This is a genomic window from Bradyrhizobium sp. UFLA06-24 (genome assembly GCF_054967145.1).
The window spans coordinates 1-55972 of sequence record NZ_JADFUE010000009.1 but is presented as its reverse complement, the minus strand read 5'-3'; the positions used below and the strand labels follow the sequence as shown (position 1 = coordinate 55972).

At 63.6% G+C, this 55972-nt stretch carries 56 protein-coding genes; 25 read left to right on the top strand and 31 right to left on the bottom strand.

The genetic code is table 11. The features are described 5' to 3' along the window. Nucleotides 1-306: 306 nt before the first annotated feature. Nucleotides 307-804 (bottom strand): single-stranded DNA-binding protein, encoded by a 498-nt coding sequence (locus IF809_RS10265; RefSeq protein WP_128966369.1) that lies wholly within the window; start codon nt 802-804, stop codon nt 307-309. Nucleotides 805-1229: 425 nt separating this feature from the next. Between IF809_RS10265 and IF809_RS10260 the strand changes: the two genes are divergently transcribed. The 8 genes from IF809_RS10260 (at nt 1230) to IF809_RS10225 (ending at nt 9358) form a co-directional block, all read left to right on the top strand. Beyond that, nucleotides 1230-2009 carry an outer membrane protein gene (locus tag IF809_RS10260; protein ID WP_462837504.1) on the top strand — a complete coding sequence of 260 codons (780 nt, stop codon included), beginning with the start codon at nt 1230-1232 and terminating at the stop codon, nt 2007-2009. A 237-nt stretch (nt 2010-2246) separates the two neighbouring features. Then, the gene (locus IF809_RS10255; RefSeq protein ID WP_128966371.1) at nt 2247-2930 is read left to right on the top strand and encodes an outer membrane protein; all 684 of its coding nucleotides are present in this window, start codon (nt 2247-2249) and stop codon (nt 2928-2930) included. Between the two features lie 280 nt (nt 2931-3210). Then, nucleotides 3211-6189 (top strand): excinuclease ABC subunit UvrA, encoded by a 2979-nt coding sequence (gene uvrA / locus IF809_RS10250; RefSeq protein WP_462837503.1) that lies wholly within the window; start codon nt 3211-3213, stop codon nt 6187-6189. Nucleotides 6190-6269: 80 nt separating this feature from the next. Beyond that, nucleotides 6270-6833 carry a DinB family protein gene (locus tag IF809_RS10245; RefSeq protein WP_462837502.1) on the top strand — a complete coding sequence of 188 codons (564 nt, stop codon included), beginning with the start codon at nt 6270-6272 and terminating at the stop codon, nt 6831-6833. Between the two features lie 224 nt (nt 6834-7057). Then, nucleotides 7058-7201, top strand: a complete 144-nt coding sequence (locus IF809_RS10240) for a hypothetical protein (RefSeq protein ID WP_462837501.1) — start codon at nt 7058-7060, stop codon at nt 7199-7201. Continuing rightward, complete coding sequence (locus tag IF809_RS10235; RefSeq protein ID WP_462837500.1) at nt 7198-7710, top strand: type II toxin-antitoxin system VapC family toxin; 513 nt, start codon at nt 7198-7200, stop codon at nt 7708-7710. The genes IF809_RS10240 and IF809_RS10235 overlap by 4 nt, the downstream gene beginning before the upstream one ends. 301 nt (nt 7711-8011) lie before the next feature. After that, nucleotides 8012-8647 carry an HAD-IA family hydrolase gene (locus IF809_RS10230; protein WP_462837499.1) on the top strand — a complete coding sequence of 212 codons (636 nt, stop codon included), beginning with the start codon at nt 8012-8014 and terminating at the stop codon, nt 8645-8647. Between the two features lie 147 nt (nt 8648-8794). Beyond that, on the top strand, nt 8795-9358 hold the full coding sequence (locus tag IF809_RS10225) for a hemerythrin domain-containing protein (RefSeq protein ID WP_453978803.1): 564 nt from the start codon (nt 8795-8797) through the stop codon (nt 9356-9358). Between the two features lie 52 nt (nt 9359-9410). Here IF809_RS10225 and IF809_RS10220 read toward each other — a convergent pair whose 3' ends face one another. Beyond that, nucleotides 9411-10361 (bottom strand): YVTN family beta-propeller repeat protein, encoded by a 951-nt coding sequence (locus IF809_RS10220; protein WP_462837498.1) that lies wholly within the window; start codon nt 10359-10361, stop codon nt 9411-9413. A gap of 2 nt (nt 10362-10363) precedes the next feature. Then, on the bottom strand, nt 10364-10930 hold the full coding sequence (locus IF809_RS10215; RefSeq protein WP_462837497.1) for an SRPBCC family protein: 567 nt from the start codon (nt 10928-10930) through the stop codon (nt 10364-10366). A 968-nt stretch (nt 10931-11898) separates the two neighbouring features. On the opposite strand from IF809_RS10215, the gene IF809_RS10210 reads away from it, so the two are divergent. Continuing rightward, entirely contained in the window at nt 11899-13965 is a 2067-nt protein-coding gene (locus IF809_RS10210) for a DUF1217 domain-containing protein (RefSeq protein ID WP_462837572.1), read from the top strand. A 160-nt stretch (nt 13966-14125) separates the two neighbouring features. On the opposite strand, the gene IF809_RS10205 is transcribed toward IF809_RS10210, so the two are convergent. The 4 genes from IF809_RS10205 to IF809_RS10190 all read right to left on the bottom strand — a co-directional run bounded on the left by IF809_RS10205 (nt 14126) and on the right by IF809_RS10190 (nt 18059). Then, nucleotides 14126-14914 (bottom strand): AAA family ATPase, encoded by a 789-nt coding sequence (locus IF809_RS10205; RefSeq protein ID WP_462837496.1) that lies wholly within the window; start codon nt 14912-14914, stop codon nt 14126-14128. Nucleotides 14915-14975: 61 nt separating this feature from the next. Beyond that, entirely contained in the window at nt 14976-15836 is an 861-nt protein-coding gene (locus tag IF809_RS10200; RefSeq protein WP_462837495.1) for a PCC domain-containing protein, read from the bottom strand. A gap of 9 nt (nt 15837-15845) precedes the next feature. Then, nucleotides 15846-17453 carry an acyl-CoA synthetase gene (locus IF809_RS10195; RefSeq protein ID WP_453978799.1) on the bottom strand — a complete coding sequence of 536 codons (1608 nt, stop codon included), beginning with the start codon at nt 17451-17453 and terminating at the stop codon, nt 15846-15848. Between the two features lie 105 nt (nt 17454-17558). After that, the gene (locus IF809_RS10190) at nt 17559-18059 is read right to left on the bottom strand and encodes a hypothetical protein (RefSeq protein WP_462837494.1); all 501 of its coding nucleotides are present in this window, start codon (nt 18057-18059) and stop codon (nt 17559-17561) included. Nucleotides 18060-18153: 94 nt separating this feature from the next. Between IF809_RS10190 and IF809_RS10185 the strand changes: the two genes are divergently transcribed. Both IF809_RS10185 and IF809_RS10180 read left to right on the top strand, forming a co-directional pair. Then, nucleotides 18154-18522 (top strand): hypothetical protein, encoded by a 369-nt coding sequence (locus tag IF809_RS10185; protein WP_453978797.1) that lies wholly within the window; start codon nt 18154-18156, stop codon nt 18520-18522. Nucleotides 18523-18610: 88 nt separating this feature from the next. After that, nucleotides 18611-19126: a DUF3828 domain-containing protein gene (locus IF809_RS10180; protein WP_462837493.1), complete on the top strand. Its 516-nt coding sequence runs from the start codon at nt 18611-18613 to the stop codon at nt 19124-19126. 106 nt (nt 19127-19232) lie between these two features. On the opposite strand, the gene IF809_RS10175 is transcribed toward IF809_RS10180, so the two are convergent. After that, entirely contained in the window at nt 19233-20168 is a 936-nt protein-coding gene (locus tag IF809_RS10175) for a tetratricopeptide repeat protein (protein WP_462837492.1), read from the bottom strand. A 104-nt stretch (nt 20169-20272) separates the two neighbouring features. Here IF809_RS10175 and IF809_RS10170 point away from each other — a divergent pair, with 104 nt between their 5' ends. After that, nucleotides 20273-20548 (top strand): GNAT family N-acetyltransferase, encoded by a 276-nt coding sequence (locus IF809_RS10170; protein WP_453978794.1) that lies wholly within the window; start codon nt 20273-20275, stop codon nt 20546-20548. A 54-nt stretch (nt 20549-20602) separates the two neighbouring features. On the opposite strand, the gene IF809_RS10165 is transcribed toward IF809_RS10170, so the two are convergent. Then, nucleotides 20603-21016, bottom strand: a complete 414-nt coding sequence (locus IF809_RS10165; RefSeq protein ID WP_453978793.1) for a DUF3597 domain-containing protein — start codon at nt 21014-21016, stop codon at nt 20603-20605. Between the two features lie 335 nt (nt 21017-21351). Here IF809_RS10165 and IF809_RS10160 point away from each other — a divergent pair, with 335 nt between their 5' ends. After that, on the top strand, nt 21352-22254 hold the full coding sequence (locus IF809_RS10160; protein WP_453978792.1) for a DUF2189 domain-containing protein: 903 nt from the start codon (nt 21352-21354) through the stop codon (nt 22252-22254). Between the two features lie 138 nt (nt 22255-22392). Continuing rightward, nucleotides 22393-23217 carry a lytic murein transglycosylase gene (locus IF809_RS10155; protein WP_453978791.1) on the top strand — a complete coding sequence of 275 codons (825 nt, stop codon included), beginning with the start codon at nt 22393-22395 and terminating at the stop codon, nt 23215-23217. A 75-nt stretch (nt 23218-23292) separates the two neighbouring features. Here IF809_RS10155 and IF809_RS10150 read toward each other — a convergent pair whose 3' ends face one another. Next, on the bottom strand, nt 23293-23619 hold the full coding sequence (locus IF809_RS10150) for a hypothetical protein (RefSeq protein ID WP_453997667.1): 327 nt from the start codon (nt 23617-23619) through the stop codon (nt 23293-23295). Nucleotides 23620-24253: 634 nt separating this feature from the next. Between IF809_RS10150 and IF809_RS10145 the strand changes: the two genes are divergently transcribed. From IF809_RS10145 to IF809_RS10125, 5 genes are all read left to right on the top strand, one after another. Beyond that, nucleotides 24254-24406, top strand: a complete 153-nt coding sequence (locus tag IF809_RS10145; RefSeq protein WP_007590701.1) for a DUF1127 domain-containing protein — start codon at nt 24254-24256, stop codon at nt 24404-24406. A gap of 126 nt (nt 24407-24532) precedes the next feature. After that, on the top strand, nt 24533-25960 hold the full coding sequence (trmFO, locus tag IF809_RS10140) for a methylenetetrahydrofolate--tRNA-(uracil(54)-C(5))-methyltransferase (FADH(2)-oxidizing) TrmFO (protein ID WP_462837491.1): 1428 nt from the start codon (nt 24533-24535) through the stop codon (nt 25958-25960). A gap of 7 nt (nt 25961-25967) precedes the next feature. Continuing rightward, nucleotides 25968-27062, top strand: coding sequence for a serine/threonine protein kinase (locus IF809_RS10135; RefSeq protein ID WP_453978789.1), 1095 nt, complete (start codon nt 25968-25970; stop codon nt 27060-27062). A gap of 73 nt (nt 27063-27135) precedes the next feature. Beyond that, nucleotides 27136-27717, top strand: a complete 582-nt coding sequence (locus IF809_RS10130; protein WP_453978788.1) for a CAP domain-containing protein — start codon at nt 27136-27138, stop codon at nt 27715-27717. Between the two features lie 78 nt (nt 27718-27795). Then, nucleotides 27796-28974 carry an aminotransferase class V-fold PLP-dependent enzyme gene (locus tag IF809_RS10125; protein WP_453990785.1) on the top strand — a complete coding sequence of 393 codons (1179 nt, stop codon included), beginning with the start codon at nt 27796-27798 and terminating at the stop codon, nt 28972-28974. Nucleotides 28975-28981: 7 nt separating this feature from the next. Here the strand turns inward: IF809_RS10125 and IF809_RS10120 are convergent, their stop codons facing one another. From IF809_RS10120 to yajC, 6 genes are read right to left on the bottom strand one after another with little or no spacing between them, the layout of a single operon-like run. Beyond that, on the bottom strand, nt 28982-30226 hold the full coding sequence (locus tag IF809_RS10120; RefSeq protein WP_462837490.1) for a threonine ammonia-lyase: 1245 nt from the start codon (nt 30224-30226) through the stop codon (nt 28982-28984). 45 nt (nt 30227-30271) lie between these two features. Beyond that, nucleotides 30272-31135 carry a phytoene/squalene synthase family protein gene (locus tag IF809_RS10115; protein ID WP_453978785.1) on the bottom strand — a complete coding sequence of 288 codons (864 nt, stop codon included), beginning with the start codon at nt 31133-31135 and terminating at the stop codon, nt 30272-30274. Further along, nucleotides 31132-31515, bottom strand: coding sequence for an Mth938-like domain-containing protein (locus IF809_RS10110; RefSeq protein WP_453978784.1), 384 nt, complete (start codon nt 31513-31515; stop codon nt 31132-31134). Before IF809_RS10110 ends, IF809_RS10115 begins: the two co-directional genes overlap by 4 nt. 60 nt (nt 31516-31575) lie before the next feature. Further along, the gene (gene secF / locus IF809_RS10105; RefSeq protein ID WP_128966400.1) at nt 31576-32601 is read right to left on the bottom strand and encodes a protein translocase subunit SecF; all 1026 of its coding nucleotides are present in this window, start codon (nt 32599-32601) and stop codon (nt 31576-31578) included. A gap of 16 nt (nt 32602-32617) precedes the next feature. After that, nucleotides 32618-34216: a protein translocase subunit SecD gene (gene secD, locus IF809_RS10100; protein ID WP_453978783.1), complete on the bottom strand. Its 1599-nt coding sequence runs from the start codon at nt 34214-34216 to the stop codon at nt 32618-32620. Nucleotides 34217-34265: 49 nt separating this feature from the next. Next, nucleotides 34266-34634, bottom strand: a complete 369-nt coding sequence (gene yajC / locus IF809_RS10095) for a preprotein translocase subunit YajC (RefSeq protein WP_092229337.1) — start codon at nt 34632-34634, stop codon at nt 34266-34268. Nucleotides 34635-34813: 179 nt separating this feature from the next. Between yajC and IF809_RS10090 the strand changes: the two genes are divergently transcribed. Then, entirely contained in the window at nt 34814-35818 is a 1005-nt protein-coding gene (locus IF809_RS10090) for an ATP-binding protein (RefSeq protein WP_462837489.1), read from the top strand. Nucleotides 35819-35912: 94 nt separating this feature from the next. On the opposite strand, the gene IF809_RS10085 is transcribed toward IF809_RS10090, so the two are convergent. Beyond that, on the bottom strand, nt 35913-37277 hold the full coding sequence (locus IF809_RS10085) for a peptidoglycan DD-metalloendopeptidase family protein (RefSeq protein ID WP_453978781.1): 1365 nt from the start codon (nt 37275-37277) through the stop codon (nt 35913-35915). 109 nt (nt 37278-37386) lie between these two features. Then, nucleotides 37387-38037, bottom strand: a complete 651-nt coding sequence (locus IF809_RS10080; RefSeq protein ID WP_453978780.1) for a protein-L-isoaspartate(D-aspartate) O-methyltransferase — start codon at nt 38035-38037, stop codon at nt 37387-37389. 207 nt (nt 38038-38244) lie between these two features. On the opposite strand from IF809_RS10080, the gene IF809_RS10075 reads away from it, so the two are divergent. Beyond that, entirely contained in the window at nt 38245-38616 is a 372-nt protein-coding gene (locus tag IF809_RS10075; protein WP_128966405.1) for a response regulator, read from the top strand. A 3-nt stretch (nt 38617-38619) separates the two neighbouring features. Here IF809_RS10075 and surE read toward each other — a convergent pair whose 3' ends face one another. The 12 genes from surE to IF809_RS10015 all read right to left on the bottom strand — a co-directional run bounded on the left by surE (nt 38620) and on the right by IF809_RS10015 (nt 50085). Further along, nucleotides 38620-39387: a 5'/3'-nucleotidase SurE gene (gene surE, locus IF809_RS10070; RefSeq protein ID WP_453978779.1), complete on the bottom strand. Its 768-nt coding sequence runs from the start codon at nt 39385-39387 to the stop codon at nt 38620-38622. Between the two features lie 134 nt (nt 39388-39521). After that, nucleotides 39522-39884, bottom strand: a complete 363-nt coding sequence (locus tag IF809_RS10065; RefSeq protein ID WP_462837488.1) for a hypothetical protein — start codon at nt 39882-39884, stop codon at nt 39522-39524. A 91-nt stretch (nt 39885-39975) separates the two neighbouring features. Further along, nucleotides 39976-41307, bottom strand: a complete 1332-nt coding sequence (gene serS, locus IF809_RS10060; protein WP_462837487.1) for a serine--tRNA ligase — start codon at nt 41305-41307, stop codon at nt 39976-39978. 202 nt (nt 41308-41509) lie between these two features. Then, nucleotides 41510-42322, bottom strand: a complete 813-nt coding sequence (gene tatC / locus IF809_RS10055; protein WP_453978776.1) for a twin-arginine translocase subunit TatC — start codon at nt 42320-42322, stop codon at nt 41510-41512. Further along, nucleotides 42319-42843 (bottom strand): Sec-independent protein translocase protein TatB, encoded by a 525-nt coding sequence (gene tatB / locus IF809_RS10050; protein WP_453978775.1) that lies wholly within the window; start codon nt 42841-42843, stop codon nt 42319-42321. The genes tatC and tatB overlap by 4 nt, the downstream gene beginning before the upstream one ends. An 88-nt stretch (nt 42844-42931) precedes the next feature. Next, complete coding sequence (locus IF809_RS10045; RefSeq protein ID WP_027529733.1) at nt 42932-43165, bottom strand: twin-arginine translocase TatA/TatE family subunit; 234 nt, start codon at nt 43163-43165, stop codon at nt 42932-42934. Nucleotides 43166-43331: 166 nt separating this feature from the next. Beyond that, on the bottom strand, nt 43332-44084 hold the full coding sequence (gene scpB, locus IF809_RS10040) for an SMC-Scp complex subunit ScpB (protein WP_462837486.1): 753 nt from the start codon (nt 44082-44084) through the stop codon (nt 43332-43334). A 21-nt stretch (nt 44085-44105) separates the two neighbouring features. Continuing rightward, entirely contained in the window at nt 44106-44945 is an 840-nt protein-coding gene (locus tag IF809_RS10035) for a segregation and condensation protein A (RefSeq protein ID WP_453978773.1), read from the bottom strand. Then, on the bottom strand, nt 44942-45379 hold the full coding sequence (locus IF809_RS10030; protein WP_462837485.1) for a hypothetical protein: 438 nt from the start codon (nt 45377-45379) through the stop codon (nt 44942-44944). The genes IF809_RS10035 and IF809_RS10030 overlap by 4 nt, the downstream gene beginning before the upstream one ends. A gap of 45 nt (nt 45380-45424) precedes the next feature. Further along, a complete protein-coding gene (locus tag IF809_RS10025; RefSeq protein WP_453983654.1) occupies nt 45425-46948 on the bottom strand; it encodes an SPOR domain-containing protein in 1524 nt (507 codons plus the stop codon). Between the two features lie 140 nt (nt 46949-47088). Then, nucleotides 47089-48879 (bottom strand): arginine--tRNA ligase, encoded by a 1791-nt coding sequence (argS, locus tag IF809_RS10020; RefSeq protein ID WP_462837484.1) that lies wholly within the window; start codon nt 48877-48879, stop codon nt 47089-47091. Between the two features lie 9 nt (nt 48880-48888). Beyond that, nucleotides 48889-50085 carry a deoxyguanosinetriphosphate triphosphohydrolase gene (locus IF809_RS10015; protein WP_453990783.1) on the bottom strand — a complete coding sequence of 399 codons (1197 nt, stop codon included), beginning with the start codon at nt 50083-50085 and terminating at the stop codon, nt 48889-48891. Nucleotides 50086-50208: 123 nt separating this feature from the next. Here IF809_RS10015 and erpA point away from each other — a divergent pair, with 123 nt between their 5' ends. The 3 genes from erpA to IF809_RS10000 all read left to right on the top strand — a co-directional run bounded on the left by erpA (nt 50209) and on the right by IF809_RS10000 (nt 52596). Continuing rightward, the gene (gene erpA / locus IF809_RS10010; protein ID WP_128966415.1) at nt 50209-50538 is read left to right on the top strand and encodes an iron-sulfur cluster insertion protein ErpA; all 330 of its coding nucleotides are present in this window, start codon (nt 50209-50211) and stop codon (nt 50536-50538) included. 284 nt (nt 50539-50822) lie between these two features. Further along, on the top strand, nt 50823-51479 hold the full coding sequence (locus tag IF809_RS10005) for a hypothetical protein (protein ID WP_462837483.1): 657 nt from the start codon (nt 50823-50825) through the stop codon (nt 51477-51479). Between the two features lie 214 nt (nt 51480-51693). Further along, complete coding sequence (locus IF809_RS10000) at nt 51694-52596, top strand: hypothetical protein (RefSeq protein ID WP_462837482.1); 903 nt, start codon at nt 51694-51696, stop codon at nt 52594-52596. Between the two features lie 32 nt (nt 52597-52628). Here IF809_RS10000 and IF809_RS09995 read toward each other — a convergent pair whose 3' ends face one another. Then, entirely contained in the window at nt 52629-54956 is a 2328-nt protein-coding gene (locus IF809_RS09995) for an ATP-binding protein (RefSeq protein WP_462837481.1), read from the bottom strand. A gap of 136 nt (nt 54957-55092) precedes the next feature. Here IF809_RS09995 and xth point away from each other — a divergent pair, with 136 nt between their 5' ends. Then, on the top strand, nt 55093-55890 hold the full coding sequence (gene xth, locus IF809_RS09990; protein WP_462837480.1) for an exodeoxyribonuclease III: 798 nt from the start codon (nt 55093-55095) through the stop codon (nt 55888-55890). Nucleotides 55891-55972: the final 82 nt, after the last annotated feature.

Genomic DNA, 55972 nt, shown 5'->3' with positions numbered 1-55972 from the left:
GATAACCACCCTTGGACGTGTCCGGGAAGCGCTTTTTCCGACTGTTTTTCCAACAACTTAAGGTGCCGAGAGCAGCGCCTTCGGCCCTGCCGGAACGACCATCCAAAATCGGCCCGCATCCCCGATGATCGGGCACGCGGATGCCGTCCGTCGGCCACGTTCCGACAGCTCGCAAAGGCGAGTTCACCTCAAACGTGAAGTGGGCCGGGAATTTCCGAGCCCAGCCTGCCAATTAGCAAGATTTGCTGATCCGAGATGGAAGCCGCCGCTCTGGCGGCCGGCCCGCTCTCCGCAGTGGAACAGTCCTCAGAACGGGATGTCGTCGTCCATGTCGTTGTTGCGGCCTCCGCCGCCGGCGGCAACGGCACGGCGCGGCGCGCTGCTGACGGGACCGGACGAGCCGAAATCGCCGCCCGGCTCATCACCGAAGCTACCGCCTCCTCCGCCACCGCCGCGGCCGTCGAGCATCGTCAGGGTCGAGTTGAAGCCTTGGAGCACAACCTCGGTGGAGTACTTTTCCACGCCGCTCTGGTCGGTCCATTTGCGGGTCTGCAGCGCGCCCTCGATGTAAACCTTCGCGCCCTTCTTAAGATACTGCTCGGCGACCTTGCAGAGCCCTTCGTTGAAGATCACGACGCGGTGCCATTCGGTCTTCTCCTTGCGCTCGCCGCTGTTCTTGTCGCGCCAGGTTTCGGAGGTGGCGATGCTCAGATTCGCAATCGGCCGCCCGTCCTGGGTCCGGCGGATTTCCGGATCCTTGCCGAGATTTCCAACCAGAATGACCTTGTTGACGCTTCCCGCCATCGCCGCTCTCCACTCCGAATGCCACTGAATTTCGAAAGGCGCGCCCGCGCTGCCGCCTGTTGGGCCGACCCTATACGCTTACGGGCGCCGATCGGCCCGCCACGCCCTCGGTTATCCCCACATATAGCATTGACCCAAGGTCTGTTCCAGATTTGTTCTAGTCAAAGAATACGAGGCGCAAAAGCGCGGATGAGGAGCCTGGCGCCGCTATGCACGCCGGCATGAATTGGAACTCGGCCAGGCGGGAAAGCACTTAACATTCATCAACTTACGCCCGATTCGATTGCCCGATGAGTGTTGCATTCCAGAGACGGACTCAGCCTGTCCGTTGGACTACGGTGGCTTCGGAATTGGTTCATATGGGCGTCGCGCCTGAATTGACCGCTTCGGGGACTGCTGAAGCGGACGTCACTGGGGAGACTGCAATGAAGAAAATTCTATTCGGTACTATTGGTATTGTTGCGTTGGGCGTGTCTGCACCCGCCAGTGCAGCGGATCTGGCGGCCCGTCCCTACACCAAGGCGCCGCCGATGGTCGCGACCATCTACGACTGGAGCGGCTTCTACATCGGCATTAACGGTGGCGGCGGATCGGCCCACAAATGCTGGGACTTCGTGACGCCCGTCACGGGCACTCTCGTTGGCGAGGGCTGCCACAACGCCACCGGCGGCACGATCGGTGGTCAGATTGGCTACCGCTGGCAATCCGCCAACTGGGTGTTCGGCCTCGAGGGTCAGGGCAACTGGGCTGATTTCAGCGGTGACAACATCAGCCTTGCCTTCCCGGGCACGGCACTCGTCACCGGCGATCGCAATCGTTCGCGCATCGACTCTTTTGGCCTGATCACCGGTCAGGTCGGTTACGCCTGGAACAGCGTGCTGCTTTACGTCAAGGGTGGCGCCGCTGTCGTCGGCGACAAGTACGACGTGTTCGCAGCTCCCGGCACGCCCGGCGCTGGTACCCTGCTGGCGTCAGCCCGCGAGACTCGTTGGGGCGGCGCCGTCGGTGCAGGTCTCGAATTCGGCTTTGCGCCGAACTGGTCGGTTGGTGTCGAGTATGACCACATGTTCCTTGGTCATCGCACGATCGGCTTGACCACGCCGGCCGGAGCCGCCTTCGGCAGCGACCGCATTGGCCAGGATGTCGATATGGGCCTCGTCCGCCTCAACTATCGCTGGGGCGGCCCGGTCATCGCGAAATACTGATATCCCGCTGATATCATTGGAAGATCAAAGGCCGGCCCTGTGCCGGCCTTTTTGCTGCGGGTTCCAGGATGAAACTAAAGGTCAGCAAACGTTACGTTTTGCGTCCGTTGTGGCTTTTGGGAGACACAACTTGCGGCTTTGGTGGTGTAAGCACGACGTCAGTTGGACCACAGCGTCCGATACTGCTTCCGACGCACGGAAGTCCAAAATAGAAACTGGGACTGGGATTTGTTCAATATGAAGAAGATTCTCTTGGCTTCGGCCGCTCTGATCGCTCTGACCGGCGCCGCTTCGGCTGCCGACCTGGCGGCTCGCCCCTACACGAAGGCCCCGGTGGCCATGGCTTCGGTCTACAACTGGACCGGCTTCTACCTCGGTCTCGTCGGTGGCGGCGCCTGGGAAGATTCGGGCTCGCCCCGCATGCAGGGCGGCTTCGTCGGCGGCACCGCTGGCTACAACTGGCAGACCGGCAACGTCGTGTTCGGCGTCGAGGCCGATGGCGCCTGGGCTGACGTCAGCGCGACGGCGACCGGCGCCACCGTCGTCCCCGGCTTCGGTGTCGTGACTGCGACCGCCACCTCGAAGACCGACGCGATGGGCACCGTGCGCGGCCGTATCGGCTACGCCGTCAACAACGTGCTGTTCTATGGCACCGGTGGCTACGCCTGGATCGACAACAAGATCACCCTCTCGGCCCTCGGCGTGAGCGCCTCCGACAGCAAGTTCCACTCGGGCTGGACCGTCGGCGCCGGCGTCGAAGCCTTCATCGCTCCGCAGTGGTCGATCAAGGGCGAGTACCTCTATCGCAGCCTCGGCGGCGAGACCTACTTCGGCGCTCTGCCCACCGGCACCCTCAACCTGCACACCGTGCAGGTCGGCGTGAACTATCACTTCAACGGCCCGGTCGTCGCCAAGTACTGAGTTCGGTACTGATCGTCGCGACCGACGTTACATCGTCACGAAAGGCCGGCCTCGCGCCGGCCTTTTTCCTTGGGCGACGCTCGCGCAGTTCCGCGCCCCTGCTGCCAAGTGCCGCCAGCACAACAACAATCCGTTGACGATTCGCAAGTCCCACTGGAAATCCGCCTCCGTTCTTCCTACGTTCGCCACAACCCCATCGGCGCCGATCCCGGTTCCGGGCGAAGCGCGCCTCCCCATTGGCGCGATCGCGTAGCCTTGGGATTCCTCGAGGGCAACGCGGATGGATGAAGTGATCAAGGCGAAGCGCCAACAACAGAATGCGGGCTCCAGCCTGCGCGCAATTACGATCCGCGGCGCCCGCGAGCACAACCTCAAGAACATCGACGTCGAGATTCCCCGCGACAAGCTCGTGGTCTTCACCGGGCTCTCAGGCTCCGGCAAATCCTCGCTCGCTTTCGACACCATCTACGCCGAGGGCCAGCGGCGCTATGTCGAATCGCTGTCGGCCTATGCCCGCCAGTTCCTGGAGATGATGCAGAAGCCCGACGTCGACCAGATCGACGGCCTGTCGCCGGCGATCTCGATCGAGCAGAAGACGACGTCGAAGAATCCGCGCTCGACCGTCGGTACCGTCACCGAGATCTACGACTACATGCGCCTGTTGTGGGCACGCGTCGGCGTGCCCTATTCGCCGGCCACCGGGCTGCCGATCGAGAGCCAGACCGTCTCGCAGATGGTCGACCGCGTGCTGGCACTGCCCGAGGGCACCCGCCTCTATCTGCTGGCGCCTGTCGTGCGCGGCCGCAAGGGGGAGTATCGCAAGGAGCTCGCCGAATGGCTCAAGAAGGGCTTTCAGCGCGTCAAGATCGACGGCACCTTCTACGAGCTCGCGGAAGCCCCGACGCTGGACAAGAAGTTTCCGCATGACATCGACGTCGTGGTCGACCGCATCGTGGTGCGCGCCGACATCGGCCAGCGCCTTGCCGAGAGCTTTGAGACCGCGCTGAAGCTCGCCGAAGGCCTCGCCGTCGTCGAGTTCGCCGACGCGTCCGCGGCGGCAGCGCCAGCCGAAGAGAAAAAGAAGACCGCAAAGATCCACGACAAGAGCGGCCCCGAGCGCATCCTGTTCTCGGAAAAATTCGCCTGCCCGGTCTCCGGCTTCACCATCCCCGAGATCGAGCCGCGTCTGTTCTCGTTCAACAACCCCTATGGCGCCTGCCCCGCCTGCGGCGGCCTCGGCGTCGAGCAGCACGTCGACGAAGACCTCGTCATCCCCGACAAGGAGCTCGCCATCGGCAAGGGCGCGATCGCGCCCTGGGCCAAGTCGTCGTCGCCCTACTACACGCAGACGCTGACGGCGCTCGGCAAGCACTACAAGTTCACGCTGACCACGAAGTGGAAGGATCTGCCGAAGAAGACGCAAAACGCGATCCTGTTTGGCTCCGGCGAGGACGAGATCAAATTCTCCTACGAGGACGGCGTTCGCTCCTACGACACCAAGAAGCCGTTCGAAGGCGTCATCACCAACATCAACCGCCGCTATCGCGAGACCGAGAGCGAGTGGGCGCGCGAGGAGCTGGCGAAGTATTTCCACGACGTGCCCTGCGGCGGCTGCAACGGTTTCCGGCTCAAGCCGGAGGCGCTCTGCGTCAAGGTCGGGGCTAAGCACATCGGCGAAATCTCCGAGCTGTCGGTGAAGGCCGCCGGGGCCTGGTTCGAGACCGTGCCTGATACACTGAACACACAGCAGAACGAGATCGCGGGGCGCATTCTCAAGGAGATCCGCGAGCGCCTCACGTTCCTGCTCGATGTCGGCCTCAACTATCTCACCCTCTCCCGCTCCTCCGGCACGCTGTCCGGCGGCGAGAGCCAGCGCATCCGCCTGGCGTCGCAGATCGGCTCTGGCCTTACCGGCGTGCTCTACGTGCTGGACGAGCCCTCCATCGGCCTGCATCAGCGGGACAACGCGCGCCTGCTCGACACCCTCAAGCGACTGCGCGACCTCGGCAACACCGTGGTCGTGGTCGAGCATGACGAAGACGCGATCCGGCTTGCCGACTACGTGCTCGACATCGGCCCCGGCGCCGGCATGCATGGCGGCAACATCGTGGCCGAAGGCACGCCCGCCGAGATCATGCGCAACCCGAAATCGCTGACCGGCAAATACCTCACCGGCGAGCTCGAGGTCGAGGTGCCGGAGCGGCGCCCGCCGAACCACCGCCGCACCATCAAGGTGGTGAACGCGCGCGGCAATAACCTCAAGAACGTGACGGCGGAAATTCCGCTCGGCCTGTTTACCGCCGTCACCGGCGTCTCGGGCGGCGGCAAGTCGACGCTGCTGATCGACACGCTCTACAAGGCCATCGCCCGCAAGCTGAACAATGCCAGCGAAGGCGCGGCGCCCCACGACCGCATCGAGGGCTTGGAGCATATCGACAAGATCATCGACATCGATCAGTCGCCGATCGGCCGTACCCCGCGCTCGAACCCGGCGACCTATACCGGCGCCTTCACGCCGATCCGCGAATGGTTCGCCGGCCTGCCCGAGTCCAAGGCGCGCGGCTACGAGCCCGGCCGCTTCTCCTTCAACGTCAAGGGCGGCCGCTGCGAGGCCTGCCAGGGCGACGGCGTCATCAAGATCGAGATGCACTTCCTGCCCGACGTCTACGTCACCTGCGATGTCTGCAAGGGCAAGCGCTACAACCGCGAGACGCTGGAGGTGCTGTTCAAGGGCAAGAGCATCGCCGACGTGCTCGATATGACCGTCGAGGAAGCGGCCGAGTTCTTCAAGGCGGTGCCGCGCGTGCGCGAGACTTTCCAAACCCTGCACCGCGTCGGCCTCGACTACATCCATGTCGGCCAGCAGGCGACGACGCTCTCAGGCGGCGAAGCCCAGCGCGTCAAGCTGGCAAAGGAACTGTCAAAACGCGCCACCGGCCGCACGCTCTACATCCTGGACGAGCCGACCACAGGCCTGCACTTCCACGACGTCAAGAAGCTCCTGGAAGTGCTGCACGAGCTGGTCGCGCAGGGCAACACGGTGGTCGTCATCGAGCACAATCTCGAAGTCATCAAGACCGCCGATTGGGTCATCGACCTCGGCCCCGAAGGCGGCGACGGCGGCGGCGAGATCGTCGCCTGGGGCCCGCCGGAGGACATCGTCAAAGCGCAGCGGAGCTACACGGGCAAATTCCTGGAGCCGGTGCTGAAGAAGGCGCGCAAGCCGAAGCGAAGGAGCACGAGCGAGGCGGCGGAGTAGAACGAGACCGTAGGGCGGATTAGCGAAGCGTAATCCGCCGCTGCTTTCTCGTAAGACCCAGGACCCGGGAACGAGCCGACATGTCCGCTGGACTTGTGCAAACCTATCGCGCTTTCGCCCACAACAATGCCTGGGCCAACCATCGCCTGCTCAACGCCTGCGCCGGTCTCAACCAGGCGGATTTCGAAGCCCCGCGAACGGGTTTCTTCCCGAGCATTCAACGCACGCTGAACCACATCTACGTCATCGATCTCTTCTACATCGATGCGCTCGAAGGCGGCTGGCTCGGACCGCGCGCCTGGGCAAACGAAGTACCATACCCCTCGGTTTCCGAACTGAAGCCTGCCCAAGCCACAATGGACAAGCGTTTGCTCGCAATCTGCGACGCGCTGACGCCTGAACTTCTCGATGGCACGATCCGGATCAATCGCGACACACGGGTCCAGACCGAGCGCTGCGACCGGCTCCTCATGCATCTCTTCCAGCATCAGATTCATCACCGCGGACAGGCGCACGCCATGCTGTCCGAGACAGCGGTCGTGCCGCCGCAGTTCGATGAGTTTTTTGCAGAAGGAGAAGCGCCGCTTCGGGCTGCCGAGTTTGCAGACCTTGGTTGGAGCGAGGAGACCGTGTGGAAGTCCTAGCTCCGGATACCTTGGCTCGATATTGCTAAGAAAGGGGCATGATGGCATGATGGCGCTGGGCCTGGCTAGGAGCGAGCGGCAGAACGCAAGTTACGCTCGACCCGGAAACTCGACGGCGGGCACAAGCCAAGGCCGCCGAGAAAAAGATTTCGTTCGCCGAATATGTGAGGCGACTCGTCGTAGATGACCTGGGCGAAGCGGAAAGGAAGCTAGATATCTCCACGATGTTCGATCTTGCCGACGAGGGGCAGGAAACAGACGTCGCAAATCAAAAAGACGAAATGATAGCGGAGGCGATCCTGGATGTGCACTCGTCTCGCAAGCGGCGCAAGACAACGAAACTTAAGCTCAGGTCGCGCCGCCGTTGAGCATCTTCGTCGACACGTCGGTCTGGTTTGCGGCAGTCGCAAAGCGCGATCGGAACAATGCCGTAGCCAAGGGAATCCTCCAGGCTTTTCCTGATCCTCTGATGACTGATCACGTTCTGGCCGAGGCGTGGCTTTTGCTTAGAAGTCGCTTTAACCGAAACGTGGCTGAGACGTTCTGGGATCGCGTTCGCGGTAGCGCGGTGCGCATCGAGCCAGTCATCAGTGCAGATCTCGAGACGGCGTGGGCGATAGGCACATCGTTTCCGGATCATGACTATTCGTTGGTAGATCGAACGAGCTTCGCGGTGATGGAGCGGCTTGGGATTACACGGGCGGCGAGCTTCGACGATGACTTCTCGATTTACAGGTACGGCCGCGCGCGCGACAGGGCCTTTGAAATCGTGCGATCGAGCCACAGCGCAGCCTACCAAACCTTTGCGCAAGCAATATTGCAACGCTTGCCTGTGTCTTTAAACTACAATGGCGTCCGTCGCGAAATATGTCCTTAGATTCTTGGCCACACCAACGGCCAAGAGCGAGTCCTGGTCTTTCAGTTCGGCGGCTCCAGCCGAAGCAGACTACCAGCCGGCGGTGAATGGCGTTGTCTAACGGTGGCACAGGTCAGCGACGTTAAAATCTACGAGGGCGAATGGCGCGGCGGAAGCTATCATCGCACCGTGCAACGCTGCGTGGACAAGGTTTACCTGGACGTCAATGAGGCGGTGCCCAATCAACCTGGCCGTCGGTTAGGCTACGACTAACTCGCAGCTACGTAGCGTTTCCCATCAGATTCTGCAAACCAGACCACAGTTGCCCTTCTCCCTCGCCATCTTCGACCTCGACGGCACCCTCGTCGACAGCTTTCCCTGGTTCCTGCGTACCATCAACGATGTCGCCGATCGCTTCAGCTTTCGTCGTGTCAGAGATGAGGATGTCGAGTCGCTGCGGCATGCCTCGACGCGGGAGATTCTCAGCCAGCTCGAAGTGCCGCTATGGAAACTGCCGGCGATCGTTCGATATGACCGGCGGTTGAAGGGTGAGGCAGCAGCTCAGATTTCGTTGTTTTCAGGCACTGATGCGATGCTGCGGACGCTGACCGAGAATGGCGTGCAGCTCGCGCTGGTGACGTCGGACAGCGAAGCCAATGCGCGACAAAAGCTCGGCACATCCGCCGCGCTATTCCAGTACTTCGACTGCTCGGCCTCGGTGTTCGGCAAGCCCGCGAAATTCTGCCGCGTGATCCGGCGCGCCGGCGTTGCGCCAGACAAGGTCATCGCGATCGGAGACGAGGTTCGCGACGTCGAAGCGGCGCGTGCCGTGGGGATTGCCTGCGGTGCGGTCAGCTGGGGCTACGCGGCACCGGCGGCGCTGCGGGCGCAATCACCGGATGTTGTCTTTGATCGAATTGGGGACATTGTCCCTGCCCTGTGCGCCAGCAATCGCTGACGCGACGCAACACAAAATCCCAGCGTCGCGGGTTGCCGCGCGAAGGGAAGACCGGCTGGCATCATTTCTTCCAGGTTTGATCCAGCGCAATGCTGCGCCCGTTCTTTGCCCCATTCTTCGCAATGGCCCATCGTATGGATCACGACCATGATCATGGAGCTGCTTAACCGGGAGCACCGCAACATCGAGCGATTGCTCGCGGTCCTCGAACACGAACTCGAGGTCTTCGATCGCGCCGACCGACCCGACTACGAGGTGATCCGCGCCATCATCGCCTATTTCGAAGTCTATACGGCGATGTACCACCATCCCCAGGAAGACCGCGTCTTCGCCAAGCTCAGGCTTCGCGATCCCAAGGCCGCCGCAAAAGTCGGCGATCTCGCACAGGACCACAAGAAAGGCGCCGAGCGGTTGCATCGGGTGGCGCAGGCGGTGGACGGCGTCCTTGCCGGCCGCGAGGTGCTGCGCCAGGACGTGGACAAGATCGTCCGCGATTTCCTGGAGCATGAGCGGCGCCACATCGCCATGGAGGACCGCGATTTCTTCCCCGCCGCAGCAAATGCCTTGCAACCTCGGGATTGGACCGAAATCGCCGACGCTTTGTCTCCCCATAAGGACCCGCTGTTCAGCGATGCCACGGAAACGCGGTTCGACGCGCTGCGGGCCCATATCCTGAATTTGGAGCAGGAGGCGGAAGCGGCCCGGCATTAGCGATCGAGAGACCGTAACGTGGGTTCCACGTTCGGCTAGCCCCTTAAGCAACCTACTTCGTCTTTCGCAAAAACGCGCCGAACGCCCGCGGGCCGTCGCCGGTCTCGACATTGCCGATGACCCTCAGCTCGGCGGCGTCGATGATTTCGAGCGTGTTGCTCTCCCAGCAGGCGACGACGATGCGCCGGCCGTCGGCGGTCGCATTGATGCCCTCCGGATAGTCGCCGACATTGATGCGTTTCATCGGCTTCAGCGTGGCAACGTCGAATACGCTGACGGTGCCGCCATACTGATCGGTGACGAAGCCGCGGCCTTGCGCAAGCGCCACGGCATAGGGGCGCATCCCGACCGGAACGCGGCCGACCTCGCGTACCTCCGCGATGTCGATCACGGAGACGTCATTGGAGCCGACATTGGCGGTGTAGGCCCGTTTCCCCTCGTGATCGATGGTGACGCCGAACGGCCGGGTGCCGACATTGACGACCGCCTTGCGCTCGCGGGTCGCGGTGTCGACCACCGAAACGCTGTCGTCGTCGCGGTCCGCCGAGAGCAGAAGCCTCCCGTCAGGCGTCACCGCGAGCCCCGAGGGCGAGGCGCCGACTGTGATGCTGGCGGCGATACTGCGCGAGGCCGCATCGATCACCCGCACCGCGGCCGCATACCAATCGGCGACATAGACGGTTTTGCCGTCAGGCGTCATGGCAATGCCAAGCGGGCCGCCCCCAACCTCGATGCGTCCCACAACCTGCCGTGTCGCCGCGTCCACCACTGTCACGGCCTTGGCGTCCGGGCTTGTCACGTACGCAAAGCGGCCGTCTGCGGTGACCGCGATTCCGGCCGGCTTGCCGCCGATCGGGATGGTCGCGACGCTGCGCGACGTGGCAAGGTCCACGACCATCAGATTGTCGCTGAGCTGGTTGGTGACGAACGCCTCTTCGGCAGAGGCGTTCGCGATGCTGGCGGCGAGCGCCGCCAGGACCAGAACCAATCCCAGGACCCGCATCCTCAGCTTCCGCTCTCGATCTTCTTCTTCAGAGCTTGCAGGCCGGTCTGGTAGAGCCCCTTCACCGCCTTGACCGAGGCCTCGTCATTCAACTCCGGCGGCGGATCGTTGTTCGGAAAGCCGCGGTAGAACGCGCCGGCCCACTCCAGCGTGGCGCCCTTGCCGTCGGCGCTCGGCGTCACCGTCAGTGTCGAGGAGTAGTTGTTGACCGGCAGCACCTTCACATCGACGGCGGTGATCCGGTAGGAATAGGTCATGGCGGCGGCATCGAACTTATAGAGCTCCTCGTCGACAGTGGCGCCGCCCGTGAGGGTCAGCTTCCGCGTGGCGCCGATCTCATTGCCCTTCTCGCCCTCGGTCTTGGTGACCGGCGGCAGCCAGCTCATGTCCTGGAAATTACCGATCACCGCCCACACCTTGGCGGGGGCCGCGTTGATCTCGATGGATTCCCGCACCTTCTGCCGGGTTGGCCCATGGGCCCAAACCGGCTCGAACGCCGTCGTCAGAACCATTCCCCCCACCGACAGCGCCGCCACCCCGGCGATCGCCTTTCCGATCGTCATCCGCATACCGTTTCCTCACCTTTGACCTTGCGCGACTGATGCGCGCTGCAAGCATCGTAACGCATTTTTCGGCCGTGAGGAGACCGGTTCGTGGCGCTGCCGTGGCGCCGGCAGCCTTCACCCCGCACCATCCCTTGGCTGGGCGGCGGGCAAAACACGCGAGAACTGGGTCAACGCATCACGACAAAGATAATTCGCTTTACACGAATTCGGAATTGTCGCATGTTTCTGCAATCCCAACCCGGCCGAGGGGCGCTATCGCGATCGTCACGACACGCGGGATGGGACGTGGTGGACGCGGGCCGCATCGGCGCGAAGGGTCTTGCAGGGCGGGCAACCGTGAGCGGGGCCGTCGCGCAAACGACCGGTGTGATCTGCGTACGGCAAAATCGCGTGGTCCTGGTGCCCGAAGTCCGGCGTCCAAGTCTTGCGGTGATGCGCGTTGCCCAACCGGGCGCGCCCATCAGCCATCCGCTTGGCGACGGGGGCAATAGTGCATCGCTCCCCGGGGAGAGCGCGACATAAGCCGTCAACCCATTGCGCAGGGAAGGCCGGATGTTTGGCTTCACCTGTATGCCGCTGTGCAGCCTATTGCAGCGCAACCTTCGCACAGTGGACCGCGGGTTCCAGTCGGCACCCGGCCTTCCCTGCGCCCTCGGCACTCTCGAGGGCGAACACTGCGGCAAAGCTCGGGCACGACGTGCCGCGAGGACGCGAAGCATGTCCGCGATATCAATGCCAAAGCGAGGATACAGCTTGTCACGCCTTGCTTGCGGGAGGCTTGCCGGAGAGATGCGTCCAATGCGGCACTTGGACGCAAAAAGCACCTGAGGTTGCCGCTCGGAATCGCAGTAATGATCAGAAACAATGTTTCTGCCTGCTGGCATGAGGCCAGTCTTCTGTCTTGCGATCCGGCAATGATTGACGGACGTCCAAGCCTCTCGACAAGCCCCGCCGAGGCGTCAGGTATTCCCATGGTGTCCACCTATTTCAGCTACAGCTACATCGCGCGCAATCTCACGCAGTCCCTGACGCGCGTGGCGCAGCAATCGGACGTCTCGCGCGAAGCCGCCTATTACAAAGCCAATATCGGCAAGGTGCACTCCGTCGACGACCTGATGAACGACTATCGCCTGTATCACTACGTCACGAAGGCCTACGGCCTCGAAGACATGGCCTACGCCAAGGCTTTCATGAAGAAGGTGCTGCAGAGCGACCTCACCGACCCCAAGAGCTTCGCCAATACGCTGATCGACAAGCGCTACCGCGATTTTGCCGCGGCGTTTTCCTTCGGCGGCGGCATGAAGGTTGCGCAGTCGAACAACCAGACCGACGACATGATCGGGCTCTACACGGCAGCCATGAAGAGCAACGTCGATGCGGTGGCCGCCGACACGAAATACTACAATGCCGCGATCGGCAACGTGACCAGCGCCGACCAGCTCTTCAACGACGATCGTCTCCGCAACTATATCGCCTCGGCGTTCGGGATCGATCAAAGCAAATGGTCGCGCGACACGATCAAGCAGGTCTTGTGCAGCGACCCGTCCGACCCGAACAGCTATGTGAATGTCACCTTTGCGTCAAAGCTGGATGGCCTGAACGCCCAGCTTGCCCAGGCCAAATCGGACGCGACTGACGCCAGTTCGAAGATTACCGACTACACGGCTCAACTGTCGCAACCCGGCGCCAACGTCGATCAATTGAATGTCCAGATACTGGTCGAACGATATCGCCTGCAATCCGCCGTAAGCAGCATGTCCACCACCAACGACACCATCGTGGCGACCAACCGGTTCATGAATCTCGCCACCGCGTACGAATTTTCGGCCGACGGATCGCTGCCGCCAGGGACACCTGCGCAGACCGCCACGAACCTCGCCATCACGAACCAGAGTTTCGACGACAGCAAGTCGGCTGTCTATGCGGCGGCAAGCCCGTTGCAGGAAGCCCTGGTCATCGGGCAGTTCAGAAAAGCCATCCCGCAGGTCACTTCGCTCCAGGCGCTCATGTCCAACGCGTCAGCGTATAACTTCGCGCTGGCGGCGCTCGGTCTCGACCCTGCACAAGTCTCGCAGTCCACGGTAAAGGCCGTTCTCGAGAGCGATCTCAGCGATCCCAAGAGCTACGTCTATACGCTGAAGGACGACCGATACGTCAAGCTCGCGCAGGCCTTCAACTTCGACGCCAAAGGCAATCTGACGACGCCGCTGGCAGCCCAGGATCCGCCTGAAATCCTCGATACCGCGAAGAACTACATCATCGCGAAATTGAAAGCTGCAAGCAAGCAGGACCAGGCGAAAGTCAAGGCTCAAGCCCAGAAGGACGCGACCGACTATCAACGGGCGGTCGGCGACATCAAGAGCGTTTCCGACCTGCTCGCGAACAGGAAGATGGTCGACTTCATTCTGGTCGCCAAGGGATTGGATCCCGCAAAAGTGAGCACCGCCTATCTGAAGAAGATCTTCGCCTCGGATCTGAACGATCCCAAGAGCTTCGCAAACACCGAGAGCGACCCTCGCTTTGCCGAGATCGCGGCGTCGTTCAATTTCGACAGCAAGGGCAAGGTCGCGCGTCTTGCGATGATGGGCCCGCAAAAGCGCGATCAATTCCTCGCAACCCGAAACGACTATCTCCAGCAAAGCCTGGAGCAGCAGCAAGGGGACACCAATCCCGGCGTACGTTTGGCGCTGTATTTCCAGCGCATGGCAGGACACGTCACGTCCGCCTTCGACATCCTCGCCGACAAGGCTCTGTCGGAGGTATTTCGCACCACCTTCGATCTGCCCGATCAAATGGCCTCGATGCAGATCGATCAGCAGGCCAAGATCGTGGAGAAATATCTCAACATCAAGGACCTCTCCGATCCGGCGAAGGTGGCAAAGCTGCTGAGCCGTTTCTCCGCCATGTACGACGCGAAGAACGCCAGCCAGACCTATTCGCCGGTGCTCGATCTGTTTCAGGGATCGAGTTCGGGGACCTCAGGCTTCAGTGAATCGACATACCTCGCCATGGCAAAAATGAAGGCCAACCCGTGGTGACCCCCCGCATCCGCTGTTTCAAACCCCAATCGAAGGAGAAGGCAGATACCTTCAAGCCGTCATTGCCAGCGTAGCGAAGCAATCCAGACTGTCCCCGTGGAAAGATTCTGGATTGCTTCGTTACGCTCGCAATGACGAATGGAGCGATTGCGCCCCCTGCTCACTCTGCAAGGGTCGCTTCCACGAAACCGCGCGGATCTGCGCAGAATTCCCGCATCAGCCGGTAATGATCAGTCTGCTCGACCGTCGTCGGCTCGAGACCGTATTTGCCGAGCCGCAGCAGTTGCGCATTGGGATAGGCCATCAGCATCGGCGAATGGGTCGCCATGATCACCTGGCAGATGCGGGAGTCTTCCATGCGGCGCAGCAGCTTCAAGAACTCGATCTGGCGCGCCGGTGACAGCGCCGATTCCGGCTCGTCGAAGATGAAGATGCCCTGACGCTGGCAACGCTCCTCGAAAAAGCGCAGGAAGCCTTCGCCGTGGGAGTGCGACAGAAAATCGGGCCCGGCCTGGCCGGCATCACGCGCGGCCTTGTCGAGATACCGCGCGACCGAGAAGAAGCTCTCGGCCCGAAAGAACCAGCCATTGGTGATCTTCGGCAGCCAGCTCGAGCGGAGTGCCTTGGAGAGCTGTCCGCCCATTCTCTCGCGTGCCTCGGAGTGATCGACCGGCATGTATCCCTTGCCCCCGCCGGCATCGTCATAACCGGCGAGCGCCGCGATGCCCTCGAGGATCGTCGATTTCCCCGTGCCGTTCTCTCCAACGATGACCGTGATGGCGGCCTCGAAATTCAGCTCGAACTCATCCGGGAAGATCGGCAGGCAGAACGGATAGGCCTCGCGATCATGGATATGCGACGGGTCGAGCCAGACCCGCCTCAGATACGGCGCAGGCAGTTTGATCGTCCGATAGCCCGTCGCGCCATTGCCGGCCTCCGCGCGTCCCACTCGCATAACAGGAACAATGAAATTGCAAAGAGGTTTGTTGCGCCGTCCGAGCAGGGCGAGGCTACTCCAAGGGCTCCAGCACCAGCTCCATGGTCATCAGGACGGGATTGTCACCGCGGATCAGTCGGCCCTCGGCGATGCCACCGTTGTAGTCGATCAGGGCGACGTCGAGCGCAGCTTCCAGCGCGCCGGATGTGTCAGGCGCGATCAGCCCGGCGGTGATCGCAAGCTCGGTGGCGAACGGCTCGGTCACGCCGCCATGCGTGAAGCGCGCGCCGATGGTCGAGCCAACGCCGCCGTGGATTCTTGCGCGCGCAATGCCCTGCGCGAGGCAGAAGGCTTCGAGGCAACCAGCAAAGTCCTGATTGGGCCGCAGCCGCAGCGCATAGGCGCGGCTGGTCGTGCGCGCGCCGCTGCTCGCGGCCGCTACCGGCCCAAACAGCTTGAAATTGGTCTCGGGATCTGGCTCCGCCGTGAACATCGCGCCATCGATGCCGAAGGCATGAACCTCGAAAGGCTCGGCGACGTCTGTCTCATCAGGCAGCATGTGGCCGCCGCTCGCCTTGCCGTCCGCCTCGGTCCACAGCCCGTGGCAATGAAAGAACGGCGCACCGTCGCGCGTGCCCAGCGTCATGCTGCCGAGCCTGGTGCGTGTCACGCCCGCGGGCCGATAGGTTTCGCTGTAGAACGCGGCGTTATCGCCGGTCTTCGACAGCGCCGGCATGACATAGCCGAACGGCCCGAGCGCGCCGCGGCCGAAGTTCAGCACGCCACCCGCAAACCCTTCCGCCGCGAAACCGCGGCGCGCGGCTTCGAGCAGCGGCAGGCCGGCTTCAAGCGTGAACGAAAACGCGCGCCCCCTCGCCTCCACCGATTGAATCCGTTCCGTGACAGGAGCCCCCGGCTGCTTGATCGTTCGCATGCCCCGCGCTCAGCCCGCCTGCTTCTTGTCCAGTTCGAGCAGTCCGCGCGCCTCGAGCTCGTCACGTACCATGCGCTTGGGGACCTTGCCGTAGCCGGATTTCGGCAGCGCCTCCCAGAAGAAGAACCGCTTCGGCATCTTGTAGCGCGGCACCTTCGGCGACAGGAATGCCGCCATCTCCGCTTCGCTGACCGGCTTGGCGCCCTCGCGGGCGACGCAGACCGCAATGCCGACCTCGCCCCAGGTCGCGTCGGGCACGCCCAGCACGGCGACCTCGCCGACCGAAGGATGCGTCAGGATCTTCTCCTCGATCTCGCGCGGGTAGATGTTGGAGCCGCCGGAGATGTACATGTCGGACGCGCGTCCGGTGATGTAGACGAACCCCTCCTCGTCCATATGACCGAGATCGCCGGTGCGAAACCAGCCATTGCGGAACGCCTTCGCATTGGCTTCCGGATTGTCGTAGTAGCCGGCCAGCACCGCAGGCCCGATCACGCAGATCTCGCCGCTCTGGTTCGCGCCGAGCTCTCGCCCCTCGTCGTCCTGGATCGAGACCTGCATGCCGGTGCGCTCGAACCCGCAGGTGCCGATTTTGGCATGAGGCCCGTCCTCGGGATCATGCAGCGCCGCCGGCAGCACCGTGATGTTGCCGGTGACCTCGCCGAGGCCAAAATACTGCACGATGACCTTGCCGAGCTTCCTCAGCGCGGCCTTCTGATCTTCGCGATACATCGGCGCGCCGGCATAGATGACGTGACGCAGCGAGGAATGATCGTATTTGTCGGCCGCGGGATGTTCGACCATCATCTTCAAAATCGTCGGCACCGTGAAGAGATTGCCGACGCGATGCTTTTCGATCAGCCGGAACGCCTCGTCGATATCGAATCTCTCGGTCGGCAGCAGCACGGTGCAGACGCCCCGCGCGGTCTGCACCAGCTGATGCACCCCGGCGCCGTGCGACAGCGGCGCCACCACCAGCGACGCATCGGCTTCCGTCACGCCCGGCGTGAGATCGGCGAGATGGTTGGTAACGACAAAGCCCATTTGTCCATGCGTCAGCACTGCGGCTTTGGAACGGCCCGTGGTGCCGGAGGTGAAGAAGAACCAGCAGGGATCATCATGCTCGACCGCGGCGTTCTGGACCACCTGCCCTGCCTGCGAGGCGATCGCATCGGCCACCGAGCGCTCGCCAAACGTGCCCTTGCCGGCGATGCTCCAGGTGAACTCCAGGGGGCCGCCGTTCACGGCCGCAGCGTGCTCAGGAAAATCCACGTGACAGAGAAATGCCTTCGCGCCCGAAGCCTGCGCCAGATAAGCCACCTCGTCCGGCATGAGGCGGAAATTGGTGGGGACCCAGACCGCGCCGAGCCGGAACGCGGCGAACATCGAGATGAACATCTCGTCGCCGTTCTTGGAATGGACGAGGATACGGTCGCCCTTGACGATGCCGCGCGCGGCGAGCGCTGCGGCGAGCGCCGAAACCTGCGCATCGATCTGGCGCCAGGTCCAGGATTTGTCACCCCAGACGAAACCTGGGCGCGCTCCATGCCTGCGCGCATTCTGGGTCAGCATGTAAGCGAGATTCATGACGCGGCGGGACATACGGAGCGGCTGCATCGGGCTTCCTCTTCGGCGGCGGACGGCACGCAAGCCGCCTGCTCATTGCAGCCCATTTATCGCCATCGAAGGCGCCGCCGCAAGGTCACGATCCGCACCCCTGCCCTACGGCTTGCTGAATTCGAACGGCCTCGCCGTGATCGCCGTCTCCCTGACGCAGGCCTGCGCGCGAAAGCCGCCGCAGAAGCTGCCGTGCAGATCGAAGCGGATGGTGCGCGCGGCGCCGCGTTTCACCGGCGCAGCGAGGATGGTGTAGTCGCGGACATAACCGTCAAACACCGGACGCACGCTGCCATCGGGTCGAGTCACCAGGATGTCGAGCAGGCAACCGCCGGTTCCGCAATAGGTGCCCTCGCGCCCGCCGCATTTGGTGTCGCGGAAATCGACGATGTAATCATCACGCCCGTCGCCTGTGAGATCGACCCTGCGCACCGTATCCGGTGCGAACGCGACCTCGCCGCCGCCCTGGCTCCCGCACTCCTCATTAGCGTAGCGCAGCGCCTTCTGCACGCCTGGCGGATAATCGGCGGGATTGAACGGTTTCACATCGTCGGCGCGCGCGGCAGCGATGGCGAGCAAGGCGAGCAGGAAGATCAGATAGCGCATGCGCGTTTGTCGCCGACGCCGCCCCAACCGTTCAGGGAAATTTAAACATGATCGGCGCAACCTGAATCAGTTCTCGTGTACAGAGTGCCGCATCATGGTCAAAGCGCCCGCCGTCTTCCTGTTATCGCTGGCGCTCGCCGGATGTGCCATGGCGCCGCAAGCTCATCTGGCCTCGGATCCCGCCTTCAGGCCCGCGCGTTACGCCTGGGATGGGGCAGGAGGCGAGGATCCCAACCATCCGCGCGCCGCCCAGCAGTCGCAAGCAACACGCACGGCTATCAACTCCGAGCGCGCCAAGGCTCAGGCCGGGCTCCAGCCCTATTCGAAGGAATGGTGGCAGGCCCAGGACGGCATCGAGGCCGAGCAGGACGCCAAGGTCAATCGCTCGCTGGTCATCTGCAAGGGTTGCCTCCGGCCGAAACAACAGGCGGAAGATTCGCGGCTCGCCAAGGCGGCCGATTGAACCGAATGGCCGTTACGCCGGTCTACTGAGATGCAGCGCTGACATCGACCATTCCGGCCCTCGTCGCGCCTCATCTCAGGGATAATCCATGCTCTCCCGTCGCAGCCTCGTTGCCGCCTCTCTGTTCGCGGCCGCTACACCCGCCTTCTCCCAAGCGCCCGCCGGCAACGATCCCGTCGCAATCCTCACCGCAATCTACACCCGCGCAGCCAAGGGCAAGGGCGATGGCGGCGCTACCTTCGTCACCCAGAACAAGGCGGCGAAAGCAAAGTATTTCTCCAAGGCGCTAATTGCGCTGTGGGCCAGGGCGGATGCGCATACGCCGAAGGGCGATGTCGGACCGGTCGATTTCGATCCCGTCACCAATTCGCAGGAACCCGACGTGAAGTCGTTCAAGGTTGACGCGGAGAAAACGGAGACCGACCAGGCCACGCTCGCCGTGACCATCACGGGCCATCGCAACGAGCGTAAACCCGCCGACCAGATCGTGCGCTACGACTTCGTGCGCGAGGCCGGCAACTGGAAGATCGACGACATCAAGGGCTCCTCCGACGGTGAAGCCTGGTCGATCCGCAAGATGCTGACGGACGCGCTGAAAAGCTGACCGGAGACTTCATGAGCGAAATCATCAACAAGCTGATCCCGCAAGGTGTGGATCGAGAAACATCCGGACGATCGGGAGCTGGTGAAGACATAACCGGCGCAGGCCGTCACAGCGCACCGAGCTTCCTCAGTGCCTCCTGTGCCGTCTGCAAGCCGGGGTTCAGTTCCAGCGCCTTCCGGAAATCGGCGATCGCGCCCTTGAAGTCGCCAAGCCGCATCTTGGCTTGCCCGCGGTTATTCCAGGAGAATACGTCGGCGGGATCGTATTGCAGCGCCTTGTCGTAATCGGCAAGGCCGCCCTTGTAGTCGCCGAGGTAAAGCCGAATCATGCCGCGATTGCGCCAGCCGCGCGCGTCAGTTGGCGCGATGCGTATCGCCTCGCCGTAGTCGGCGGCAGCGCGGTCGAGCTGCTCGCTGTCGCGATACACATTGCCGCGGTCGATATAGGCGATCAGATCGGGGGCGAGCTTGATCCGCATCGTGTAATCGGCAAGCGCATGCGCCGTGTCGTGCTTGCGGGCGTAGACGTAGCCGCGATTGGCATAGGCCATGGCATAGGTGGGATCGCGCTTGATCGCCGCATTGAAATCGGCAATGGCACCGTCGAGATCGCCCTTGCTGTAACGGGACTCCCCGCGGTTGCTATAGGCCATCGTCAGCGACGGATCGAGCTTGATGGCCTGGTCGTACTCGGCGATGGCGCGATCATAGTCGCGCTTGAAGCTGTAGACGCGGCCGCGATTGTTGAACGGGCAGGCATAGGTCGGGTCGAGCTTGATCGCCTCATCGAGATCGGACAACGCCGCATCGAGCTCGCGCTTCTCGGTGAAGCCATGACCGCGGGCGCAATAGGCGCCGGCAAGCCTCCCCCCGATCTCGCTTTTGGTGTCGATCACGGTCGAGCAGGCCTTCACCCGCTCGTCCGGCGTGCTGGTTGGCGCCGCGCAAACGTCCCAAGCCGGACCGCCCTCGGCCGCGACCGGGACCGGCGCTGTCGCAGCGAGCACGGCGAGCAAGGCCATGAGACTGAGCGGGACACGCATTTTGCAGATATCTCCCCTGCGGCAACCTTCCTTGGTCGTGCCTTGGCAAGCCCCGGTTCAGGCACCTAGATCAGACGATAAACATAGCTGCGGAAGGATCAGGCATGGCGGCATCGGTACGCGACAACAAGGACAGGAGCCGCTTTGAGCTCGATGTCGGCAACGAGGTGGCCTTCGCCAATTACCGGCTGACGCCGTCGGCTGTCATCATCACCCACACCGAGACGCCGCCTGCGCTGCGCGGCCGCGGCATTGCGTCCGAGTTGATCAAGGGCGCGCTCGAGATCATCCGCCGCGACGGCAGGAAGGTGATCGCGGGCTGCGGTTTCGTCGTCGACTATCTGGACGGGCATCCGGAGGATGCGGATCTCCGCGCCTGAATGCAAAAGGGCCCGCGACGTCGCGGGCCCTTCGCATCGATCGACGCGCGTCGGTCAGTGCTTGATTTCCGGCGGCAGCTTGCCGCCATTGGCAGCGAGCTTGGACATCACCTGCTTGTGCAGCCAGACATTCATGCTGGCAGAATCGTTCATGTCGCCGGTGTAGCCGAGCTCCTTGGCCAGGTCTTTGCGCGCCGCGAGGCTCGAATCGACGTCGAGCGCCTTCATGAGGTCGACGATCGAGGTGCGCCATTCCAGCTTCTCGCCCTTATGCGCGGCGGCCGCCTTGTCGACGATCGCGGCGACGTCCACCGTTGCCGCAGGTGCGGTCGCCGGCGCGGATGCAGGCGCCGATCCGCTCGGTGCGGTCCCTGCAGGTGCGCTGCCCGCGGGCGTGCCGCCGGCGGGCGCAGCGGAAGCCGGATGGCTGCCGAAGATCGCGCCCATGATTTTCCCGAAAATGCTCATGTCTGCTCCCCGAAAAGGATCCCGTTGGAAGGCCCTGACTGGGCCCTTATAGATCAAGCTTCTGCATTGCGCCCGCGCTGATCGCGCGACCCACAACCAGCATGAGCTTATCTGCGGCGAAATGACGACCGGATGCGTCATTGAGGTTGCGCTGCGGCATTGAATCTCACCCAAGCGTGAGGGACAGGACTCGGAAATAGGCGTACGCTTCGCGTTCAGCTCGCGATGCCATCCGGAATTCGCGTCTGGTTGGTCTCGTGAAACTCAGAAAAAGGCGGCCGCTTGCGCCGTTGTCGGCGCCCAATCCGGCTGCATGGCAAGGGAGCAAGCCAACCATGGCCACACTCTATCAGGGCAATGTCCCCACGATGGGCCAGACCTCAGATGCGGCTGGACCGATGATCCGAACGATCCAACTCTCCGACCTGCACGACGCGCTTAGGCGCGGCTGGGAGGATTTCAAGGCGGTTCCGAGCCACGCCATCATTCTCTGCGTGATCTATCCAGTGCTGGGCCTCGTGCTCGCCCGCGTGGTGATGGGCTATTCGGTCCTCCCGCTGCTGTTTCCGCTCGCCGCGGGCTTCGCCCTGATCGGCCCGTTCGCAGCGCTCGGCCTCTATGAGCTCTCGAGCCGCCGGGAGCGCTATGAAGAGGCCACTGCCTGGGATGCCATGGACGTGCTGCGCTCGCCCTCCTTCGGAGCCATGCTCGGCCTCGGCGTGTTGTTGCTCGCGTTGTTCGTAACCTGGGTCGCGACCGCGCAGGCGATCTACGTGGCGGCATTCGGGTACGAAGGCGTGACCGGAATCTCGGATTTCGCGACGCGCGTGCTGACGACTTCGCAGGGCTGGTGGCTGATCGTGGTCGGCTGCGGCACCGGCTTTCTGTTCGCGCTCGCCGCGCTCTGCATCAGCGCCGTATCGTTCCCGCTGATGCTCGACCGCCATGCCGGCGCGCTGGAGGCGATGGTGACCTCGCTTCGCGTCGTCGCCAAGAACCCGGTGCCGATGGCAGCCTGGGGCTTAACAGTCGCGGTGCTGCTGGCGCTCGGCACCATCCCCGCGTTCCTCGGGCTCGCGGTCGTGATCCCCCTGCTCGGTCACGCCACCTGGCACCTGTATCGCAAGGCCATCGTTTCGGAGCCCGGGGCGCGGCCGGTACCGCCTCCGCCCCAGCGTCCACGCAAGCCGGCGGCGGATTTCCCCGCCAATCTGTTCCCGTGGCGGAATAGGCAATAGAGCGCTGGCTTGACGAAGCTTAGGCCGATCCCCTCCAGTCCCGGGCGGGATCGGTCGTCGTCATACGCCTTGCTTTGGCCGCTGTTACATCAGACATTCCGCCGCCGGTCATATCATTCACGGAATCAATTACCTCTGATGACCCTGACGATTTCTCGTCTCGCTCTCGCAGCCCTCACCCTTTCAGCCTCTATCGTGTCCGTCGAGCCCGCACTGGCTGCGGCCGCCTGCGGCTCGGGCAATTTCGACGCTTGGCTCGCCGATTTCAAAACCGAGGCTGCGGCCAAGGGGATCTCGCAACAGGCCATTGCCGCCGGGCTTGCCGGCGTCACCTTGGACCAGAGCGTGCTCAACCGTGACAAATCGCAAAAGGTCTTCAACCAGACCTTTGAAGAATTTTCCGGCCGCATGGTGCCGCCGCGGATGACGCGCGGCTCCAACATGATGAAACAATACGGATCGGTGCTGTCGCGCATCGAGCAGACTTATGGAGTTCCGGGCGAGATCCTGGTTGCGATCTGGGGCCTCGAAACCGATTTCGGCGTCAACACCGGCAAGTTCGCGACGATCCGCTCGCTCGCGACACTGGCCTATGATTGTCGGCGCGCCGAGCAGTTTCGTGGTGAGCTGATGGATGCGTTGCGCATCGTCCAGCGCGGCGATCTAACGCCGGCCGAGATGAAAGGCGCCTGGGCGGGCGAACTCGGCCAAACCCAGTTCATGCCGTCGTCCTGGGTGAAATATGCGGTCGATTTCGACGGCAACGGCAAGCGCGACTTGATGCACAGCGCCCCCGACGTGCTCGCCTCCACCGCCAACTATCTCGCCGGTTACGGCTGGCAGAAGGGCAAGGACTGGCAGCCTGGTAGCCCGAACTTCGCGGTGCTGCAGCAGTGGAACAAGAGCGAGGTTTATTCGAAGACGGTGGCCTATTTCGCCACCCAGCTCGCGCACGCCCCTTAAGACGCGCGGAGATCAAACGCCTAGGGCCGATCGCCCGGCGACCGGCCCTCTCTTGGATTGCGTTTGCCTCTCCGTTTACTTGCCCATGGTGGCGTGCATCGCCTTGTTGAGGTGCATGCCGCACGCACCCATTTTGCCGTTGAGCAGCGAATCCTGGGCGGAAGCGATTTCCTTCTGGGCGGCTACCTTGCCGTCGCCGTCTGGCATCGCCTCGATCGCGGTCTCGGTCTTCTCCAGATTGCCCGCGCTGCAACCGCCCATGGCGTGTTTGGCGGCCTGAGCCGGCGTGACGGCGAACGCGATGGCAGCAATTGCGATAACCCCGAGTAACTTCGTCATGATGTTACTTTCCTTCTTTTGTTTTTGGGCCAGATCCGGCGACATTGCCGGAATCCGCAACATGACTTTGCCGCCGACGCGGCAACTTGCCGCAATAAATTCCCCGCGAGAATTGTGTGATGTTGCGTGTCGCGCAGAGCCGCATGCGAAATTTCTGTTTTTCATTACAACTTCGTAATTACGCGATGCACGCTCAACGTGTGCAACACATCAAGGGGGCAGCAGCACTCCAGCCACTTTCAGAGGAGACGGTCCTGACGCTCGACTTCCCCTTGAGCTGCCGAGTTCCCGCTGACTCGCCGCCTCTGACGACCGGCGCATCGCGACGATCATATAATGAACAATAGTTCACTTTATGAGGTGCCGATGCATGCGAATCACGCATGCCGATCGTAGACCCACAAGTTGGCCGGCCCCCCTTTTACTCACGTAAATGTAATCTATTTCCAACGCATTCGGGCCCGCATCCCAAGGCTCTTAAGCCAATGATTTCACGGAGGTTTATTGCACCTTGCACCTCTCATCGCGTGATGATGGGCGAGGATCGCCAGCCGGTTAACGCTCCCTTACCACCGCCATGCGTTCTGCGCCTAGCTGCATCGCAACATCGGAACTATCGCAGTGCACCACTCTCACCTATATTCATTTCAACGATGAGGCCCCGGCTAGGGCTGAATCAAACTACAGGAGACTACCAATGCTGCTCTCGCTCATCCGCATGATCCAGGCCTTCCGGGACTATCAGCGCAATGTTGCCGAGCTGTCCCAGCTCAGCGATCGCGAACTGGCCGATATCGGCCTCGATCGCTCGGACATCCCGCGCGTTGCTGCCGGTCAGTATCAGGGCTGATATCGTTCAGCCATTCACCGGACCAACCGATAGCGCCCGCCTCGTGCGGGCGTTGTCGTTTCTGATGGCAGAAAACTCGATCTCGACGATTCCACTGACCGCCGAAAAGCGCTACCTGTCCGCCCCATGACAGGACTCCAATCCAATATCGTACACGTCATCGGCGCAGGCCTCGCCGGTTCCGAAGCCGCCTGGCAGGTCGCCAAATCTGGCGTGCCCGTGGTGCTGCACGAGATGCGGCCGGACCGCATGACCGAGGCGCACCGCACCGATGGGCTAGCCGAGCTCGTCTGCTCCAATTCATTCCGGTCGGACGACGCTGCCAACAATGCCGTCGGCCTCTTGCACGCCGAGATGCGCCGCCTCGGCTCCCTGATTATGCGCGCCGCTGATGCCAACCAGGTGCCCGCAGGCGGCGCTCTCGCAGTCGACCGCGACGGCTTCTCGGCCACCGTTACCAAGGCGCTGAACGACCATCCCCTGATCGAGATCGCCCGCGGCGAGATCAAAGGCCTGCCACCGGCCGACTGGAGCAACGTGATCGTTGCGACCGGCCCCCTCACCTCGGCGCCGTTGGCCGATGCCATCCGCGAGCTCACCGACGAGAACGCGCTTGCCTTCTTCGACGCGATCGCGCCGATCGTGCACCGCGAGTCCATCGACATGTCGGTGGCTTGGTTCCAGTCGCGCTACGACAAGGTCGGTCCCGGCGGCAACGGCGCCGACTACATCAACTGCCCCATGACCAAGGAGCAGTATGACGGCTTCGTCGCCGCGCTGATGTCAGGCGAGAAGACCGAGTTCAAGGAGTGGGAAACCAACACCCCCTATTTCGACGGCTGCCTGCCGATCGAGGTGATGGCCGAGCGCGGTCCCGAGACGCTGCGGCACGGCCCGATGAAACCGGTTGGCCTCACCAATCCGCACGATCCCACCACGAAAGCCTACGCGATCGTGCAGCTCCGACAGGACAACAAGCTCGGCACGCTCTACAACATCGTCGGTTTCCAGACGAAACTGAAATACGGCGAGCAGCAGCGCATCTTCCGTACCATTCCCGGGCTGGAGAAAGCCGAATTCGCTCGTCTCGGCGGACTGCATCGCAACACCTTCCTCAATTCGCCAAAACTGCTCGACAGCCAGCTGCGCCTGCGCGCGGAGCCACGGCTGCGCTTTGCCGGTCAGATGACGGGCTGCGAAGGTTATGTGGAATCCGCCAGCGTCGGCCTGATCGCCGGCCTCTATGCCGCGGCCGATGCGCGCGGCGAACGGCTTGCGAGCCCGCCGGCCACGACGGCGCTCGGATCCTTGCTCGGCCACATCACAGGCGGCCATATCGAGACCATCGAGCCGGGCACGCGCTCGTTCCAGCCGATGAACATCAATTTCGGCCTATTCCCGCCGCTTGCAAGCCCACCGACGAAGAAGCCCGACGGCACGCGCCTGCGTGGTAACGAGAAGACAGTGGCCAAGAAGCAGGCGATGAGCGCATTGGCGCTGGCCGATCTCGGTCGCTGGATCGCCGATCATTTGCGCATAGCCGCAGCCGCGTGAGATACCGATGAATCTCCCGAAAGACGACGCTGCTGAGCTCTCGGCGCGCTGGACCGAGGGCGTGCTGCTCAAGCGCGACGTGTTCTCGACCGTCGAGCGCGGCCGCTTCCGCACGGATGGCGGCGAAGTCGATGCGGTACTGCGCCGACTCGACGAGGTGCCATGGTGGTCGTTCCTGTTGGCGCGCCATCTGTTCGCACGCGAGAAGCACGCGCTCGCCCTTGCAAAGGGTCTCAATGTCGGCCCTGAGCTGCTGTGGGCCGGACATCGCGCGCTGGCGCGCGGTTTCGTCGACGGCGTTGCCCTGCACCTCGCAAAGCCCCATGGCGACCTCGCCTACTTCCGCTCGGCCAAGGCGACGCTCCGCCGGTTGCGTCGCGCCGGCATCTGCCACAACGACCTCGCCAAGGAACAGAACTGGTTGGTCGGCCGCGATGGCCGGGCTTATGTGACCGACTTCCAGCTCGCAGCCTGCTTCGTCCGGCGTGGCCGGCTTTATCGCATCCTCGCTTACGAAGACCTCCGGCATCTGCTCAAACACAAGCGCTCCTACGCACCCGAGGCGCTGACTCCGCGCGAGCGAAAAATCCTGGCGCGGAAATCATTCGCCGCAAGCCTGTGGCTTGTCACCGGCAAGAAGGTCTACCGGGCAATCACCCGCGGCCTGTTCAATTTCACCGACCGCGAGGGTGGCGGCCGCCGCCTCGTCAACGACGCGCCGGTGCTGGCCGCGCTGATCCGCAACAATCCCGCCGTGCGCGATACCGCCATCGTTGCCTTTGCCGATCGCCGCTCGGGCGTCGGACTTTATGCCTTCGTGGAAGCGGATCAGGCCGCCCTCGAAGGCCGTCTTCGCAATGAGCTCACCGCCGCCAAGGGCCCAAAGCCACCGGAACACATCCAGGTCGTCCACGCCTTGCCGCGCGATCCCAGCGGCAAGCCGCGTACCGAGATCCTGCAACTGGTCGCCATGAACCAGCTCGACCTGATCGAGCCGATGGTGAAGAACGACCAGGACCGCGCCTTCCTCAAGGACATCCTTGAGCAACGCAAGAACCTGCGCGATCGCTTCAACTTCGAGGCGGATCTGCCCACCGGTTAAGCCGCGGGTACGCTGCGCCTTGAAGCGTCCACAATGCCGGTGGAGAAGCCGGAATCACATGATTTGGGGATCAATGACTCGCTGGGGGACCATGGGGCGCCGGGTGGCTTTGCTGATCGCGCCTCTCCTGCTGCTGGGAACCTCGCCTGTGATGGCCGCGGACTCCCCAGCCGAACAGATCTCGAGCTTCCGCCTCAAGCATGGTGAGGGTCGCGTCGTGCGCGACGCAACCCTCGATCGCATCGCGATGGACCAAGCCCGCGCGATGGCGGCAAAGGACGATCTCAGCCACGACGCGCTCGGCCCGTTCAACAAGCGCGTCGCACCGTCAGGCGCGGGCCGCGCCGCCGAGAACATTGCCTACGGCTACGACAATTTCGAGAAGACGCTGGGACAGTGGATCGACTCCTCCGGGCACCGCAAGAACCTGCTGCTGCACAATGCCTCGCGCGTCGGCATCGCGAGCGCGAAGAACGCCAGCGGCAAGCGCACCTATTGGGCCATGGTGATCGCCGGCGATTACGAGCCGAAGCCGGGCAAGGGCAAAGGCAAGAAGGACAGCGAGCCGGTGGTCGCCGTGAAACGCGAGGTCACGCCTGCCAGCAGGCCCAAAGCCGCCAATTGCCACGTCAAGCTGCTCGGCCTCTGTATCTAGAGTGAGACTGTTCGGCGCTTGCTCGCCTTGTTCGGCGCGTCTAATCCATCCCAGGGATCGCGAGAGGGAGAAGCGCACTTGATCGATATCGACCAAATCCGCGCCGACACGCCTGCCGTCTCCGGGCTCGCCTATCTCCACAACGCCGGCGCGGCCCTCATGCCGACGGCCGTTGTCGCCGCAGTGAAGCAGCATATCGATCTGGAGGCCGAAATCGGAGGCTATGCCGCTGCCGATCGTGTGTCCGATCGGCTTGACGCGATCTACGGCTCGGTGGCGCGGCTGCTGAACGCCGCGGCGGAAGAAATCGCGCTTACCGAGAACGCCACAGTTGCGTGGCAAATGGCCTTCTACGCTCTGCCGTTTCTCCCCGGCGACCGGATCCTGACCGCCGAGGCGGAATACGCCGCCAATTATGTGGCGTTCCTTCAGGTCGCCAGGCGCACAGGCGCGGTCATCGAGATCGTGCCGAGCGATGCCAGCGGCGAGCTCGACGTCGCCGCGCTCGAGCGGATGATCGACGACCGCGTGAAGCTGATCGCCATCACCTGGGTTCCGACCAATGGCGGGCTGGTCAATCCCGCAGCTGCCGTCGGCAAAATCGCCCGCGCACGCGGCATTCCCTATCTGCTCGACGCATGCCAGGCGGTCGGCCAGATGCAGGTCGACGTCGAAGCGATTGGCTGCGACATGCTGTCGGCCACAGGCCGCAAATTCCTCAGGGGTCCGCGCGGCACCGGCTTCCTCTACGTCCGCAAGGCGCTGCTGCAGCAGCTCGAGCCGCCGATGATCGACCATTTTGCGGCGCCCTGGGTCTTGCGGGACCGCTATCAGCTCCGCGATGACGCCCGCCGCTTCGAGACCTGGGAGAACAATTACGCGGCCCGGCTCGGGCTCGGCGTCGCCGTCGACTATGCCCTCGCGATCGGACTCGGCCCGATCGAGCAGCGCTGTCGCCTGCTGGCGGGTCGCCTTCGCACTGGCCTTGCGGCTATCGGTGGGGTCACCATTCGCGATCTCGGCCGCACGCCAGGCGCGATCGTCAGCTTCACGGTGGCTGGCTACGAGGCCGACACGGTCGTCAGCGGCGCCGCTACGGCCGGCATCACCATTGGCGCATCACATCCGTCGAGCACGCGGATCGACGCCGAAGTCCGTGCGCTGCCGGTAATCGTGCGGGCGTCGCCGCACTACTACAACACGGAAGCCGAGATCGATCGGCTGATCGCCCATATCGCGGGTCTGGCGCGGCGTTAGCGCGGCTTCAGGTGCAGCGCGCGCTCAATCCCGACGCGCCGAGCTTGGCCATGACCTCGTCGAGATGGGCGCTGTCGCGGGTCTCGATGACGAGCTGCAACAACGTCGCCTTCGCCGGCAAGTCCGAGAAGGTCCGCTGATGCGAGACCTCGATGATGTTGGCGCCGGCTTCCGCCAGCAGCGCCGCGAGCGCAGCCAACTGGCCGGGTCTGTCAGGAATGTCGAGCGAGAGCTGCGTCAGCCGCCCCTCGCGCGCGAGCTCGCGTGTCAGCACCGAAGCGATCAGCCTGGTGTCGATGTTGCCGCCGCTCAGGACCAGACCGACCTTCTCGCCGGCAAAGCGCGAAGGATCGGACATGATCGCCGCAAGACCTGCGGCGCCCGCCCCCTCTACCACCGTCTTCTCGATCGAGATCAAGGTTGAAACCGCGCGCTCAAGCTCGGCTTCGTTGACGAGCGCAATGTCGTCGACGAGGCGGCGGACGATTTCCGTGGTGATCTTGCCCGGGGATTTGACAGCGATGCCTTCGGCGAGCGTGTCGCCACGCGCCGGCAGATTGCCGCCATGGATGGCATTGTACATCGAGGGGTAGAGCCAGGCCTCCACGCCGAGGATCCGCAGCGACGGCTTGATCGATTTCGCGGCAATGGCAATGCCGCTGATCAGGCCGCCGCCGCCGATCGGAACCACCAGCGTATCGAGCTCCGGCACCGCCTTGAGGATCTCCAGCCCGACCGTCCCCTGTCCCGCAATGACCAACGGATCGTCATAGGGATGGACGAAGATCATGCCGCGAGATCCGCCATGACTCAGCGCAAACGCGGCCGCCTCCTCTAGCGTTGCGCCTGTCACGATCACCTCGGCTCCATGATGCCTGGTGTTCTCGACTTTCACCATCGGCGTGCCCACGGGCATCACGATGGTGGCGGGAATGCCGAGGCGCTTGGCATGATAGGCGACGCCCTGCGCGTGATTGCCCGCGGACATGGCGATCACGCCGCGCGTGCGCTCCTCCGGAGTCAGCGCGGTGAGCCGGTTCAACGCCCCGCGCTCCTTGAACGAGGATGTAAACTGGAGGTTTTCGAATTTGAGCCAGAGGTCACAGCCGCAAATATTGCTCAGCGTCCGGCTGTAGCTACAGGGCGTCTCGACAACAGCACCGCGGATGATCTCGGCGGCTGCATCAATGTCACCGGATGCGACCGGAAGGCCGCTCAGATCGGGGATTGCGGTTGGGGATATCTCAGCCATGGGACAGCATAGAGCATTTGCGCGGCCCGGGCGATAAGCCAGCCGCTATTTGGTAAATTCCCGCGATCGTGAAGCCCGCCACAGCGTCCACAGCGTGCGCAGCCGCGACGGCGGCTGCGGTGCAAAGGGATTGCGCCCCCGATGCGACAGCCGATCGAGATCAGCCCGCGTCTGGCTCAACGGCAGGAACGCCGGCCGCACGGACGGCGGCACCTGCGACAGCAGCGACAAGGCTGTCGCCAGATGCTGCCGGGCTTCGGCGATAAGCTGGTTCAGCACGGCGTGGAGATTGGGCGTCTCCTTGCCCGCGAACACATCCTCCATGGTGCAGCCATGGCTGGCCAAGACCTGCTGCGGCAGGAACAACTGCCGGTGGGACGAGTCCCGCGGTAGGTTGGCAATCACCTGGGCGATGCCTTGCGCCAGCCCGGTGTGCCGCGCCAAGTGTTCGGCCGCATCCGAAGCATCACCCATGATCCGCGCCGCGAGCGCGAACAGCGCCGAAGAGGTGGCGGCCAGATAGCCTTCCAGCGCCGCCATGGTCGGCATCGGGTCGTTGTAGAGATCGAACTGATGCTCGTCGACCAGCAGCGACAACGGCTCGACCGGCAGGTCAAAATCGCGGATGGCGCGCAGAAGCTCTGCCGCCACCGGATTGCCCTCGGCGCTGCCGTGGACGAGCCCTGAGAACAGGTCGGTCCACCACTGAAAACGAATCTCGCCCGGCAAGGGCTGGCTCACCTGATCGCGGACGCGGACGATCTCGACATTGAAGGCGTAGAGCGCCAGCAGCGCGCGGCGCTCGGCAGCGGGGACGAACAGGGTCGCGACATAGCGCGGAAAGTCGTGGCTGCGCACGAGGTCAGCGCAGAATGTCGTGGCGTCGGGCGGCGTCGCAGCGCCGCTCATGGCACGGCAATCAGCGCAGCCGCAACGCGCCGTCGTTCGCCGATCATGATGTTGTAGGTGCGCACGGCGGGGCCGGTCTGCATGGTGTCCAGCACCACCCTCACCGCCTTGAGCGCCTGACGCAACTCGGGCGGCGGCAGCCAGACGTCAGTTCCGGTCCCGACCAGCAGCGTGTCGATGCCGTTGGCAGCCGCAAAAACCCGCTCCAGGGAATAGCGATCGATCTTTGCCGGATCCGTCACATCCCAAGCCCAGATCGCATCGGGCAGACACAGCAGCGAGCCCCGGTGCGACATGCCGGCAAACGCGAAGCCGCCTTTGCCATAGGCCTCGATCGGCGCCGAGCGCGGGAAATGGGGAGCGTTGGGATTGCCGGCCATGAGCTCCATCCGAATGAGCCTGCTACCCTCGCAAACTCCTGCGAGGGCATGCGGTTCGGATCATGCCTTGCTTTTCTTCGCCGGCGTAGCCTCTTCCTTCGCATCTTCGCGATGCTCGCCGACACCGAGATAGATCAGGATTGGCGCCGCGATGAAGATCGAAGTGTAGGTGCCGACCAGCACCACGCCGAACATCATGACGGCCGTGAAGCTGTGGATGGCATGACCGCCGAACAGCAATAGCGCCAGCAACGCAAGCGTCACCGTCAAGTGGGTGATGATCGAGCGCGACAGCGTCGAGTTGATGGACTCGTTGAGCAGCTGCGGCATCGGCATCTTCTTGTAGCGCCGCAGCATTTCACGGATGCGGTCATAGATGACAACGGTGTCGTTGAGCGAATAGCCCAGAATGGTCAGAAGGGCCGCGATGCTGGTCAGGTCGAAATCGACCTGGCTGATCGACATGAAGCCGATGGTCAGCACGATGTCGTGCACGTTGGCGATCATGGCGCCGAGCGCGAACTGCCATTCGAACCGGAACCAGAGGTAGACCAGGATCGCAACGATCGCCAGCATCAGGCCGGCCATGCCCCAGCCCAGCAGTTCGCCGGAGACGCGTGGGCCCACCACCTCGACGCGGCGATACTCCACGGACTCGCCGAGGGCACCGCGAACCTTGTCCACGGCTTCCTGCTGCGCCTTGTCGCCGCCCGGCTGCTCGGCAACACGTAGCAGCACGTCGGCGGCACTGCCGAATTGCTGCAGCTGGACTTCGCCGAGGCCGAGGCTTCCAAGGGTCGTGCGCATCTGCGCAAGATCGGCGGTGCCCGACTTGGCCCGCACCTCCATCAAGGTGCCACCCTTGAAGTCGATGCCGAAGTTCAGGCCGTGGGTGAAGAACAGGGTGATGGCGACGATCGACAGCGCGGCCGAGATCGGAAAGCTGATGCGGCGGAAGCGCGTGAAGTCGAAATGCGTATTGTCCGGGACGATGCGCAGCGACGGCAGGACGCCAAGCACGCTGACCACGGTCAGCACTGCAATCAGGACGCCGAGAGAAATGAGAACGATTTGAGTAGTGGTCACAGTCGGCCTCGAATGATCAAATCGGCACAGTTTTCGGCCGCTTCCACTGTACCCACCAGGCCACGATCAGTCGGGTCATGGTGAAGGCGGTGAACACAGTGGTGATGATGCCGATGCCGAGCGTGACTGCGAAACCGCGCACCGGTCCGGTACCGATCATGAACAGGACGGCGGCGGCAATGAAGGTCGTGATGTTGGAATCGAGAATGGTCGCAAGCGCCCGCTTGAAGCCTGCATCGATCGCCGAGATCGGGCTTCTCCCGCCGCGCAGCTCCTCGCGGATGCGCTCATAGATCAGCACGTTGGAGTCGACCGCGATGCCGACGGTGAGCACGATGCCGGCGATGCCGGGGAGCGTCAGCGTGGCACTGAGCAGCGATAACAGGCCGAAAATCATCGCGACGTTGATGGTCACCGCGATATTGGCGAACACGCCGAACAGCCGGTACGTCACCAGCATAAATACGACGACCATGATCGAGCCGACATAGGCGGCGAGCTCGCCCTTCTCGATCGAGTCCTGGCCGAGCCCGGGACCGACGGTGCGTTCCTCGACCACCGTGAGCGGCGCAGGCAGCGCGCCGGCGCGCAAGAGGATCGCGAGGTCGTTGGCCGACTGCACGGTGAAGCTGCCGGAGATCTGGCCCTGACCGCCGGTGATCGGCTCGCGAATGACCGGCGCGGAGATCACCTTGTTGTCGAGGATGATCGCGAAGGGCACCCCGACATTCTCCTGCGTGGCCTGCGCGAACTTGCGGGAGCCCGAGCTATTGAACTTGAAGCTGACGACAGGCTCATTGGTGCGCTGGTCGAAGGTCGCCTGGGCGTCAGTCAGATCGCTGCCCGCAACCAGCACCTGCTTTTTGACCACATAGCCGGGCGGCGGCGGCGTAGCGGCCGGCAGGAATTCGGTGTCCGGGGGCAATCCGCCCTGCTGCGCCTGGTCCAGCGGCACCGAGGGATCGACCATGCGGAATTCCATCTTCGCGGTCTTGCCCAACAGCTCCTTCAAATGGGTGGGGTCCTGCAAACCCGGCACCTGCACCAGGATACGGTCGTTACCCTGGCGCTGGATGATGGGCTCGACGGTACCGAGTTCATTGACACGCTTCTCGACGATCTGGATCGACTGCTCGATCGTCTTGCGCAAACGCTCGACCATCGCCGCCTCGGGAATGCTGAGACGGATCAATCCGCCACCGGCATCGGCGACTTCAAGGTCGCGCTGGCCGCCGGACCCCATAAGGCCGCCAATCGGCTGCGCCAGCTCACGCAACTTGGCGAGCGCCGGCTGGGCATCCGCGTCCCTGATGCGCACCTCGACAGCATCGCCCTTCGTTACAATACCTGTGTAACCGATCCTGGCCTCACGCAGCACGCGGCGGACGTCGTCGCGGATCTGGTCGAGTCTTTCCTTCTTCACATAGTTGGAGTCGACCTCAAGCTGCAGAGACGAGCCGCCCTGCAAGTCGAGGCCGAGCACGAGCCGGCGCTGCGCCCAAGCGGGCCAAGTCTTGACCTGCGCCTCGGGGAAGAAGTTCGGGACCGCACAGAGGCACACGATCAGCGCCGTCAGGATAATCCCGAGCGCCTTCCACCGCGTGAAATACAACATCGACTGGACCTGTCAGATCAGGAGATTCGAGAGACTCGCGGAGAAGCGCTCACTTCGCCGCGGCGTCGTCCTTGGCGCTTTCCTTCGCGCTGTCCTTGGCCGGCTCGCCCTTGGCGCGCACGCCCGAGATCATCGACCGCATCTGGCGCACGCGCACACCGTCGGAGATCTCGAACTCGATCTGGTCGTCGTCGACCACCTTGGTGACCTTGCCAACCAGGCCGCCCGAGGTCACGACCGTGTCGCCGCGGCGGATGTTCTTCACGAGCTCGGCGTGGTCCTTCACCTTCTTCTGCTGCGGGCGCAGAATCAGGAAGTACATGATCACGAAGATCAGGGCGAACGGCAGCAGCGACATCAACATGCTGTTGGTGTCGCCGGCGCCCGCGGCCTGGGCATACGCAGGGGTAATCAGCATTCGGACGATCCTCGTGGAAACGGGGGAAGCCGGTCAGGCCTTGACGGCGACCGGTTCGGTCAAATTCGCGCGGACTATAGCGACCACCGCCCCAATTGCAACGCTGCCAGACCGCCCTTTTGGCCACCTTGCGGCGCGCCATCAGGCCCGATAAGGCTGCATTCTCAGGAACTTCGGACATGCCCAAAAACCTTAGCAAAAGCCCGGCCGGCAAAGGCCCCGGTACCCCTGCCAGGAAGTCCGCCCAGGTCGCGGCAAAACGCCCCAAGCCCGCCCAAAAGGCGGTCTCAAAGGCTCCCCTCAAGGCGGCTCCCGACCTGTCTCAGGAGCGCCTCGTCCGCGCACTGGAGACCATCGCGGCGCATCTCGCAGCCCAGGGCAAACCGGCCGTCGAACGCGAGTCGTTCGAGCGGGCGGACGCCTATGTCTGGCATCCGGACGGCCGCCTCGCAGCGGTGCCACGGGTCAGCCGCGTCGAGCTGTTCCTGTTGAAGGGCGTCGACCGGATGCGCGACATCCTGATGGAGAACACCGAGCGCTTCGCAAGCGGCCTGCCCGCCAACAACGCCCTGCTCTGGGGCGCGCGCGGCATGGGCAAATCATCCCTGGTGAAGGCAGCCCATGCCAGCATCAACGCCGACCGCAAACCCGCCGACAGACTGAAGCTGATCGAGATACATCGCGAGGACATCGAAACGCTGCCGATGCTGATGGAGAAGCTTCGCGATTCGAGCTTCCGCTTCATCGTATTCATCGACGACCTCTCCTTCGACGGCAACGACGCGTCCTACAAGTCGCTCAAGGCCGTGCTCGAGGGCGGCATCGAGGGCCGGCCCGAGAACGTCATCCTCTATGCCACCTCCAACCGCCGCCATCTGCTGGCGCGCGACATGATCGAGAACGAACGCTCGACCGCGATCAATCCCGGCGAAGCCGTCGAGGAAAAGGTCTCGCTGTCGGATCGCTTCGGCCTCTGGCTCGGCTTCCACCGTTGCAGCCAGGACGAATATCTCGCCATGGTGCGCGGCTATTGCGGCCATTTCGGCATCAAGATGGACGACGAGGCGCTGGAGCGCGAGGCCCTGGAATGGTCGACCACGCGTGGCTCGCGCTCGGGCCGTGTGGCCTGGCAATTCGTGCAGGAGCTGGCGGGCCGGCTAGGTGTGAAGCTGACGGCGAAATAGCCGAAGCTGCAACTCAGCAAACAACGAATATCGCCCGCTTTCGCGGGCGACAACTGCGTTGTTACGAAGAGAGAACGGGGGCCCGACGTCGACCTCAAGCCCCATTCAGGAATTGAAGCGGGTCAACCGGGCTCGATCCCTTACGGATCTCGAAGTGGAGCTGCGGCGACGCCACCTCCCCGGATTGACCCGACTTGGCAATGACCTGACCGCGCTTGATCGAATCGCCGCGTTTCACCAGCAGCTCACTCGCATGGGCATATGCGGTGACGTAGCCGTTGGAGTGCCGAACCAGGACCAGATTGCCGTAACCCTTCAGCTCGTTGCCGGAATAGGCAACGACACCGTCTTCCGCCGCCTTGATCGGCGTCCCCTCGGGCACCGCGACGTTGATGCCGTCATTGGACTTGCCGTTGGTCTTGGCGCCGTAGCTCGTGATCACCTTGCCGCGCACCGGCCAGCGGAAGGTCGGCAGCGAGCTTGTGGTCTCTGCCGCCTTCGCCGGCGTCTCGGCTGGCTTCTCTTCGATATTGGTGGTTGCCTGGGCCAGGCGCGCGCTCTGCGCAGGCCCGGCGACGGCAGCCACCTTGGTGGCAGGGACTGGAGTTGCCGCAACCGGCTGTAGCGCGGCCGCCACGGGAGCCGCCGTGACGGGCGCCGGAGCAAGCGGAGCCGCAACCGCCGCGGTCTTGGCGCCCGGCACGGTCAGCTTGGTACCGAGCCTGAGCTTCGCCGACGGCTCGAGACCATTGGCGCGGGCGAGCTCGGCCGCGGAGATATGGTTCTTCCGCGCGATGCTGGCGAGCGTGTCGCCGTGATTGACGAAGTGGAAGCTCGACGGTGCGGCTGCCGCAGCAACCGCCTTCGGCGCCACTGCGGGGGCAGCGGCGACTGCAGCAGGTGCACCCGGATGCGGGATGATCAGTTGTTGGCCAGGCGACAGCGCACGCGGGCCTTTGTAACCGTTGGCGGCCATGATCGCCTGCGGCGTGACGTGATAGCGCTTGGCGAGCACGTCGAGCGTGTCGCTGGTGCCAACGATGATCTTGGTCCCCCCGGCCGGTTGGGCTGCCGCAACCGAACGCGGCGGCACGGTGCCGGTGGCCTCAAGATGCGGCTGGGCCGGCGGCGTGTAGGAGCCGAGGCCACGCCCGCCTCCCGAGACGCCCCCACCCGCGGCGACGGGATAGGATTGCGGTGCGGCAACCGCTGGCGGCAAGGGCTGGGATTGGTAATAGCCGGGCTGGGTCTGCGGCCGCGCATACTGCGGCAGCTCACGCTGCGGCGGCGGAGCCTGCTGCACCGAACCGGTCGATTCAGAGAAGGGATTGGAGAAGTTCGACTGGGACAGCCGCGACGACATGTCGGCACTGCACCCTGCGAAGCTGAAGGAAATCAGCGCCAGCACCGCGACCTGCGGTACGCGGCGCGAGTAAAGCAACTCGGCGACAACAGACATGGTTACTCACTCGTACGCAACAGAACTGGTGTTTTAAGTAAACACGCGTCGAGTAAATAACGGCTTAACCCTCCCAATAAGATGTTGGATGTGCAACCAATCCGGAATTCTACAGCTCACGCGCCACTCCGGGCAGCGCCGGCACGAAGCGGACCTCGACGAGTTCCTTGCGTTCGATGCCGGATTCGGTCCGGCTGAGGCGCGTCAGCGTCTGCACGCCCTGATGAGGGCCGACCGGCGCGATCAAGATGCCGCCGATGTCGAGCCGCTCGATCAGGTTCTCCGGAATCTGCTCAACCGCGGCGGTAACGATGATGCGGTCGAACGGACCGATATTCGACGGCAAATTGAGACCGTCGCCGAGCATCACCTCGACATTGTAACAATTCAGCTTTTCAAGCCTGGCGCGCGCGTCGTCAGCCAGCTTGCGATAGCGCTCGACCGTCAACACCTGCCCCGCCAGGCGCGACAGCACGGCGGCCTGATAGCCGGAGCCGGTGCCGATCTCGAGCACGCGGTGTTGCTTCTGGAGCTGGAGCTGCTCGGTCATATAGGCGACGACGAAGGGCTGACTGATCGTCTGCCCGCAGGCGATCGGCAGTGCGCTGTCACGATAGGCGCCATCCCGATCAGAGGCCTCGACGAACAGCTCACGCGGCACCTCCTCCATGGTCCGCAACACGGTCTGGTCACTGATGCCGCGACGCCTCAGCGTGAGCTGAAACATCATCTTTTCCGGCGGAGGCTGGTTGGAGGTCATCGCTGCTTATGTTGTCTCGTCCGGAACCGGAAGCTTGTTCCCGTTCAGGAACCCATGATAGCCTTATGACCTTGGCATTTGACCACAAATTGGCTTGCAGCGGAGGGGCCACCGCGGCCTTTTCAAGTGTCGGTTGGCCGAAACGCGCATTGCTTCGATTCGTGTTATCTGCGAACGTTTTCGCAAATGGGCAAGGACTCAACGACAATGACCGCGACAGGGCTTTCCGGCCGCTCTGTATTCCTCGTCGAGGACGAGGTGATGATCCGCATGATGGTTGCGGATATGCTGGAGGAGCTTGGCTACAAGGTCGCGGCCGAAGCGGGAGACATTTCCGAGGCAATGCGGCTCGCCCAGGCCACGGAGTTCGACATCGCCATTCTCGACGTCAACGTCAACGGGAAGGTCATTTCCCCGGTCGCCGACGTCATCAAGGCCAAGGGCTGCCCCTTTATCTTCGCAACCGGCTACGGCTCGTCGGGCCTGCCCGAGCAATATCGCGATCGGCCCGCCCTTCAGAAGCCGTTTCAGCTCGACGCGCTCGGCAAGACCATCGAAGCCGCGCTTCGCAACGATTAGCCTCTACTTGAGCGTCGCGCTCAGCTCTTCGGAAAACGCTTCATTGGTGCGGTCGAGCCGGAGCGGCGTGACCGAGACGTAGCGCTCGCGCAACGCTGCGAGATCGGTGCCGTCCGCCGGCGTGTCCATCATCGCCGCGCGCTCGAAGCCGATCCAGAAATAGGGATTGTTGCGGCCGTCCCTGCGTTCGTCGATCCGCAAGAAACCGAGATTGCGCTTGCCCTGTCGGGTCACGCGAATGCCGAGCACGTCCTCCGGCGCGCAGGACGGGAAGTTGACGTTGATGACGGTATCCTTCGGGATCCCGGCCTTGATCACCTTGCGCAGGATGTCGGGGCCGAACTTGCGCGCGGTGTCCCACGGTGGCCGCTCGCGGGTCTCGACGCTGAATTCCTGAGACAGCGCGAATGACGGGATCCCCAGAATGGTGCCTTCGAGCGCGCCGGCGATGGTGCCGGAATAGACCACGTCCTCAGCAACGTTGCGGCCCTTGTTGACGCCGGAGAGCACGACGTTGGGCAGCTCGGCACCGAGGATGTGGCGCGCGCCCATGATGACGCAGTCGGTCGGCGTGCCGCGCACCGCAAAGTGCCGCGGGCCAACTTCGCGCAGTCGCAGCGGATCGTTCAGCGACAGCGAATGAGACACGCCGGACTGATCGAGCTCGGGCGCCACCACCCACACATCGTCGGACAGAGCGCGTGCGATCTCCTCAACGACCTTGAGGCCGGGAGCGTGGATGCCGTCATCATTGGTGCAGAGAATGCGCATGCCGGTGGTCAATTCCTGAAAGGAGGTCAGGCGGTCTTATCCGGCTGGGACCGATCAGGCAAACCGGCTTTGACGCAGATCTCACCCGCAATCCCCGCCGATTGCCGCAACGCAACAATCTAGCCCATTCCGCCTTAGCGGCGGATACGCCATTGCGGCAGGAATCGCGCGAGCCGCCCCTCCGCATACAGCTTCATCTCCGGCACGACGGAGCTGACGGCGGATATGTCGACCACTCCGAGCGCCTCTAGAGGAGCAATCATCGGGTCCAGCGCGGATGCTTGCGGAAAGCGTTCCCGCGCTACCGCAAGCGCCTTGTCGAAATCCGCGGCATTCACACCCGGCTTCGCCCGCCGACTCCCCACGAGATCATCGTCCCAGAGTCGGGCGACCTCGATGTCCAGCACGCCACGCAGGCGCTGATCCACGGCCTGGATCCCGGCACCCGTCACCGCCCATTGTCTGCCAATCCAGAAGATGTCGCGGTGCAAGGCCATGAACAGAGGTCAGAGTTGTCGGAGATCGGCAGGATAGCCGGCCGTCCGATCTTCGCAACCAAACGTTTTGACGTTTAGGCCGGCAACCGCCCTACTCGCGTGCGATCACCTTCAGCCCACCCATATAGGGCTGCAGCACGCTGGGGACGGCGATCGAGCCGTCCTCCTGTTGATAGGTCTCCATCACGGCGATCAGCGCGCGGCCGACGGCCGTGCCCGAGCCATTCAACGTGTGCACGAAGCGCGGCTTGCCATCCGGGCCGCGCGAGCGCGCATCCATGCGCCGCGCCTGGAAGTCGCCGCAGACCGAGCAGCTCGAGATCTCGCGGAACATGCCGCCGTCGCCTTGCCCAGGCATCCACACCTCGATGTCATAGGTTTTTTGCGACGAGAAACCCATATCCCCTGCGCAGAGCGTCATCACGCGATAATGCAGGTCGAGCTTCTGCAGCACCTGCTCGGCGCAGGACAGCATCCGCTCGAGTTCATCCCTGCTGGTTTCGGGCGTGGTGATCGAGACCAGTTCGACCTTGGTGAACTGGTGCTGGCGGATCATGCCGCGGGTATCGCGTCCCGCCGCCCCCGCCTCGGCGCGGAAGCACGGCGTCAGCGCGGTGAGACGCATGGGGAGTTGCTTCTCGTCGAGAATGGATTCACGCGCGAGATTGGTGAGCGACACTTCCGCGGTCGGGATCAGGCCGAGGCGTTCGGTCTTCAGCCGCTCATGATCGGGCGCGGCCAGCAGCTCGCCCTTGATGGCCCAGAACTGATCGTCCTCGAATTTCGGCAACTGCCCGGTCCCGAACATCACCTCGTTGCGCACGAGCAGCGGCGGGTTGATCTCGGTATAGCCGTGTTCGGTGGTATGCAGGTCCAGCATGAATTGACCGATCGCGCGTTCGAGACGCGCGAGCCCCTTCTTCAGGACGACAAAGCGCGCACCGGAAAGCTTCGCCGCGGCCTCGAAATCCATGTAGCCGAGCGCCGTGCCGAGATCGTCGTGCAGCTTCGGCGCGAAGCCGTAATTGCGCCTGGCGCCGAACACGTGGTGCTGGACGTTACCGTGCTCGTCGACACCATCGGGCACTTCATCGAACGGGATGTTCGGGATCGCGGAGAGCTCCCTCGTCAGCTCCTCGTCGGCCGCCTTCGCAGCGGCCTCGAGCTCCGGCATCGTGGTCTTGAGCTCGGCGACCTCGGCCATCAGCTTGGCCGCGCGCGCCTCGTCTTTTGCCTTCTTGGCGTCACCGATTTCCTTGGACGCAGCATTGCGCCGCGCCTGCGCCTGCTCCGAGGCCAGGATCGCCGCCCGCCGCCTCTCGTCGATCGCGAGCAGCGAGGCCGACAGCGGCGTCAAGCCGCGTCGGGCAAGGCCCGCGTCGAAGACTTGCGGATTGTCGCGGATTGATTTGATGTCGTGCATGGCGGCGGTCCTGAATCAGCGCGTCAACATACAACGGAGCACGTTGTCAATTTACATTGGCGCGCGCTTCCCCCTAGCACAGCTGTCATCGCCAGCGAAAGCGGGCGATCCAGTATTCCAGAAGCGGCAGTGATTCTCCGAGGAGCTGCGGCCTACTGGATTCCCCGCTTTCGCGGGGAATGACATCGGGGGTAAGATGCCCTTACTCGGCCGGATTGGCCGGCGTCGAGACGTCGGTGCTGGTCGTAGACTGCGCGGCCGCCGCCTTCTTCTCCACCATCGCCACCGAGATGATCGAGCCCTCGTAGAGCGCAAGCAGGGGAATCGCGAGCGAGCACTGGCTCAGGATATCCGGCGGCGTCAGGACTGCCGCGATGATGAAAGCCAGGACGATGAAATAGCGGCGCTTCTCGCGCAACATTTTCGAGGTGATGATGCCGACCCGCCCGAGCAGCGTGAGGATCACCGGAAGCTGGAAGGCGATGCCGAAGGCGAAGATCAGTGACATCATCAGCGACAGATATTCGCCAACCTTGGGCAGGAGCTGGATCTGCGCGGTCTCCGCGCCACCCATCTGCTGCATGCCGAGCGAGAAGCGCACCAGCATCGGGAGCACGACGAAATAAACCAGCGTCGCACCGAGCACGAAGAAGAACGGCGTCGCGACCAGATATGGCAAGAAGGCCTGCTTTTCGTGCTTGTAGAGACCCGGCGCGACGAACTTGTAAATTTGCGTCGCAACGATCGGGAACGAGATGAAGCCGGCCCCGAACAGCGCGAGCTTGAGCTGGGTGATGAAGTATTCCAGCAGCGCCGTGTAGATGAATTTCGAGTTCTCAGCGCCTGCAACCCACACGAACGGCCAGACCAGCACGTTGTAGATCTGCTTGGCGAAGAAGAAGCAGAAGATGAAGGCCACGCCGAAGCCGAGCAGCGCCTTGATCAGCCGCGAGCGCAGCTCGATCAGATGGTCCATCAGCGGGGCTTTGCTGGCCTCGATATCGGCGTCGCTCATGACGCTTTGGCGTCCTTGATCGCTTCCGAGGGCGCGGTGTCCTGCGCCACCGATGACTGCTCGACCTCACTGACAATGGCGAGCGGCTCATTCACCGCCGCATGCGCCTCGGCCTCCACGAAAGTCTCCGGTGTCGGCGCTTCAGGCGTGGTCGGGGTTACCGGCGCTTCAATTGAAGTCGCTGGCGGTTCGACAGCAGTCGTCGTGGGCGCCTCAGCCGGCTTGTCGAGCGCATCGACGCGGAGCGCGTCGCTGACGTCCTTCTGGAGCGAGGTCATCAGACCGCCGCTCGTGAAGCCGCTGGCGGCTTCCTTGACCTCGTCAAAGCTCTTCTTGAGGTCGGCCATCTCGGCCTCGCGCATCGCTTCCTGGAACTGCCCCTGAAATTCGGCAGCCATCTTGCGGGCCTTGCCCATCCACTGCCCGACCATGCGCAGCACGCCCGGCAGCTCTTTCGGGCCAATGGCGACCAAGGCCACGACCCCGATCAGAACCAGCTCACTCCAGCCGATGTCGAACATGACGTCTTCCGCTCACGCGAAGTCACCTATCGGCCCAATCCCTCACCCGCAGGATCGGTCCGCTTCCGGGGTCTCGCGTGCTCCTGGCTCAGACGGCCTTGCTGCCGACGTCGGACCGCGCCGCAGTCGGCGCCGCATTGTGCTCGATGGACTTCGAGGGCTCCTGCTTCTCGGCAGGTTTATCGTCGTCCTGCATGCCCTTCTTGAAGGCCTTGATGCCCTGCGCCACGTCGCCCATCAGATCCGAAATCTTGCCGCGGCCGAACAGCAGCAGGACCACTGCGATCACCAAGATCCAGTGCCAAATGCTAAGTGAACCCATCCTGCAACCCTCCAAACGCGTATGGCCGGGACCCGGCCGATCTTGACCGGAACGTAGGCTTCGCAGGCCTCAAAAACAAGGACCAAGGCAGCGCCAATTCGCTGTTGGCGCTACGCAATCTTGCTAGTGTTAACCGGTCGGAGGGGACCCGTAGAAGCCCGGAGGATCACTCCTCGCTTCCGCCCTCGCCGCCCTCATTGCCGCGTTCCGGTGGTGTCTCGGGCTCGACCGCAGGCGCCAGCGCCAGATCGAGCTCCTCGCCGGGTTCCAAGGGATCCTCGTCCTCACGCAGCGCCGGATCATCCGAGGGAGTCGGTACGCTGAAACCAGTCGGCAGGCGCGAATCGAGAAGGCCAGTGCCCTTCAGCTCCTCGAGCCCCGGGAGATCGCCAAGCTGCTCCAGGGTGAATTGCGACAGGAACTCCTCGGTGGTTCCGAAAGTCAGGGGACGGCCGGGTGTCTTGCGGCGGCCCCGCGGCTTAATCCAACCGGTTTCCAGGAGCACGTCGAGCGTGCCCTTCGAGGTCACCACGCCGCGGATCTCTTCGATCTCGGCACGTGTCACAGGCTGGTGATAGGCGATGATGGCCAGCACCTCGATCGCCGCGCGCGACAGGCGCCGGGTCTCGTGGCTCTCGCGCGTCATCAGCCAGGAGAGATCGCCGGCGGTGCGGAACGTCCATTTGTTGGCAACCCGCACGAGGTTCACGCCGCGCGACCCATAGTCGGCCTGGAGCTGCTCAAGCGCAGCCTTCACATCCACCCCTTCGGGCATGCGCTTGGCCAGCGTCGCGGTATCCAGCGGTTCACTCGAGGCGAACAGCAGCGCTTCCAGCAGCCGCAACTCCTCGGGACGTGCCTGGGATTCGTTCTCCATCGGCTCGGCCTCTTCTACCCGCACTTCAGCCAGGCTTGCCATGGCAGCTTCTCCTTCTTGCACTTAAACGACCGGCGCGTCGGGCGCAGGAGCTGCGCCCGCGACCGGTTTCCCGCGCCCCTTGCGGAAATAAATGGGCGCAAACGCCTCTTTCTGGTTCAGCTCGAGCTGACCTTCGCGCACGAGCTCGAGCGCAGCGGCGAAGCTCGAGGCGAACACCGTCGCGCGCTGCGTCGGATCGGCGACGTGACGGATCAGGAAATCGTCGAGCACGCCCCAATCGTCCTGTTCGGTGATGCTGCCGACCAGCCGCTCCAGCGTGGCGCGCGCCTCGGCGAGCGACCACACCGTGCGCTTTGCCAGATGCACGCTCGCCAGCACGCGCGACTGGCGCTGCGAGGCATAGGCCGTGAGCAAATCGTACAGCGTCGCGGTGTATTTCGGATGCTTGATCTCGGCGATCTGCTCGGGCTCGCCACGCGGGAAAATGTCGCGCAGCAATTGCTGCCGGTTCATCAGCCGGTTGGCGGCTTCGCGAATGGCTTCGAGACGGCGCAGACGGTTGGCGAGCGCAGTCGCCATTTCCTCGGCGCTCGGCCCCTCCGCACTGGGCGGCTCGGGCAGCAGCAGGCGCGACTTCAGAAAGGCGAGCCAGGCGGCCATTACGAGATAATCGGCAGCAAGCTCCAGGCGGATCTTTCGCGCAGCTTCGATGAAGCGAAGATACTGATCGGCAAGCGCCAGGATCGAGATCTTGGCAAGATCGACCTTTTGCTGCCGCGCCAGCGCCAGCAACAGATCGAGCGGACCCTCATAGCCCTCGACGTCGACCACCAACGCCGGCTCGCCCTCGGCCAGCTCTGCGGGCCGCCCGGTTTCAAACGATAGAATTTCTGCGGTCATGCGGATGCCGTGGTTGCGGTCAATGCGTCCCGTTGCGCATTGTCGTTGCTGTGGAGCGGTGCGCCGGCCGCGAACGTGACGCGTTTTCGTCCGCCAATGCTTCCCGCCAGCGCCTTCATCGGCACGTCACTACTCATCAACAAATCTTGGAACCCGATTGCGCTGCGAATCACCTGAGTAATCATTGTCGCAGAAGTCGTCACTGGATGGACTGGGTCCGAGGCGCCATCCACGGGAATGGTGAGAGCGGCGAGATTGACCACAAGGGCCTGTCGCGCGGCCAATTCCTCAGCAGCAGCCGTAGCTTGGATCGAAATCTCGAAGCTAAGCCTGAAGGAAATGACGTCCCAACGGCATTCGGCACGGACAAACGGCCGCCCAGCGGCGGTCAGTTCCCTTCCGGATACGCCGGTATTGAAAGCCCGCGTGCTCATAGGGCCGATTAACCCTGCCCCAGGAGGGGGTCAAGGAAACGGCTGCTAATTCCTCTGGACGAAGCAGGCAGACAAGCCGGCGGATTTGAGATTGTTGCAAGCTTGGGTCGCTTCTTCGGCCGAACCGTAGGGACCGGCAAAGGCGCGGTAGACGATCCCCTTGCCCTTCTCCGTCAAATCGACCCGCTTGATCACCGGCGAGCGGGATCCGAGCACGCTGCCATATTTGCTCTGCAGCACACGGTATGACGCGGCGGCGCTCTCCTCGCTCTGCTGCGAGGACACCTGCACCACATAGCCGCCACCGCCGCTGCTCGCTGGCGCGATCTGCGTCGGATTGGTCGCGGCCATGCGCTGCGGCGGCTCAGCCGGCGCGGCTTGCGGCGCCAGCGAAAGCGGCTGGTTGACACTGGCATTCGCGGAGGTCGGCGGCGTACGCGGCGCGGCAATGGGCTTGGCTGGCGCGACCGGCTTGACGGGCGACGGCGCAGCGGCCTGAGGCGCGGTACTGTCGGTTTGATCACCCTTCACAACCACGACCTTGACCGAGCGAGGCGAAGCGTTCGGCATCGTCCCGTTGCTCGGCACCGGACCGGCGCTCTGCGGCGGAACGGTGGACGGCGAAACGCTCGCAACCGGCGGCGGGTTGGCATTCTGGTTCAGCGGCGGGAATATCACGCGGGGACCGGCCGCCTTGGCGTTGACGTCGACGGGAGCCTCCTCGCGCGGCACGATCTTCTCGCTACCGTCACCGCTCACCATGCGGTCCGGCACCTTGGCCGAGGAGTCCGACGGCGCCGGCACGATCTTGGTCGGCGTGTTATCGGCCTTGATGATTGGCGGCTCACCGCTGCGGGGCGAACCGATATAGGTCTTGTACGCAAAGGCCGCACCGGTGCCGACCACGGCGAGCGCGAGGATTGCCGCGACCGTCATCATGCCGCCGCGCGACTTCCGGGGCTCGTCGAGATCGGCCTCGGGATAGTCGCTCTGGAACGCGTAGGGATCATCCGGATAGGCCGGCTCACGCTGAAAATCCTGCTCGCCCGCCTCGAGCCGCCCGTAGAGCGCATCATCGTAGCGCGCCGGATCGGGCTGCTCGTAAGGCGCCTCGTCGGCCTGCTCCTGATGATAGGCTTGATCCCGATAGGCCTGATCCTGATATGCCTGCGGCTGATGATACTGCGGCTCGGGCGCAGCCGGCTGGGCGGAGTAGCGATGCAACGGATGAACCGGATTTACGGCGACGGGATAGTCAGGCTCGGGCGCCGGCTGCGGCTGCACGTTGGCACGCCGCATCCATGAGGGCGGCCCCGGCTGCGGCGGCGGTGCAGGCTCGGGGTCATCCTGCTGATACTCGTCCTGCGGATAATCGTCGTCCTGATAAGTTTGAGCCGGTGCGACTGCTGCCGGCCGCGCACCCGGGCGCCCCTGCGGCGCGAATGGATCGGTCTGGCCGATCAGGCGGGCGAGCTCGGCCAAGGGATCGTTTTCCGCCTTCCCATGCTGGTCGGCGCCGCGACCATAGTCATCGGAGGGAAACGGTCTGTCGTAATATCGATCGGCCATCGTGATGATGCGTCCCTTCGGGAAAGCCGCGCGCCCCTCGACCAAGGCGCGGCTTTCGACCCACAAGGCTTTCAACCAAGTCTAAGCGATCCGGCTTCTGCCGGTACCCCCAATATTCCCGTCAAGTAGTTCGCCCCAAACTACCGCATCTCGTCCGGAGCATGGACGCCGAGGATGGCGAGGCCCGATGCCAGGACAGAGACGACGCCCTGGACCATGGCCAGCCGCGCCTTTGTAAGATCTGCATCATTATTGATAATGAAGCGTAAATAGGGCAAATCGCGCCCTTTCGTCCAAAGTGCGTGAAATTCGCTCGCTAAGTCATAGAGATAAAAGGCAATACGGTGCGGCTCGTGGGCCGCGGCGGCGGCTTCCAGCACCCGCGGATAAATTGCGAGGCGCTTAAGGAGATCGAGCTCGACGGGATCCGACAGCCGTTCCACCGCCGACTCACCGAGCCACGCGATGCGCTTGTCGGCATCCTCGGGCAGGTCCGGGAACACCTCGGCCCGCGCGTTGCGGAAAATCGAGTGACCGCGGGCGTGGCCGTACTGGACATAGAATACCGGGTTATCTCGCGACTGTTCCATGACCTTGGCGAGGTCGAAGTCGAGCACCGCGTCGTTCTTACGGTAGAGCATCATGAAGCGGACGGCATCCTGGCCGACTTCATCCACCACCTCACGCAAGGTGACGAAGTCCCCGCTTCGCTTGGACATTTTCACGGGCTCGCCGTTGCGCAAGAGCTTCACGAGCTGGACGATCTTGACGTCGAGCGAGCCCTTGCCCGAGGTCGTCGCCTTCACCGCCGCCTGCATCCGCTTGATGTAGCCGCCGTGATCGGCACCCCAGACGTCGATCATCTCCGCAAAGCCGCGGTCGAACTTGTTCTTGTGGTAGGCGATGTCGGAGGCGAAGTAAGTGTAGGAATTGTCCGACTTGATCAGCGGGCGGTCGACGTCATCGCCGTAGGCGGTCGCCTTGAACAGCAGCTGCTCGCGGTCTTCCCAATCCTCGACCGGCGCGCCCTTCGGCGGCGGCAGGCGGCCTTCGTAGATGTCGCCCTTGGCTTTCAGGAAATCGATGGTCTCGGCAACCTTGTTGTTGCCGGTCTCGATCAGCGAACGCTCCGAGAAGAAGACGTCGTGACGGATGTTGAGGGCGGCGAGATCGTCCTTGATCTCGTCCATCATCATCGCGATCGCCTTGGCGCGTACCGTCGGCAGCCACTGCGTCTCGCTCATCGCCAGCAGCTTGTCGCCGTGCTCCTTGGCCAGCGCCTGCCCGACCGGCTTCAGATAGTCGCCGGGATAGAGCCCTTCCGGGATCGCGCCGATGTCCTCGCCGAGCGCCTCGCGGTACCGGAGGAACGCGGAGCGCGCGAGCACGTCGACCTGGGCGCCGGCGTCGTTGATGTAATATTCGCGGGTGACCTCATGGCCGCCGAACTGGAGCAGGCTTGCCAGCGCGTCGCCGAACACGGCGCCGCGGCAATGGCCGACATGCATCGGCCCGGTCGGATTGGCCGAGACGTATTCGACGTTGACCTTGGAGCCGCCGCGGACGCGGCCGTAATCGGCCCCCTCGCGCAGCACGGTCCGCAGCGCCTCGGCCCAGGCAGAGGGCTTGAGCGTCAGATTGATGAAGCCGGGACCGGCGACATCGACCTTGGTGATCAGCGGGTCGTTGCGGAGCCTTTCGGCGATCTGCTCGGCGAGATCGCGGGGCTTTGCCTTTGCCTCTTTCGCAAGCACCATCGCGGCGTTGGTCGCCATGTCGCCATGGGAGGCATCGCGCGGCGGCTCGACCACCACGCGCGACACATCGATGCCCTCAGGCCACTTGGCTTCCGCCGCGAGCGCGCGGCAGGCGGCGTGCACGCGTGCGAGCACGTCGGCGAACAGATGCGGGGCTGAGGATGTCTCGGGCATGGCCGCCGCCTAACGCAAATCCGGGGTCGAGTCAAAGAGCCGCTGGTGCTCGGTCAGGGCGAAACGGTCGGTCATTCCGGCAATGAAATTGCCGATCCGGCGGGCCCGGTCGCCCTCGTTGTCCGCCTCCGCCCCCACCAGCCATTCCGGCGGCAGGTCGGCCGGCGATTTCAGGTATTTCGCGAACAGGTCGCACACGATCTGTTCCGCCTCGGCCATCACCCGCATCACCCTGGTATGGCGGTACATGTGCCCGTAGAGGAAGGTCTTGATCGCGGCCTCCTCCTCGGCGACTTCAGGCGGAAAGGCGACCAGCGCCCGGCTCTGCTGGCGCACGTCTTGGGCCGATTGCGGCCGGACGGCGGCAATGTTCTTCTGCGCCTCCGCAAACACCGCGCCGATCAGATGCGAGATCAACTCGCGCACCAGCTCAGCCCCTCGCCTGACATCCTCGAGATCGGGATAGTGCGCCGAGGTCTCCGCAATGATCTCCGCCGTGAGCGGCATGACCTTGAGATCGTCGAGATGGAAGAGGCCTGCGCGCAGGCCGTCGTCGATGTCATGGGCGTCATAGGCGATGTCGTCGGCAATCGCGGCGACCTGCGCCTCCAGCGAGGCGAAGCTCCAGAGCTCCAGATCGTATGTCTTGATGTAATCGGCGATGCCGACGGGAACGCCGTGCTCGCGATAACGGCCGACCGGCGCGCCGCTGCGATCGGTCAGCGGGCCGTTGTGCTTGACGATCCCCTCTAGCGACTCCCAGGTCAGGTTCAGCCCGTCGAACTCGGGGTAGCGGTGCTCCAGCGAGCCGACGACCCGGAGCGCCTGGGCATTGTGGTCGAAGCCGCCGAAATCCTTCAGGCAGGCATCCAGCGCCCGCTCGCCGGCATGGCCGAACGGCGGGTGGCCGAGATCATGGGCGAGCGCCAGGGTTTCGGTGAGGTCCTCGTCCAGCCCGAGCTGGCGGGCCAGCGCGCGGGCGATCTGCGCCACCTCCAGCGAATGGGTCAGCCGGGTCCGGTAATGGTCGCCCTCGTGGAACACGAACACCTGGGTCTTGTACTTCAGGCGGCGGAACGCGGTCGAATGGATCACGCGGTCGCAGTCCCGCCGGAACGGGCTCCGGGTCCGGCTCGGCGGCTCGGCGACCAAGCGGCCACGGCTGCGCTCGGGGTCGCAGGCATAGGGCGCGCGGGGAGCTGCCATTCCGACGGACACGACGAATTTAGTCCCTATCCATTTGATTCTGCGTATCCTTGCACTTAACTATGCCGGACGCGGGATACCAAATGAATTGGCTATGACGCGGACGACGACCGGAGACGAGCTATGACCACCCCTGTGACCATCAGTGACCGCGCCGCACGCCGGATCGGGGAGATCCTCAAGGGCGAAGGCACCGGCGCGATGCTGCGCATCTCGGTCGAAGGCGGCGGCTGTTCCGGCTTCCAGTACAAGTTCGACATCGACCGCGACCGCACCGACGACGATCTCGTCATCGAGCAGGACAATGCCGTGGTGCTCGTCGATTCCGCCTCCCAGCCCTTCCTGGCGGGCTCGCAGGTCGATTTCGTCGATGACCTGATCGGCGCCTCGTTCCGCGTCAACAACCCCAACGCGACCGCGTCCTGCGGCTGCGGCACCAGCTTCTCGATCTAGCCCGACCCAAAATCTGCAAAACAACCCCATGCACAGTAGCCGGGACAACGCGCGGTTGATTTCGGCTTTTGCGAATATTGTTTGACGCGTCGGGCAAAACAGGGGTAATATGTGATCCTGGCAAATCGGGCCCGACGCGTGGAATCTCGATCTGGATGAAGCGACGGAGAATTTCCTTGCAGGTACGATCTCCCGCTCTATAGCCAGATGCGCAGCGCAAGCCCTTCGTTTCTCGAGAGGGCGCGTCAATGAGCCGGAAGAACAAGGTTCCGCTGGCCGATCGCGTGGCCAAGGCGGCTGAAGCCGCGCTTGACGCCAGGCAGTTTGCGAGCGCCATCGACATCCTTGTCGGGATCGGGTGGCTTGACCTCGAAGCGGTCGAGCGTTGGCGCCGCGGGCAAGTCGAATGCCTGGAGGAAGTCGTCCGGATCGACTTGCCGCGAATTTCCGAGGCGCTGCGGCTTTTCCGGTCCTGGTCGGTCGCGCAGGGATTGCTTGCAACCCGGACGGAGTATGTCGCACGCACGCCGCATCGCCAGATGCTGCGTTTCAGCTGTAGCGGAAATCCGGCGGTCGAAGAGGCTTATCGCACACATTGGGTCTCACCTGCGCTTTCCGAAAAAAAGCGTGAGCGTCTGTCGACGAAGACAAGTCGAGCCCCCGAACTGGTGGCTGTCCAGCCATTGAACGCGGAGTGGAAATGCCATCGGTGTGGCGGCACCGGCGACCTCCTGATGATGGAGGGTCCCGGCCCGGCATGCCTGCGCTGCGTCGGCCTCGATGATCTCGAATTTCTGCCGGCAGGCGACGCCTTGAAGACGCGACGCGTGAAGGCAAGGAGTCCCCGATATGCCGTTGTCGTTCGCTTCAGCAAGACCCGCGGCCGCTACGAACGGCAAGGTCTGCTGGTCGAGCCGGAGGCGCTCACGGATGCGCAATGATGCGACAGAGTCTTCGTGCACCTCATAGGACAATCCGTTCGATCACTCCCCGAAGGGATTCGAGAGTCCGTGGTCGAGAGCAGAGCGCGACATTGAACCAAATCGCGGATCCGCGCACATAAGTTGTGCCGTTGGCTGTGCCATAGCGTAACCGCAAGGCATCAGAGCCCATCCTTATCGGCGTGGCACGCCAATCGCTGTAGTCGTTGATCCAATGCGCATGATCGATCGCCTGCTCTGTTGCCTGTTCCTCTTCCTTGCCATCGCGACCGTCCCGGTGCGCCACGTGCACGCCGCCGAAAGCTGTCCGTTCATCGGCGCCAAGGAGCTCGCCGGCGCGATGCCGACGCTCAAATGGTCGCTGATCTCAAATCAGGACGGCCGCGGCTGCATCTACCAGGCCGGGCGCGGCGACACGATGATGCTGACCGTATTCGGCAATCCCGACAGGGACCGCGCCAGGGAGATGTACGCGACCTTCGTCAAGACTCTCAGTGAGCGCATGCCGCTCAGCGCGGTGTCCGGGATCGGCGATGACGCTCAGCGCGGGACGACCGCCGCCGACGCGAAGCGCCAGGAGGACTCGATCATCGCCTTGTCAGGCGACTACATCCTGCAGATCGCCGTCTATCCGATCGCCCGGCGCTCCGACGAGGCACTGCTCGGCCCCCTCACCCAGGTCGCCCGCGTTGCCGTCGGAAATATGAGCAAGACTAGCGAGCGGTTCGGCGACTGCGAATGGCTTACGCCAGCGGATGCCGACGGATTCCTCGACAAGAGGACGCTTCAGGTCCAGCGGACCGGTTCGGGCAGCTGCATGATGTTCGATCGCGAGGCCAACACCATGATCGTCGCCGTCATCGCGACCTTGCGCGACACGGCCGTCAGCATGATGAAGCGCCCAAGCCCCTGCCAACATGTGGCGATCCCCGAGCTCGGCAGTGAAGCGTTCGGTGAGCATTCCTGCACCAAGGGTAACGGCAACGCCGTCAACATCTTTGTCTGGAAGAACGGCAAGCAGGCTTCGATCCTGTTCGCGCCGGTGAAGCCGCATCCGGAGTCCGGCTCAGTCGAGCGCCTGAAGGCGGTCGCGACAAGGGTCTATGGAAAGCTGTAACGACTGGGCCAGCCTCTCGATCTGGCGAGCGCTCAAGCCCCGGTCATCTGCCGTTCCTCGTCCGTCCACTCCACCACATCAGGCATCAGATCCGGCTGCAGCGGTGCTTCCTCCGTCATCACGTGGCCGTCCAGCGCGCGCAGCAAGGCTGCGGCCAGCGCGGGCTTGCGCAGCGGCTTGGCGAGGAAGTCCGACATGCCGGCTTCGCGGCAAATCCTGACGTCATCGGGGAAGGCATTGGCGGTCAGCGCAATGATCGGCAAGATGGCGAAACGGCCGCCTTCGGCGCGGATCGCACGGGTTGCAGCGAGGCCGTCCATCTCGGGCATGCGGACGTCCATCAGCACGATGTCGTAATCGCCTTCGGACACGGCAGCGATAGCCTCGACGCCGTCGGCGACGACCCGCAGCTCGACGTCGAAGGTGCCCAGCATCTTGCTCACGACCATCCGGTTGACGGCGTCGTCCTCCGCGACCAGCACCTTCAGCGGCCGGTCGAGACCCGCAATGCGGGCCTTTAGCTCGTCGATTTCGTCGCGGTCCGCCTGGTCCGACGCCTGCGCCTGGCTCCACGGCAACACCAGCGTGAAGCGGAAGGTCGAGCCCTCGCCCGGCGTCGAGGTGACGCCGATGGTGCCGCCCATCTGCTCGATGATGCGCCTCGAGATCGCAAGGCCAAGGCCGGTGCCGCCGAAGCGGCGGCTGATCGAGGCATCGGCCTGGGCGAAGTCGGAGAACAGCTGGCCGAGCTTCTCCGGCGCGATGCCGATGCCGCTGTCGGTCACGGTCCATTCGACGGTCGCGAGCAGGTCGCGGCGCGCCTGGCAGATGGCCTTGATCGTCACCTCGCCATGGTCGGTGAACTTCACCGCATTGGAGGCGAGATTGAGCAGCACCTGGCGGATGCGCGCGACATCGCCGCGCAGCGTCGGCGGCAGGTTCGGATCCAGCTCGACCCTGACGTCGAGCCCCCTGCCTTTGGCGCTCACGCGCACGACGTTCGCAACCGTCTCGACCAGCGTCTGCGGCGCAAAGTCGATCGCCTCGAACTGGAAGCGTCCGGCCTCGAGCTTGGAGAGGTCGAGGATGTCGTTGAGGATGCGCTGCAGGTTGTCGCCGGATTCGCGGATCGTGATGACCGCCTCGCGCTGGTCCGGATCGAGGTTGGTTTCAAGCAGCATGCTGGCAAGCCCAAGCACGCCGTTCATGGGCGTGCGGATCTCGTGGCTCATGACAGCGAGGAAATCCGACTTGGCGCGGCTCTCGGCTTCGGCCTTCTCGGCGCGCCAGCGCTCGGTGACGTCCCGGCCGAAGCCGCGATAGCCGAGAAACTGGCCGTCACGATCATGGGCCGGTTTCGCCGTCAGCGACCACAGCCTCGCCTCTCCGCCGGTGACGACCTTGAGGTTCATCTCGTGCAGCGGCTCGCCATGCTCCATCAGGCCGACGACGTTATAGGCGGCCGCCTTGTCCTCGGGGCAGAGCATGTCGAGCACGTCGACGAAAGCCGCTCCTTTCAGCAGCGGAAGCGGCAGTTGCGCGACATCGGCGAAGCGCTGCGGCACGTCCGTCAGACGTCCCTCGGCGTCGGTCTGCCACAGCCAGTCGCTGGCGTTCTCCTGAAAGTCCTTGAGCAGCAGCGAGATGATCTCGGTCTGGCGTTCGAGCTCCAGCCGGGCCTTGAGATTGCCGAGGAACAGATTGCCTTGCGAGACGATGTTGCGCGCCATGAAGAACGCGAACAGCAGCAGGAACACCGCCGTCACCAGATACGGCCCGGTGCCGCAAAGCAAGAGCGCCCCGGCGCAGGCGATCGTCATGGTGGCGAGATAGACGAGGCCCGCCCGCGGAAAGGTCGACAGCGTGAAAGCGCCGCCCGACATCATGCCGACCATCAAGCAGGCGAGGATGAGCTGGCTGGTCGGCTCTACCAGGCTGAACAAGACGAGCGGCAGCGTGCCCCAGGTCGCGGCGAGGAAGAACGCCTGCCGTAGCATCTGGCGCGCCGCGCGGGGCGAAGCCTCCTGCGGCGGATTGCGGTGCGACCGACGCCATGCGCGTACGGCGAGCGACCCGGTGAGAGCAAGGGTCATGGCCCAGATCGCGAGGAATTCGTTCAGGCCCCTGCCCCAGAACAGGATCAGCACGATGGCGACGTTGAGCATGGTGACCGCCATGGTCACCGGAATCAGCCGCATCACTGCATCGATCTGCTTGGCGCGGATCCGGCGCAGCTCGCGCTCGCTGAGATTGGCGGTGAGGCCGTCCTCGATCTCGAAGCCGCCGAGCCAGTACAGGAACGCCCCGATCAGCCCGTCGCGCGGCTCAGCCCGTTGTGAAGATTTGACCAGCCATCCCATCCCAAGGAACCTTTTCCGTATCAATGACCTACGGCCGGCTTAAGCCGGGTTAATTTTGTGGGAGATTTTGCGGCATCCTTGACGGGCGCGTTGGCAGTTTGTTCTAACCAGAACCCTTGGTCCGGAGCCTGCCGACATGCCCATCAGAGTTGCGACGTGGAACGTGAATTCGGTCCGGCAGCGGATCGACCTCCTCCTGACCTGGCTGAAGGAGTGTCAGCCCGACATCGTCTGCCTCCAGGAGATCAAATGCGTCGACGAGGCCTTTCCGCGGCTGGAGATCGAGGCGCTCGGCTACAACGTGGTGACCCATGGGCAGAAGACGTTCAACGGCGTCGCCCTGCTCTCCAAGCTCAAATTCGACGAGACCAAGTCGGGGCTATCAGGTGACGACGAGGACACGCACGCCCGCTTCCTCGAGGGCGTGGTGACGCTCAAGCGCGGGGTGCTGCGCATCGCATGCCTCTATCTGCCCAACGGCAACCCTGTCGGCACCGAGAAATATCCCTACAAGCTCAAATGGATGTCGCGGCTTCTTGAGTATTCGAAGGAGCGCCTCAAGACCGAGGAGCCGCTGATCCTCGCCGGCGACTTCAATGTCATTCCGCACGCCCGCGACGTCCACAACCCCGCCGCCTGGACCGAGGACGCGTTGTTCAAGGCCGAGACCCGGGAGAGCTTCCAGTCCCTGCTCGGCCTCGGCCTGACCGATGCCTTGCGCGCCGTCACGGACGAGCCGGGGCTCTACACCTTCTGGGACTACCAAGCCGGGGCCTGGCAGAAGAACCAGGGCCTGCGCATAGACCACCTCCTGCTGTCGCCCCAGGCCAGCGACCGGCTCGCCAATGTCGGCATCGACAGCTACGTGCGCGCCTGGGAGAAGCCGTCGGACCACGTGCCTGTTTGGGCGGATCTGGATCTGGAGGCGGCGTAGGGCTCGCTATCAGACGGTGGGCACGGTCAGGGAGCGGATTGCAGGAGCCAGCCGCAATCGCAGCTGCCGTAGCGGGCAAAGG

What these genes read in the sequence shown, in the direction of transcription:
- IF809_RS10265 (WP_128966369.1), bottom strand. Translation starts at nt 804, where the DNA reads ATGGCGGGAAGCGTCAACAAGGTCATTCTGGTTGGAAATCTCGGCAAG.
- IF809_RS10260 (WP_462837504.1), top strand. Translation starts at nt 1,230, where the DNA reads ATGAAGAAAATTCTATTCGGTACTATTGGTATTGTTGCGTTGGGCGTG.
- IF809_RS10255 (WP_128966371.1), top strand. Translation starts at nt 2,247, where the DNA reads ATGAAGAAGATTCTCTTGGCTTCGGCCGCTCTGATCGCTCTGACCGGC.
- uvrA (WP_462837503.1), top strand. Translation starts at nt 3,211, where the DNA reads ATGGATGAAGTGATCAAGGCGAAGCGCCAACAACAGAATGCGGGCTCC.
- IF809_RS10245 (WP_462837502.1), top strand. Translation starts at nt 6,270, where the DNA reads ATGTCCGCTGGACTTGTGCAAACCTATCGCGCTTTCGCCCACAACAAT.
- IF809_RS10240 (WP_462837501.1), top strand. Translation starts at nt 7,058, where the DNA reads ATGTTCGATCTTGCCGACGAGGGGCAGGAAACAGACGTCGCAAATCAA.
- IF809_RS10225 (WP_453978803.1), top strand. Translation starts at nt 8,795, where the DNA reads ATGATCATGGAGCTGCTTAACCGGGAGCACCGCAACATCGAGCGATTG.
- IF809_RS10220 (WP_462837498.1), bottom strand. Translation starts at nt 10,361, where the DNA reads ATGCGGGTCCTGGGATTGGTTCTGGTCCTGGCGGCGCTCGCCGCCAGC.
- IF809_RS10215 (WP_462837497.1), bottom strand. Translation starts at nt 10,930, where the DNA reads ATGCGGATGACGATCGGAAAGGCGATCGCCGGGGTGGCGGCGCTGTCG.
- IF809_RS10210 (WP_462837572.1), top strand. Translation starts at nt 11,899, where the DNA reads ATGGTGTCCACCTATTTCAGCTACAGCTACATCGCGCGCAATCTCACG.
- IF809_RS10200 (WP_462837495.1), bottom strand. Translation starts at nt 15,836, where the DNA reads ATGCGAACGATCAAGCAGCCGGGGGCTCCTGTCACGGAACGGATTCAA.
- IF809_RS10195 (WP_453978799.1), bottom strand. Translation starts at nt 17,453, where the DNA reads ATGCAGCCGCTCCGTATGTCCCGCCGCGTCATGAATCTCGCTTACATG.
- IF809_RS10190 (WP_462837494.1), bottom strand. Translation starts at nt 18,059, where the DNA reads ATGCGCTATCTGATCTTCCTGCTCGCCTTGCTCGCCATCGCTGCCGCG.
- IF809_RS10185 (WP_453978797.1), top strand. Translation starts at nt 18,154, where the DNA reads ATGGTCAAAGCGCCCGCCGTCTTCCTGTTATCGCTGGCGCTCGCCGGA.
- IF809_RS10180 (WP_462837493.1), top strand. Translation starts at nt 18,611, where the DNA reads ATGCTCTCCCGTCGCAGCCTCGTTGCCGCCTCTCTGTTCGCGGCCGCT.
- IF809_RS10175 (WP_462837492.1), bottom strand. Translation starts at nt 20,168, where the DNA reads ATGCGTGTCCCGCTCAGTCTCATGGCCTTGCTCGCCGTGCTCGCTGCG.
- IF809_RS10170 (WP_453978794.1), top strand. Translation starts at nt 20,273, where the DNA reads ATGGCGGCATCGGTACGCGACAACAAGGACAGGAGCCGCTTTGAGCTC.
- IF809_RS10165 (WP_453978793.1), bottom strand. Translation starts at nt 21,016, where the DNA reads ATGAGCATTTTCGGGAAAATCATGGGCGCGATCTTCGGCAGCCATCCG.
- IF809_RS10160 (WP_453978792.1), top strand. Translation starts at nt 21,352, where the DNA reads ATGGCCACACTCTATCAGGGCAATGTCCCCACGATGGGCCAGACCTCA.
- IF809_RS10155 (WP_453978791.1), top strand. Translation starts at nt 22,393, where the DNA reads ATGACCCTGACGATTTCTCGTCTCGCTCTCGCAGCCCTCACCCTTTCA.
- IF809_RS10150 (WP_453997667.1), bottom strand. Translation starts at nt 23,619, where the DNA reads ATGTTGCGGATTCCGGCAATGTCGCCGGATCTGGCCCAAAAACAAAAG.
- IF809_RS10145 (WP_007590701.1), top strand. Translation starts at nt 24,254, where the DNA reads ATGCTGCTCTCGCTCATCCGCATGATCCAGGCCTTCCGGGACTATCAG.
- trmFO (WP_462837491.1), top strand. Translation starts at nt 24,533, where the DNA reads ATGACAGGACTCCAATCCAATATCGTACACGTCATCGGCGCAGGCCTC.
- IF809_RS10135 (WP_453978789.1), top strand. Translation starts at nt 25,968, where the DNA reads ATGAATCTCCCGAAAGACGACGCTGCTGAGCTCTCGGCGCGCTGGACC.
- IF809_RS10130 (WP_453978788.1), top strand. Translation starts at nt 27,136, where the DNA reads ATGACTCGCTGGGGGACCATGGGGCGCCGGGTGGCTTTGCTGATCGCG.
- IF809_RS10120 (WP_462837490.1), bottom strand. Translation starts at nt 30,226, where the DNA reads ATGGCTGAGATATCCCCAACCGCAATCCCCGATCTGAGCGGCCTTCCG.
- IF809_RS10115 (WP_453978785.1), bottom strand. Translation starts at nt 31,135, where the DNA reads ATGAGCGGCGCTGCGACGCCGCCCGACGCCACGACATTCTGCGCTGAC.
- IF809_RS10110 (WP_453978784.1), bottom strand. Translation starts at nt 31,515, where the DNA reads ATGGCCGGCAATCCCAACGCTCCCCATTTCCCGCGCTCGGCGCCGATC.
- secD (WP_453978783.1), bottom strand. Translation starts at nt 34,216, where the DNA reads ATGTTGTATTTCACGCGGTGGAAGGCGCTCGGGATTATCCTGACGGCG.
- yajC (WP_092229337.1), bottom strand. Translation starts at nt 34,634, where the DNA reads ATGCTGATTACCCCTGCGTATGCCCAGGCCGCGGGCGCCGGCGACACC.
- IF809_RS10090 (WP_462837489.1), top strand. Translation starts at nt 34,814, where the DNA reads ATGCCCAAAAACCTTAGCAAAAGCCCGGCCGGCAAAGGCCCCGGTACC.
- IF809_RS10085 (WP_453978781.1), bottom strand. Translation starts at nt 37,277, where the DNA reads ATGTCTGTTGTCGCCGAGTTGCTTTACTCGCGCCGCGTACCGCAGGTC.
- IF809_RS10080 (WP_453978780.1), bottom strand. Translation starts at nt 38,037, where the DNA reads ATGACCTCCAACCAGCCTCCGCCGGAAAAGATGATGTTTCAGCTCACG.
- IF809_RS10075 (WP_128966405.1), top strand. Translation starts at nt 38,245, where the DNA reads ATGACCGCGACAGGGCTTTCCGGCCGCTCTGTATTCCTCGTCGAGGAC.
- surE (WP_453978779.1), bottom strand. Translation starts at nt 39,387, where the DNA reads ATGCGCATTCTCTGCACCAATGATGACGGCATCCACGCTCCCGGCCTC.
- IF809_RS10065 (WP_462837488.1), bottom strand. Translation starts at nt 39,884, where the DNA reads ATGGCCTTGCACCGCGACATCTTCTGGATTGGCAGACAATGGGCGGTG.
- serS (WP_462837487.1), bottom strand. Translation starts at nt 41,307, where the DNA reads ATGCACGACATCAAATCAATCCGCGACAATCCGCAAGTCTTCGACGCG.
- tatC (WP_453978776.1), bottom strand. Translation starts at nt 42,322, where the DNA reads ATGAGCGACGCCGATATCGAGGCCAGCAAAGCCCCGCTGATGGACCAT.
- tatB (WP_453978775.1), bottom strand. Translation starts at nt 42,843, where the DNA reads ATGTTCGACATCGGCTGGAGTGAGCTGGTTCTGATCGGGGTCGTGGCC.
- IF809_RS10045 (WP_027529733.1), bottom strand. Translation starts at nt 43,165, where the DNA reads ATGGGTTCACTTAGCATTTGGCACTGGATCTTGGTGATCGCAGTGGTC.
- scpB (WP_462837486.1), bottom strand. Translation starts at nt 44,084, where the DNA reads ATGGCAAGCCTGGCTGAAGTGCGGGTAGAAGAGGCCGAGCCGATGGAG.
- IF809_RS10035 (WP_453978773.1), bottom strand. Translation starts at nt 44,945, where the DNA reads ATGACCGCAGAAATTCTATCGTTTGAAACCGGGCGGCCCGCAGAGCTG.
- IF809_RS10030 (WP_462837485.1), bottom strand. Translation starts at nt 45,379, where the DNA reads ATGAGCACGCGGGCTTTCAATACCGGCGTATCCGGAAGGGAACTGACC.
- IF809_RS10025 (WP_453983654.1), bottom strand. Translation starts at nt 46,948, where the DNA reads ATGGCCGATCGATATTACGACAGACCGTTTCCCTCCGATGACTATGGT.
- argS (WP_462837484.1), bottom strand. Translation starts at nt 48,879, where the DNA reads ATGCCCGAGACATCCTCAGCCCCGCATCTGTTCGCCGACGTGCTCGCA.
- IF809_RS10015 (WP_453990783.1), bottom strand. Translation starts at nt 50,085, where the DNA reads ATGGCAGCTCCCCGCGCGCCCTATGCCTGCGACCCCGAGCGCAGCCGT.
- erpA (WP_128966415.1), top strand. Translation starts at nt 50,209, where the DNA reads ATGACCACCCCTGTGACCATCAGTGACCGCGCCGCACGCCGGATCGGG.
- IF809_RS10000 (WP_462837482.1), top strand. Translation starts at nt 51,694, where the DNA reads ATGCGCATGATCGATCGCCTGCTCTGTTGCCTGTTCCTCTTCCTTGCC.
- IF809_RS09995 (WP_462837481.1), bottom strand. Translation starts at nt 54,956, where the DNA reads ATGGGATGGCTGGTCAAATCTTCACAACGGGCTGAGCCGCGCGACGGG.
- xth (WP_462837480.1), top strand. Translation starts at nt 55,093, where the DNA reads ATGCCCATCAGAGTTGCGACGTGGAACGTGAATTCGGTCCGGCAGCGG.